The sequence below is a fragment of the Methylobacterium nonmethylotrophicum genome, from assembly GCF_004745635.1.
Taxonomy (GTDB): Bacteria; Pseudomonadota; Alphaproteobacteria; order Rhizobiales; family Beijerinckiaceae; genus Methylobacterium; species Methylobacterium nonmethylotrophicum.
The window spans coordinates 1-53,671 of record NZ_SRLB01000015.1 but is presented as its reverse complement, the minus strand read 5'-3'; the positions used below and the strand labels follow the sequence as shown (position 1 = coordinate 53,671).

Genomic DNA, 53,671 nt, shown 5'->3' with positions numbered 1-53,671 from the left:
GTGGGGATCTCGGCCAGCGTCACGGCGGTCACGGTGCCGATCGAGTGGTCCATCTCGCGCAGGACCGACACGGTCTGGTCGCACAGGTCGCCGGGCAGCAGGTAGGCGATGATCTGGCGGCGGCCGTCCTCGAGGGTCTTGTAGCGGCAGGCCCATCCGTCGAGGATCAGGTTCACGCCCTGGGGCATGTCGCCCTCGTGGACGATGTCGTCCCGCGACCGGATGCGGCGCGTGCGCTGCCGCGCCGCCTGATCGAGCGCCAACTTGTCCTCGGAGGACAAGCTCGTGAAATGCTCAAGCTTGCGAATGAGAAATTCGGCCAAAGCGCCCCGCCATGAAATCCCGCGACTTCATTAGCATAGTTTATTATTTTTTGTCATAACAAAAGTTAAGCTTGATGCGTGCGAGATTAAATTTCGGAATATTACTGTTAATTTTCTGTTTTGCCGGGTGCGGCGATGGCTGCGGATCGCCGCGGCGGGCGTCCGCCGCGAGGCAGGCACGCGGTGAAACGGGCGGCATGGACGAGCGGCCATCGGCCGATGCCCCGGTGTTGCGGTCTCACAACATCGGATTTGGAAGTGAAAGCTGGACTGCAGAGCAGGGATTGTGATCCGCGCCCGAATGGGCAGTTTTGGATCCGGGGCGGCTCCTGCGATGCGAGGCTGCGATGACGTCATACGCGATGCACGATCGGGCTGCCGGGAAGGCCCCCGCTGCCTTGCGGCGGCTCATCCTGCCCGCGACCGGTGACACGAACCGCCTCGCCGCCGTCCTGGCGCCCGGCCTGCACGCCGCCTTCGACGGCTGCCTGTCCGAGGCGCTGCCGGCGGCGCTGGCGGAACTCGCGGGGCGGCTCGACCGCCCCAGAGCCTCGTCCGATGAAGCAGCCGGCGGACCGTCGCGGTCGATGCGGCCCAGTTCCGTCCCGAGAGCGGCGCGCCGCCCTCGCGATCCCGATTCCTTCAAGCGTTCGTAGAGTCCCATGACCGAAACCGCCGCCGAAACCAACCGCGTGATCGCCTTTCCGCAGGCCGTGGCCGCGGCGCCCGTCGACGAGAACACCGCCTCGATGATCGAGGTCCTGCAGGAGCAATTGCGCCTCGCCCGCGAGGGCAAGCTGCGCTCCGTCGCGGTGGTCTCGGTCTCCTCCGACGGCGGGGCGATCGGCACGCAATGGTCGTGCACCCACGGCGACATCACGAGCCTCATCGGCAAGCTGACGGTGCTGACCCACGACATGATGGCCGCCCGCAAGTGACGGTGCCGGGCCGGTGCGTCGCGCTCCGTGTCCCATGCCCTTCGGCTGATCGCGGCTCGGGCCCCACGACGCCGCCGTTCCTCCCCGGCTGAGCCGGGCCCGCCGCGGCCGCTCGGCACGACCGTCCGGCGCATCCGACGACCGGAACGCCCGGGGATCAGCCGCGCCTGAGCCGCTGGGCGTTGGCGCGGACCTTCCGGCGGTAGTCCCGCACCACGCGCTCGGCCGTGCCGCCGGCGGCGAGGGTCATGGCGGCCTCCGCGGCGGCCTCCAGCTTCTCGGTCACCATGCGCTGCGCCTCGATCTGGGCCGCGGTGCCGCCGAGCGAGAGCTTGGCGAGCCGCAGGGCGACGACCGTCTGCGCCTCCATCCCCAGTCGCACCGTGTCGAGGCCGAGGCGCAGCCAGGAGTCGAACATCGCAAGGTATCTCCGGGGTCAGGACGTGAGAGGGGACGTGATCGCCCGCCGGGCGGGTCGCGGTCGGGAGCCGATCCGGACCGTCAGGGAATCGCACCCTGCGGCAGCACGAAGCCGCCTGGCGCCCGAGGCGCTGCGCCGGCCGGCTCCGCGGCCTTCTCCCGCCGGGGCCTGACGGCGCGCGGGGCGCTCGCCTTGCCGGGATCGGCGGCAGCCGCCGCGTCCGGCTTCGCGGCATCCCCCTTCGCGGCCTCCGCCTGGGCGTCTCCTGCCGGAGCACCCTTGGTCGACGTGCCTTTGGTCGAAGCGCCTTTGGGCGCCGCGCGGGACGCCGCGGCAGGCGCCTTCGCCTTCGGCTCCGCGACCTTCGGGGGATCGCCGCAGGACTCGAACGCGAGCTCGGCCAGGACCTCGCCGCCGTCGTCGGCCAGGATGCGCAAGGTCGGGGGCAGCGCCTCCGGTCGCCCGGACCACTGAATCGACGCGCCGTTCTGCGCTTCCAGGGCCGCCGGCGAGGGGCCGCGGCGCAGGCCCGACAAGTCGGGACCGTAGGCGGTCGCGAGCTTGTTGCGGATCACCACCTGAAGCACCTGCACGGATTCGGGCGAGAGCGGGCGCAACGGGTTGGTCACGGTCATGGTTCCCTGGCGGGTGACCCAGAGACGGAATCCCTTGGCTCCGGAGAACGCGGCCGCCTGCGGCGTCGGACAGGCCGGGGCTGCACCGCCGGGAGCCGCCTGGGGCTGGGCCGCTTGAGGCTGAACCACTTGAGGCTGCACCGTCGGGGCGCCAGCCCCTCGGGCCGCGACCGGTCGGGCCGGGGCTGCCTGCTGGGCCAGCGCACCTTGGGCCAATGCGGCCGAGAGCATGGCCGCCAGGGCGCGCGATCGGGTCGCCGCGACCCGCAGGACCGCGCGGTTCACCGGGATTCTCCGTCATGCGTGGGCGCGCGGGGCGCCGAGCCGGGATGGCCGGGCTCCGCCGGATCGTGGTCGATGGTCATCCGGCCCTGCGGCCGGTGACGGGGCGCCTCGAGGCGTTCCGGGACGGGATGGCGCATCTCCGGGTGACGGGCCGCCTGCTCGAGCGCACCGGCGAGGTCCTGGTCGAAATCGCGAAACAACTCGTCGCCCCGGTCCTCGAGTTCCTGCTCGTGCGGGAGGCGCAGGGGCGGGCGTCGGCCGCGGCCATGCGCGAACAGCAACGTCAGGCCGGCGAACACCAGAGCTGCCGCGGCAGCCAGAATCACGATCATCTCCATCGTGATGCCAGCCTTAGAGCATTTCCGGCGGTCTGTCCGGTCGCCCAGCGACCGCCCCTGCGGCGGGCGAGGCCCGTCGCGGGCCGGAATGCCCGCCGGAGCCGGCCGGAATGCCCGCCAGGCGCGAGGCCCGCCGGTCAGGCCGGCAGGTAGCCCGCCTCGCGCAGGCCCGCCTCGACGGCGGTGAAGAGGGCACCGTCCGCAGCGGACGTCTCGGGCGCATCCTCGGCCCCGTCCTCGGCCTCCGTCCTCTGCGCCTGCGCGCGTTCCGCCATCAGCCCGGCCGGCAGGGTGCCGCCCGCGAGGGTGGTCGCCGCCAGGGCGTGTCCGATCGACATCATGCGCGCTGCTCCGCGAGTCGGCGTCTTCGGGGCCGGCACTATCGCGCGTTGAGGAAATCTTAACCACCGGTCGGTGGCGCGCCGCGCGAATCCCGCCCGGGGTGTGTCGCCCGGGCCGCAGGCGGGCGCGGCGGCTCGCCACCCGGACGCGGCCGCGGTAAAGCGGAGCCATGACGCAAGGAGCCTTGCGGCAAGGCGGAGCGTTGCGCGGAACGCTCCTTGCGTCACGGCTCCCGGCGCGAGCCCACGCGCCGCGCGATCCGGACGGTGATCCGGCCACAGGACGAAGCGACCCGATGGACAGGCTGCAAGTCTCCGGCAATCAAGTCTCCGGCAATCAAGGCTCCGGCATCCCGGGCTCCGACCCGCACGCCGATCACCGCGCGGCCTCGCATCTCGAGGAGGAGCTGCTCGGGCTGGTCGAGGAGGCCCGCCACCAGGCGAGCCAGGACCCGTTCCGCAACCCCGTCCTGACGGTGGCGCTGGCGATCAGCCGCCGCTTCGACCGGGACGAGATCGGCGAGCAGGATCTCGAAGACCTGTTCGTGCGCCTGCGCGGCGAGGCCCTCGCGGCGCGGGCGGCGCGGCTGCGGGCCTATCTGGGCCTCGGAGCGGAGGCGGATTCGGCCGCCGCGACCGAGGCCGTGGCGGCGGCGGCCCTCGGCGACGCCGAGATGGGCTTCGAGACCGCCCGCACCCGGGTCGAGCGCACGCGGTTCGCCGCGGTCTTCACCGCCCACCCCACCTTCGGGATGCCGAAGGCGGTGGCGCGCCTCCTCGCCGACGCCGCCTCCGAACCCGACCCGGCGGCGCGCCGCGCCCCGATCGCGGCGGCCGCATCGCTCTCCTCCCGGGCCGACCCGGTGATCACCCTCAATGACGAGTTCGATCAGGCCCGGGACGCGGTCCAGCACGGCCGGGCCGCCCTCGACGGGCTGAACGAGGCCCTCCTGCGCGCCGCCCGCGAGCGCTGGCCGGACCGCTGGAGCGAGCTCGTCCCGAAGCCCGTCGTCATCGCCTCCTGGGTCGGCTGCGACACCGACGGGCGCACCGATATCGGCTGGTGGGACACCCTGCGCTACCGGCTCGAATCGAAGCGCACCCAGCTCGACCGGGTGCTGGCCCAGCTCCCCGACGATCCGGCGGCAGGGCCGGCGCGGCGCCTCGCCGAGGAGGCGCGGGCGGCGGTCCTGCGCCAGCTCGCGGTGGCCCCGAAGCTCGGCGAGCAGCCGGGGCTCGAGGCGGTGCATCGCTTCGCGCTCGCCCTCATCATCGAGCGCGAGCGCGCCCAGACCGAGGCCGGTCCCCTCCTCGCCCTTCTCGACCGGGCGATCGGAGCCGCGGCCGACGACGAGGCGCGGCTCAGGCTCTGCACCTTGCGGGCGGGGGTCGCCGCGCACGGGCTCCAGAACGGCCTGCCGCATTTCCGGCTCAATGCCAGCCAGGTCCACAACGCCGTGCGCCGGGCGCTCGAGCAGGAGGGCGATCCCACCGACCCGGCCCAGCGCCGTTCCCACCTCGCCTCGATCAACGCGCTCCTCGACGCGGTCGCGGCGGTGCCGGTGGATTTCGGGGCGCTCGCCGCCGAGCGGGCCTCGGCCGCCCGGCTGATGATGACGATCGCGCAGATCCTCAAGCACGTCGACGGCACCCATCCGGTCCGCTTCCTGATCGCCGAGACCGAGACCGGCTACACCCTGCTCGCCGCGCTGTGGCTCGCGCAGCATTTCGGCATCGGCGACAAGGTCGAGATCACCCCGCTCTTCGAGACGGCCTCCGCCCTCGAGCAGGGCGTGCACGTGATCGAGGACGCGCTGCGCTCAAGCCATTGGCGCGCCTATCTCAAGCGCACCGGGCGCTTGGTGGTGCAGTTCGGCTACTCGGACTCGGGCCGCTACGTCGGCCAGCTCGCCGCGACGTTCTGGATCGAGCGCCTGCGCTTCCGCCTCACCGAGCTGATGGCGGCGCACGACCTCACCGACATCGAGCTCGTGATCTTCGACACCCACGGCGAGTCGATCGGACGGGGCGCCCACCCGACGAGCCTGGCCGACCGCCTCGCCTACCTCGCCCCCGACCACGCGCGGCGGCGCAACCGGGAGGCGGGGATCCGCACCAGCCTCGAATCGAGCTTCCAGGGCAGCGACGGCTACCTGATGTTCGGCACCAAGGCGCTGGCCGAGGCCACCGTCGCGCGCATCGGCGAGCACGTCTACAGCCGCCTCCAGCCCGCGCCCGACCCGATCTACGCCGAGGCCGACTTCGCCACCGAGTTCTTCACCGGCGTGCGCCAGGACATGGAGACCCTGGTCAACGATCCGGGCTACGCGGCGCTGCTCGGCACCTTCGGGCCGAACCTCATCGACCGCACCGGCTCGCGCCCGGTGGCGCGGCAATCCGACGGCGGCGGGCCGGTGACGATCACCCATCCGCGCCAGATGCGGGCGATCCCCAACAACGCGATCCTGCAGCAGCTCGGCTTCCTGGCCAATTCCCTGCACGGCGTCGGCCGGGCGGCGGGCCGCGCCCCGGACCTGTTCGTCGAGATGCGCGAGCGCTCCGAGCGCTTCGCCCGCGCCTTCCGGCTGGTGCAGGAGGCCACCGCCGTCGGCGACCTCGACGTCTTGCGCGCCTATATCGACACCCTCGACCCCTCGGTCTGGCTGGAGCGGGCGCGCCGCGCCACCCGGGACGGGCGGCGCGAGGAGATCGTCGCCATCGCGGCGGCCCTCGACCGGCTCAACCTGGCGCCGCACCTGCGCCGCCTGTTCGGCCGCCTGACCCGCGACCACCTGATGCTGCACATGGTGGCGCCCGACCTGCCCGGCATGACGCCGCGGCTGGCGCTGCTCCACGCGCTGCGCCTGGCCTTGATCCACCGGATCTGGTTCCTGGCGGTGCACATCCCGGGCTTCCGGCCGCAGAACGGCATCACCCGCGAGGCGCTGCTCGAGCGCATCCTGCGCCTCGACGTCGAGAGCTGCCTGAAGCTCCTCGACGACATCTTCCCGGTTACCCCCGACCCGACGCTCGGCCTCAATTTCGGCGAGCCGGCGGGCCCGCGCGACGTCGGCACCTACGAGGCCGAGCACCGCACCCTGTTCGCGCCGATCCGTCGCCTGTTCGGCCTCGTGCGCGAGATCAGCGGCATGATCCAGCACGAGGTCGGGGCGTTCGGTTGAGCGAGCGCCCCGCCCTGGGCCGGCGGGGCGGATCTCTTGGGAAACTGAACAAATTCCTGTCGATCGGGCCGGGCCGCCCGCACAATCGGGAGCGCCTGACGTAATGTCTGGCAAGACGAACCCGAGAGCCGCGCGCTGCCATGGGCCCGACCGACGACCTGCTCCGGCGCCTCGACGACAGCCTCGGTGAGGCGGCCCTGGATCCGTCCCGCTGGGCCCCGGTGCTGGCGCAGGTCTCGGACCTGGTCGGGGGCGACGGCGCCATGCTGCTGCAGAGCCATCGCCGCACGCCCGGAATCCCGTGCACGCCCGAGGTCGACGAGCTGGTCGCGGCCTATTTCCGGCACGGCTGGCACCAGACCGACATCCGGACCCGGGCGGTGCCGCGGGTGATGCGGGGCGAGGTCGTCACCGATGCCGACATCCTGACCGCCCAGGAGATGGCCCGCTCCCCGTTCTACAACGAGCTGCTGCTGCCGCACGGCTACCACTGGTTCGCGGTGGCGGGCTTCCATGCCGGCGCCGAGCACTGGGCCGTATCGGTCCAGCGCAAGGCCCGCCACGGCCCGTTCGAGGCGGCGAAGGTGCGGCCCCTCGCCGGCCTCGCGCAGCGGCTCGGCCGGGCCGCTACCCTGTCGGAGGCCCTCGGCCGCGCCGCCCTCGACGGCGCCCTCAGCGGGCTCGACCAGGTCGCCGAGGCGGCGCTCGCCCTCGACGGCACCGGCCGGGTCCTCGGCGCCAACCGCCGGGCGGAGTCCCTGTTCGACGCCGCGTTCCGCATCGGCGACGGGGCCTTGCGGATCGCCGATCCGCGGGCGCGGGACGAGGTCGCGGCCCTGACGGAGGCGCTGCGCCTGCGCGCGCCGCCGGCCGGCCCGGTGCTGGTGCCGCGGCGCGACCGCCGTCCCCTGATCCTGCGCCTCCTGCCGCTGGCGGAGGCCGTCCGGTCGCCGTTCCTGGGCGCCAGCGGGCTCCTGCTCGTCACCGACCTCGAGGCCGAGCGGCGGCCGGACCCGGCCCTGCTGGCCCAGGTCTTCGGCCTCACCGCCGCGGAGGCGCGGCTCGCCGCCATCCTGGCCGGCGGCGCCTCCCTCGAGGAGGCCGCCGAGGCGCTCGGCAGCGCGGTCGAGACCGTGCGCAGCCAGATCAAGGCGGTGTTCGCCAAGACCGGCACCGGGCGGCAGGGCGCCCTGGTGGCGCTCCTCGGCGCGCCGGGGCTGCGGTGATCGGGATCGCCGGGTCAGGGCTTGGCCCAGATCCCGAGCTTGCCGACGCGGGCATGGCGCTCGGCCTCGATCAGGTCCGGCGTCGCCTCGGGGGTGGCGCGGCCGCCGCCGTTGTAGAGCACCACCTCGGAGAGGTCGTGCCCGTCGACGGTGCAGATCCAGGCGGTGCGGGCGGGGCTGGGCTGGCAGTTCACCGGGCGACCGCCGAGATAGCCCGTCAGGTCGCTCGCCTGCGCGCCCTTGGCGGCCTCGACGCCGTAGAGGCGCAGGGTGCGCCCGCCGAGCCGCAGGGTCGCGGTGTCGAGCACCTCGGCGACGCCGGCGACCGGCCCGGTCGCCTCCGGCACCAGGGCCCCGGTCTCGCCCGGCTCGCGCTTCGCGCCCGGCTTCGCCTCGGCAGCCTTGGTGTCCTGGCCCTTCGGCACGGGCTTCGCCTCGGCCGGCCGCGCCTCCGCGGGCCTCGTTTCGGCGGGCTTCGTGTCAGCGGTCCTGGCTTCGGCGACCTTGGGCCCGGCGTCGGACGCGGTTCCGGTCCCGGATGCCTGCACGGTGGCCGCCTCGTGGGTCCGCTCGCCGCGCAAGGCCGCATAGCCGGCGCCGAGCACGACCAGCGCCCCGAGGGCGGCGTAGAGCGGGCGACGGGGCACGCCCCGGCCGGGCAGAGGCTGCCGCCGGGCGATCCCCGGCTTCAGCCCTCCGCCGGCCGGCGGAGGCGACGGCACCGGTGCAGGCGCCTGCACCGGGAGGACGGGCGCGGCCGGGGCGGCGGGCGCCAGCGCCGGGCGGCGCAGGCGGGCGCCGAGGCCGCGCAGGGTGTCCCGCAAGCGCCCGGCCCGGTCGGGACGGGGCGGTGTCTCCGGCCGCGTGGCGGGCTTCACCACGATCCAGTCCCGTGGGGCCTCCGCCGGTGCGGGAGCCGGATCGGGCGCAGCGGGGCTCGGGGTTGCCGGACCTGAATGAGGCGGGCTCGACGCCGGGCTTGGCGCGGGAGGGCTGGGGGCGACGGCCGGCTGGAACAGGTTGGGGTGCTGGCGGCGCAGCTCGTCGGCGAGGTCGCTCAGGGTCAGGGGCACCGCCTCGCCGCCGACCGGGCGGGTGCGCGGGCGCCCGTCCCGGTCGACGATCTGGTAGCCCGGCGGCGCGTCGAGGCTGCGCGTCGCGGATTCCACCAGGAGTTCGAGGGTGCGACGGGCCACCGCGACGGGGCGCTGCCGGTCGATCACCGCCCGGATCAGCGCCTGCAACTGCTCACGCGAGGTCATGTCCGCATCGTATCCCATCGTCCCCGGCAGCGGGTCCCGGCCGTCCGTCCCTTCAGCCGTTTCCCGGTGATGACCCGAATCTATGCCGGCGCGGGCGCCCTGTCACACCGCAACAGGGCTAGTCGCGGCTCGCCATCGCGTCGCGACGCACGACCCGGCTGTTCTCGGAGACGATCACCGGGCGCCCGCCCGCGAAGCTGACCGCGAGCTCCACGTCGACGGTGCCCTGCGAGCGCACCCCGCGGTCGGGGCTGAAGGCCGAGAAATCGACCATGGCCTGGACCCGGCAGACGGCGAGCCCGGCATTGCAGGCGGTGCGCAGGGAATCCGGCCGCGGCCGGTAGCGCCGCTCGGGCCAGCGCTGCACGAAGCGGCGCTTCTCCGACATCAGGCTGGCCACGCTCATCGGCCGGCCGTGGAAGACGACCTGGCTGCCGTAGAATCCCGGTGCCTCTGCCAGCATCGCGCCGTTGGCGCCCGAGATCGACGCCATGTAGTCGCGGGCGAGGCGCTGCGAGGCGACCGCCCAGTCGCGCATCTGGTCGTCCGACACCGCGACCGGAGCGGGCGCCGGGATCTGGACCGGCAGCGGCCGCACGGCCCGGGCGAGCCGCGCGGCGCGGCGGGCTTCGGTGGCGGCGTGGATCCCGCTGCGGGCGGGCCGGCGCACCTCCTCGGCGACGCGGCGCGGCGCGTGGGCCTTCGGATGAACCGGCGCCTCGGCCCGCGGGGCCGGCGCCGGCTCGAATCTCGGCGCCTTCGGGGCGGGCGCCGCCGCGGGGGGCGCCGCGGGAGGCGCAGCCGCGCGCGTCGGCGGATCGACCCAGCCCTGGGCCAGGGCACCGGTGGACAGGAGGGCGGACAGGCCGAGGCCGAGCAGGGCGGCCGGCGAGGGGGAGAGGGAAGGCCGGGACAGGGCAGACATGGCGGCGGCACCGGGAAGGACCACGATCAGGCAAGGGAACGTTCGGTGCTGCGGTTACGGTTCCATTGCGGATGCGAGGACGGGCACCGCCCTCCCCGATACTCCCGCTGCGCACATGCCTTGACCTCGCCTCGACCTCGCCCGCCCGGCGCGCGGCGGTGCGAGATCGGTGCTTCGTACGCAGCGGAACCCTTGCCAAGGGCGGCCGCCACCCCACCTCAGGGACGTCCCCGGGTCCGGGCCCCTCTGGCGGTTCGAGGCGTCGACCGCGATGTCGGACCCCTTCTCTGCCTTTGTGCTGACGCGGCACGATCGCACTGGAGGGCCCGCAGCCTTGCGCGTCATTCCCGTTCCTCATTCGGCCAATCCGGCCGCCCTCGCCGCCGCACGCCCGGCCGGAGGCGCCGATGTCGGGCGCTGAGGCGAGCCGGCGGGCCCTGCTCGTCGTCAACACGAAGGCCCGCAACGGCGGCCTCGACCTCGAAGCCGTGAAGGGCGTCCTGCGCCGCGGCGGCATCGAGCCGGTGGAGCCGCCACCCGGCGAGAGCGACTGCAAGGCGCTGATCCACGCCCACGCCGCCACCTGCGACATGGTGATCCTGGGGGGCGGCGACGGCACCCTGAACGCCGCCGCGCAGGCGCTGGCGGAGGCGCACCTGCCGCTCGGCATCCTGCCGCTCGGCACCGCCAACGACCTCGCCCGCAGCCTCGGCCTGCCGGCCGATCCGATCGAGGCGGCGGAGGTGATCGCCACGGTGCCGGCCCGGCCGATCGATCTCGGCTGCGTCAACGGCCACTACTTCTTCAACGTCGCCAGCATCGGCTTCTCGGCCGATCTCGCGGGCGAGCTGACCGCCGACCTGAAGCGCCGCCTCGGCACGATCGGCTACGCCGTGGCGGCGTTCCGGCTCTTGCGGCGGGCGCGGCCGTTCACGGTCTACATCGAGCATGACGGCACGGTGGAGACGGTGCGCACGATCCAGGTCTCGGTCGGCAACGGCCGCCACTACGGCGGCGGCATGACGGTGGAGGAGAACGCCACCGTCGATGACGGCCTGCTCAACTTCTACAGCCTCGAGGTCGCCCATTGGTGGCGGCTCCTCGCCCTGCTGCCGGCCCTGCGCCGGGGCACGCAGGGCAAGGCCGCGGACGTGCGCGCCTTCCAGACCACCGAGGTGGTGCTGCGCACCCGCAAGCCGCGCCCGGTCAACACCGACGGCGAGTTGACCACCTACACCCCCGCCCATGTGCAGGTGCTGCCCAAGGCCGTCCAGGTCCACGCGCCGCCGGCGCCGGGCCGCCCGTCGATCTTTCCGTAAGAGGACCGTCCACCGTGGAATCCCTGATGCAGCTGGCCGCCGACCCGACGGCCTGGGCCGCCCTCGCGACGCTCGTCGTCATGGAGGTGGTCCTCGGGATCGACAACCTGATCTTCATCTCGATCATCACCAACAAGCTGCCGGACGAGCAGCAGGCACGGGCCCGGCGCATCGGCATCGGGCTCGCGCTCATCCTGCGCCTCGCCCTGCTCGGCACCGTCGCCTACATCGTCCACCTGACCCAGCCGGTCTTCGAGATCTTCGGCAAGGGATTGTCCTGGCGCGACATGATCCTGATCGCCGGCGGCCTGTTCCTGCTCTGGAAGGCCACCAAGGAGATCCACCACAGCCTCGATCCCGATCCGGAGGAGAAGGCCGGCGGCAAGGCATCGCTGGGCTTCACGGCGGCGATCGGCCAGATCCTGCTCCTCGACCTGGTGTTCTCGATCGACAGCATCATCACGGCGGTCGGCATGACCGAGCACGTGCCGATCATGGTGATCGCGGTGCTGGCCGCCGTGACCGTGATGCTCGTCGCCGCCGATCCCCTGTCGCGCTTCATCGCCGCCAACCCGACGGTGGTGATGCTGGCCCTCGGCTTCCTGATCATGATCGGCATGACGCTGATCGCCGAAGGCTTCGGGGCCCACGTGCCGAAGGGCTACGTCTACACCGCCATGGCGTTCTCGGCCGGCGTCGAGGTGCTCAACATCCTCGGCCGCCGCGCCCGGCAGGCCAAGCGCAAGGCGGCCTGACATCCGCCCGCGGGGCCGCCCTGGCGGCGGCCCCGTTTCCCCTCGTGCGAGACCACACCGCAATCCTGCCTTCGTCCTGCGAAGGTCACACCGTCCCCGGAACGGTGTGGGACTGGACGACGGCAGGACGCGGGCAAGTCCGGGAGGCCAACGACATGCCTCTCTGCTGCTCCGATCGTGACGTCGCCGACGACGATGATTTGGCCGACAGTCACGATCCTCGAATGGAGCAGTCCCATGAAGACCTTGTCCGCCCTCACCCTGGCCGGCCTGATGCTGGCGACCATGAACACCGGCGCCTCGGCCTGGTACTGCCGGGCCAACGGCTACGGCGGCAGCGGCTGGGCCCGCAGCGACAGCCGCGAGCGGGCGATCTACCTCTCGCTCTACCAGTGCTCGAAGCGGGGCTCGGGCTGCCGCATCAACGCCTGCATGCCCTGACGCCAAGAACCCTCGCGCCAAGAAACCTTGCGCCAAGAAACCTTGCGCCAAGAACTCTCGCCCGCGCCCGGCCGGGATCGCGGCGCAGGCGCGCGCCGGGCGCGGCACGGCCGCCTCGATCAGGGCGGGTGCGCCGCCTGGTCCTCGCGGGCGCAGAGGGCCGCCTCGGGGGCCGCCCCCTCGGATCCGGCGGCGAGCTCGGCCCGGGCGCGGTCGAGATCGGCCCGGAAGGCGGGGCTGCCGACGAGCGCGGCGAAGAGCGCCGCGCCGGTGCTGCGGCCGGCCTCGACGTCGCTCGCCCAGTGCACCCCGCAGACGATCCGGCTCTCGCCGTAGATCCGGCCGCGGCGCAGGATCGGGGCGGCGCGCTCCGGCATCAGGGCGGCGAGGACGAGCCCGAAGGTCCAGCCCTCGGTGGCGTGGCCGGACGGATAGGCGAAGCTGCGGTCGAGGGCCTCCGTGCGGTCGACGCAGATCGGCGCGTCGTTGCCGAGATGCGGCCGGAGCCGCGCGAAGCGCGCCTTGGCGTTCCGCACCACCGCCACGACGTCGCGGCGCAGGCGCGCCAGCAGCTCGGCCAGGGCCGGCACGCGGGCGGGGTCGAGCCGCCGGCCGATCGCGCAGGAGAAGTCGTCGAGGAGCCGGGGAACGCCCGAGGCGACGTCGGCGACGGCGAGGTGCCAGCGGGACGAGCCGGCGAGGTCCCGGGTCGCCGCGTAGATCGCCGCATCGGCGGCTTGCGCGGCGCTGCCCGGCCGGGGCGGCGCGGGCAGCGCGGCGGCCACGTCGAGGGCGCCCGCCGCGAGGTAGGGCTCGCGGGCCGGGTCGGCCGAGGCCCCGGCCGCGGCGAGCGCCAGAGTCAGGGCAGGGACGACGAGGCGCGCCCGCATCGGCTCACGCCTCCGCGGTGAGGATCGCGGCCGCGACCGCCTCGGGGCATTCCTCGTGAGCGGCGAGCGCCCCCGGGATCTCGACGCTGCGCACCCGGCCGGTCCCGGCGAGCGCCGTCATCTCGGCGCCGGAGCGGCGCGGCGCAGCCTTCGGGCGCAGCATCGTCACCGGCGGCAGGCCGGGGCCGAACAGGGCGAGGAAGTCCTCCCGCGTCCAGACCGGGTCGAGCCCGCCGGTCACGAAGGCGGCGGTGCCGAAGCGGGCGCGGGGCTGGTGCGTGACCCGCCGCTTCTCGGCCAGCACCGCCGGGGTGACCCGGGCCGGATCGGCATAGACGTGGGCCCGCATCATCCGGGCGACGACCGGCGTGCTGACGTTGAGGCGGTAGAGGAGGTTGCCCACGACCGGCGCCTCGACCAGCCGGCGCAGGCGGCCGAAGAGCGGCCGGCGCTCCTCGCCCATCGCGGTCGGCAGCGGCCCGCGCCAGGTCGGCGCCACCAGGACGAGCCGCCCGAAGGCGCCCGGATGGCGGGCGGCCGCGGCGACGAGGTAGCCGGCGGCGTGACCGGCCGCGACCCCGAGCGCGTAGGGGCCGGGCTCCTGCGCCAGGAGGGCATCCAGGAAGGCGTGCAGGGTGTCGGGCGCGAGCGGCACCCGGGCCCGGGGTTGCGCCCCGAAGCCGGGCCAGTCCGGCACCACGCAGCGGTGGCGGGCCGACAGCCGCGTCGCCAGGGGCCGCATCTCCTCGCGGGTGGCGATGGAGGAGAGGGCGGGCAGCAGCAGGGCCGGCGGGCCGGCGCCGATCCGGTCGACCGGCAGGCTGAAGGAGCGCCCGGCCAGGGTGAGGGAGAGGGTCCGCGTCTCGATGGCGGGCGCCATGGTCGTCTCCGTCAGAAGGGCTTGACCACCGCCAGGATCACGATGCCGATCATCAGCACCGTCGGCACCTCGTTGAGCACCCGGTAGAACGTTGGGCTGCGGGCGTTGCGGTCGGCGGCGAAGTCCTTGACCATCCGCGACAGCCAGCCGTGGATGCCGCTCATGGCCAGCACCAGGGCGACCTTGGCGTGGAACCAGCCCTGGCTGTAGGCGCCGCTCATCACCGCGAGCGAGATCCCGAACACCCAGGTGGCGATCATCGCCGGCAGCATGATCGCCTTGGCGAGCCGCCGCTCCATCACCTTGAAGGTCTCTCCTTGAGCCGAGCCTGCCGGCACCGCGGCGTGATAGACGAAGAGGCGCGGCAGGTAGAGCATCGCGGCCATCCAGGCGATGAGCGACACGACGTGGGCGGCCTTGATCCAGAGATACACGGTGGGATCGTCCCTTTCGGAGGATGTATCGATCGCTTGATTCAGTTCATCCCACCCGCGACCTCATCCTGAGGTGCTGCGCAGCAGCCTCGAAGGAGGGTTCCAGGGATCGCAGAGTTATCTGGAGCCCTCCTTCGAGGCTCAGCGATCTCCGATCGCCGGCACCTCAGGATGAGGTCGCGGGTGGGATTGTCGCGAACCCAGGGGTGTGGACGCGCCTCCGCGCCGAACCCGTGCCCCCTCACCCCCGCAGCCGCGCCAGCATCCGCTCGACATTCGCGATCGGCGTCTGCGGGGTGATGCCGTGGCCGAGGTTGAAGATGTGGGGCGTGCCGGCGGTGGCCGCCCGGATCGCGTCCACGGCCGCGTCCAGCGCCGCGCCGCCTTCGATCAGGGTCTCGGGGTGGAGGTTGCCTTGCGTGACCACCGAGGCCGGCAGGCGGGCGCGCAAGGAGCGCAGGTCCACCGCCCAGTCGACCCCGACCGCGTCGGCGCCGGTCTCCTCGGCGACCCGGGCGTGGCCCTCGAGCCCCGAGCCGCGGGCGAACACGATGATCTTGGCGCCGGGCACCCGGGCGCGGATGCCGGACACCATCCGGGCGATCGGGGCAAAGCTCCAGCGCGCGAGGGCATCGCCAGGCTCGCCGGCCGGCACGTCCGGCAGGGCGCCGGCATGGCTCTCGAAGATCTGCACCGCGTCGGCGCCGGCCTCGAACTGGCGCACCAGGTACTCGGTCGAGACCGCGACCAGCCGGTCGATCAGGGCGTCGAGGAGGGCGGGGTCGCGGGCGGCGAGTGCCCTCGCCGGCGCCAGGTCCGGCGTGCCGCGCCCGCCGATCATGTAGCTCGCCACCGTCCAGGGCGCGCCGCAGAAGCCGAGCAGCGTCGTCTCGGGCGGCAGCTCCGCCCGCAGGCGCCCGACGGTCTCGAAGACCGGCGCGAGATGGCGCATCACCCGCGGGTCGCCGGCCTCGATCAGCGCCTCGAATTCGGGCCGGCCTGCCAGGGGATCGAGGCGGGGCCCCTCCCCTTCCACGAAGCGCACGTCCTGGCCGAGCGCATGGGGGACCACCAGGATGTCGGAGAACAGGATCGCCGCCTCGAAGCCGAAGCGCCGGATCGGCTGCAGGGTGACCTCGGTGGCGAAGTCGGGGTTGTAGCACAGGTCGAGGAAGGAGCCGGCTTCCGCCCGCACTGCTCGGTATTCCGGCAGGTAGCGCCCGGCTTGGCGCATCATCCAGGCCGGCGGCGGCGACAGCGCCTCGCCGCTGAGCACCCGCAGGAGCGGCCGCTCCGCGCTTCCCCGTCCGGCTCCCGCGGTCCCGCCCATGCCCCAGCCCCCCGAAAACCGTCTCGCCTGCCGCCGCGTCGGCGGATCGCTTCCCTATGCCGAGAACCGCCGCGCCGCGCCAGCCCGGCGCGTCGTCGCGACCCGGGCGGGTCGCCGCGACCCTGGCGGTTTTCCGCCCCCACGCCAGGCCTCTGAAAAGAAAAGAGAGATTCTAGGACTCTGTTTTTTCTGTTGGGGGCAGGCGTCGCGGGGCTCCAGGCCCGTCCACAGCCCGTCCCCACGGCCGGTGCGTTAAGGGGGCTTTAACAGGTTTGCTCCATTGTCGAGGGATCACGAGAGTCGCGAGGGGCTTGGGCCCCGTCGGACCCGAATCGGCGGCCCCGCGTCCCGGATTCTCCCACGGACAGTCCGCCACGAGTGTTAACGGCCGGCCTGTTGAGGCGTGAAGCCGTTAACCCACACCCCTCGCGCCTGGACCTCGCTTCGTCGGCGCATTATCCACATCCATCGACTCCGCGCGACCGATCGGTGGACGACACGCCGGGCGCCGGATTCGACATGCGTCTGCCGCGCCCGCGGCGAGTCCGGGGAGCCCGCGTGGTCCGCAGCTACTTCCACCTCCACCTCGTGTCGGACTCCACCGGCGAGACCCTGATCAATGTCGGCCGCGCGGCAGCGGCCCAGTACGAGGGGGTCTCGGCGATCGAGCACGTCTACCCCCTGGTGCGCTCCGGCGCGCAGCTCGAGCGGGTGATCAACGAGATCGAGCAGGCCCCCGGCATCGTGCTCTATACCCTCGTCGGGCGCGAATTGACCGAGCGGCTGGAGGAGGCGTGCCGGGCGACCGGCTCGCCTCTGCTCTCGGTGCTGGAGCCGGTGCACCAGCTGCTGCAATCCTATCTCGGCACCCACTCCACCGCCCGGCCGGGCGCGCAGCACATGCTGAACGCGGAGTACTTCAAGCGCATCGACGCGATGAACTTCACGCTCGCCCACGACGACGGCAACCTGCCGGTCGACCTCAACGAGGCGGACGTGATCCTGCTCGGGGTGAGCCGCACCTCGAAGACGCCGACGGCGATCTATCTCGCCAATCGCGGCCTGAAGACTGCCAACATCCCGCTGGTGCCGGGCGTGCCGCCGCCGCCGGTGCTCGAGACCCTGCGCAAGCCCCTCGTCGTCGGGCTGATCGCCTCGCCGGAGCGGATCGTGCAGATCCGCCAGAACCGCCTGCTCAGCCTCAAGGCCGACGATTCCTCCTCCTACGTCGACCGCGACGCGGTGGCGGACGAGATCGCGACCTCGCGCCGGCTCTTCGCCCGCAACCGCTGGCCGGTGATCGACGTCACGCGGCGCTCGATCGAGGAGACGGCGGCGGCGATCGTCGACCTCCACCGCGAGCACCGGCTGAAGTTCATCGCCAGCTAGAGCCGATGTCGCAGTCTTCCCCCTCCCTCTGGCGCGGCGCGGCGCCGCTCCTCCTCGCCTCGACCAGCCCGACCCGGCGCGCGCTGCTCGCCGCCGCGGGCCTCGACCCCGAGACCCGGGCGCCGGGGGTGGACGAGCGCGCCGTCGAGGCGCAGGCCGAGGGCCTCCCGCCCCGGCGCCTCGCCGAGCGCCTGGCCGAGGCCAAGGCGGCGGCGGTGGCGGCGGGCGCGCCCGACCGCGTGGTGATCGGGGCCGACCAGGTGCTCGACCTTGACGGCACGGTCTTCCACAAGCCCGCCGACCGGGACGGGGCCGCCGCCCACCTCGCCCGCCTGCAGGGGCGCACCCACGCCCTGCATTCCGCCGTGGCGCTCACGATCGGCGGGGCGGTGGCCGAGGTCTTCGTCGCGACGGCGCGGCTGACGATGCGGCCCCTCGATGCGGCCGGCATCGCCGCCTATCTCGACGCCGCCGGCCCCGCCGTCACCGGCAGCGTCGGCGCCTACCAGCTCGAGGGCCTCGGCATCCATCTGTTCGACCGCGTCGAGGGCGACCACGCGACCATCCTGGGCCTGCCGCTGCTGCCGCTGCTCGCGTCGTTGCGCGCGCACGGGTTGCTGGCATTCTGAGACGACTTTTTCGATGACGACCCCGTACCCCCGCGCCTTCGTGGTCGGCCACCCGATCGCCCATTCCCGCTCGCCGCTGATCCACGGCCACTGGCTCGCCGAGCACGGCCTGCCGGGTTCGTACACGCGCCTCGACGTCCATCCCGACGCCTTCCCGGACTTCGTCCGCAGCCTCGCGGCCGAGGGCTTCGTCGGCGGCAATGTCACGATCCCCCACAAGGAGGCGGCATTCCGCCTCGCGCACGGTCTCACCCCCCGGGCGGAGCGGATCGGCGCCGTCAACACCCTGTGGTTCGAGGACGGGCTCCTCCACGGCGACAACACCGACGCGCCGGGCTTCCTCGCCCATCTCGACGCGAGCCTCGGCGCGGGCTGGCCCGAGGCGACGGGCGTCGCGAAGGGCCGCGCCGCCCTGGTCCTCGGCGCCGGCGGGGCGGCCCGCGCCATCGTGGTCGGGCTCCTCGAGCGCGGTTTGCCCCGCCTGATCGTCGCGAACCGCAGCGCCGAGCGGGCCGAGGGTCTCACCGCCCTCGATCCGGCCCGCATCACCGCTGTGCCGTGGGGCGCGATGCCGGCGCAGCTCCCGGAGACCGGGCTCGTCATCAACACCACCGCCCTCGGCATGGCGGGCCAGGACCCGCTCGCCCTCGACCTCGCGCCGCTGCCCGCCGAGGCGGCGGTGGCCGATATCGTCTACGTGCCGCTCGAGACCCCGCTGCTCGCGGCCGCGCGGGCTCGCGGGCTTGCCGCCGTGGACGGCCTCGGCATGCTGCTGCACCAGGCGGTGCCGGGCTTTGCCCGCTGGTTCGGCCTCACGCCCTCCGTGACGCCGGCCCTGCGCGCCCGCATCGTCGCCGATCTCGAGGGTCACGGGTGAGCCCGCCGGTCGTCCTCGGCCTCACCGGCTCGATCGGCATGGGCAAGAGCGCCACCGCGGCGATGTTCCGCGCCCGCGGGGTGCCGGTCCACGACGCCGATGCCTGCGTGCACGCCCTCTACGGCCCGGACGGAGCGGCGGCCGCGGCGATCGGCGCGGCGTTTCCCGGCACGCTCGCCCCCGACGGCGCGGTCGACCGCGCGGCGCTACGCAAGGCGGTGCTCGGTGACCCCGAGCGCCTGCGCCGGCTGGAGGCGCTGGTCCATCCCCTGGTGCGCGACGCCCGGGACGATTTTCTGCGCCGGCATGCCGCCGCGCCGCTCGTCGTGCTCGACGTGCCGCTCCTGTTCGAGACCGGCGGCGAGGCGGGGTGCGACGCGGTCGCGGTCGTCACCGCGCCGCCCGAGGTGCAGCGCGCCCGGGTGCTCGCCCGGCCGGGCATGACCGAGGAGGCTTTCGCGCAGATCCTCACGAAGCAGATGCCCGACGCCGAGAAGCGCTGCCGCGCCGACTACCTGATCGAGACCGACCGGGGCTTCCCCCACGCCGAGGCGCAGGTCGACGCGGTGATCGCCGCCGTGACGAGGCGGGCCGGTTAACGCCTCGTCGCTACAGAGATCGCAACCGTTCTCTTGAGGGAGCCGCACGATGCTGCGCGAGATCGTCCTCGACACCGAGACCACCGGCACCGAGGCCAAGACCGACCGGCTGATCGAGATCGGCGGGATCGAGCTCCTCAACCACATCCCGTCGGGGCGCGAGTTCCACCGCTACATCAACCCGCAGCGGCCGGTCTCGGAGGGCGCGTTCCGGGTCCACGGCCTCTCGGACGCGTTCCTGGCCGACAAGCCGCTCTTCGCGCAGATCCTGCCCGAGTTCCTGGACTTCTGCGGCGACGCCACCCTGGTGATCCACAACGCCGCCTTCGACGTCGGCTTCCTCAACGCCGAATACGCCCGCCTCGGCGACAAGGCGCCGCCGGCGATCGAGCTGGCGTCCGTCGTCGATACGCTCGCGCTCGCCCGCCGCAAGCATCCGGGCGCGGCCAACAACCTCGACGCCCTGTGCTCGCGCTACGGCATCGACAATTCCCGCCGCACCAAGCACGGCGCGCTCCTCGACGCGCAGATCCTGGCCGAGGTCTATATCGAGCTGCTCGGCGGCAAGCAGACGACGCTCGGGCTCACCGTCGAGGGCAATACCGGCCCGGCCGGCCCGTCGTTGCGCGCCGCCCCGGTCGCGCACGGCCCCCGCCCGACCCGCAGCCGCCTCACCGACGCCGAGCGCGCGGCGCACGCGGCCTTCGCGGCGGGGCTGGGGGAGAAGGCGATCTGGCGGGATTACGTGGGGGATGGGACGGCGGGGTGAGAGGATATCCGGAGATCGTTCTCCGGATCGGGAATCAGGCGGCCGGGATGTCGGTCAGGGGAAAGTCATTGCCTTTGAACAGGAGCGGCATTCGGTAGATCCGGGCGCATGCATAGGCGAAGCAATCTCCGAAGTTGAGCCCGGCGGGATGTCGGCCCTTCCCGAAGCGGTCGAAGGCCTCGATTGCGCCGTCGGCCGCCTCGGGAGGCACGGTGACCACCTGGATCGACGCGAGCGCGAGATAGTCGCGAACCGCCTGCTGCGCGTCAGGAAGCGGCAGGTCGAGGATGCGGGCGAGCGCGATCGTGGTCTCCCAGACCGCCAACGGTGAGGTGAGTCGCTGACGGGCCTGCTGCAGGCGCGCGACGAGGGCAGAGGCGTCCGGCTCGCCGGCGAGAATCGCCGTCAGCGCAGAGGCGTCGACGAGCATCACGGGTCCCCGTACAATCCGTCGAGGAAGGCCTTGTCGGCTGGCCGGGGATTCGGGCCGGCCCGCTCCCGGAGCCCGCGGGCGAAGGCGATCGACTGAGCGACGAGGTCGCGCTCGCCCCTCTCGCGGTCGAGTGCGCCGCGCAGCGCTTGCCGCACGGCCTCTGTCTTGGTGACGCGCTTGAGGGACGCCAACTCCTGAGCGAGAGCGTCGACCTCCGGATCCTTGACGAAGAGCGCCATATCTATCCCGAGCGGATATAGAAGATATCCCAATGAGGATATCCAAAGCGGGATGCAGCGCCAACCCTGCATGGCGTGAACAGAGGCGAGCTTTACGTCGAGGTTCAAGTCTCCGACGCGGCTTGAGCCGGTGGCGCCCGGCCCCTTTGAGGGTCGGGCGCCACGGACGTCGTCCTACTCCGCCGCCTTCATGTAGCTCTCGACCGGCGGGCACGCGCAGACGAGGTTGCGGTCGCCATAGGCGTTGTCGACCCGGTTGACCGGGGGCCAGTACTTGTCGACCCGGAAGGCGCCGGCCGGGAAGCAGGCGGCCTCGCGGGAATAGGGCCGCTCCCAGGGGCCGATCAGGTCCTCGACCGTGTGGGGGGCGTTCTTGAGCGGGTTGTCGGCCCGGTCCATCCGGCCCTCCTCGATCGCCCGGATCTCCTCCCGGATCGCCAGCATGGCGTCGCAGAAGCGGTCGATCTCGCCCTTGGTCTCCGACTCGGTCGGCTCGATCATCAGGGTGCCGGCGACCGGCCAGCTCATCGTCGGCGGGTGGAAGCCGCAATCGATCAGCCGCTTGGCGATGTCCTCGACGCTGACGCCCGCGCTCTTCATCAGCGGGCGGGCGTCGATGATGCATTCGTGCGCCACCCTCCCGTGGGTGCCGGTGTAGAGCACGTCGTAGGCGCCGGCGAGGCGCGTGGCGATGTAGTTGGCGTTGAGGATCGCGATGCGGGTCGCCTGCGTCAGCCCGCGCCCGCCCATCAGCAGGCAGTAGCTCCAGGAGATCGGCAGGATCGCGGCCGAACCGTAGGGCGCGGCCGAGACCGTGAACTCGCGCCCATCGGTCTCCGGATGGCCGGGCAGGAACGGGATCAGGTGCGCCTTGACGCCGATCGGCCCCATGCCGGGCCCGCCGCCGCCATGCGGGATGCAGAAGGTCTTGTGCAGGTTGATGTGGCTGACATCGGCCCCGATGTCGCCGGGCCGGGCGAGGCCGACGAGGGCGTTCAGGTTGGCGCCGTCGAGATAGACCTGGCCGCCATGGGCGTGGGTGATGTCGCAGATCTCCCGCACCGCCTCCTCGAACACCCCGTGGGTGGACGGGTAGGTGATCATGCAGGCGGCGAGGTTGGGTCCGTGCTTCTCGGCCTTGGCGCGGAAATCGGCCACGTCGACGTTGCCGTGGCGGTCGGCGCCGACCACCACCACGTTCATGCCGCACATCTGCGCCGAAGCCGGGTTGGTGCCGTGGGCCGAGGACGGGATCAGGCAGACGTTGCGGTGCCCCTCCCCGCGCGACAGGTGGTAGGCGCGGATTGCCAAGAGACCCGCATACTCGCCCTGGGCGCCTGAATTCGGCTGCATCGAGATCGCCGCGTAGCCGGTGATGTCGGCGAGCTTCTGCGAGAGATCGGCGATCATCTCGGCGTAGCCCTCGGCCTGGTCCTTCGGCACGAAGGGATGCAGCTCCGAGAATTCCGGCCACGAGACCGGCAGCATCTCGGCCGTGGCATTCAGCTTCATCGTGCACGAGCCGAGCGGGATCATCGCCCGGTCGAGGGCGAGGTCCCGGTCGGCGAGGCGGCGCATGTAGCGCGTCATCTCGCTCTCCGCCCGGTTCATGTGGAAGATCGGGTGGGTCAGGTACTCCGACGTCCGGATGAGGTCCGCCGGCAAGCGCGGCTCGGGCCAGGATTCGTCGTAGGTCAGGCGGTCGCCCCCGAAGGCGCGCCACACTGCCTCGATGATGTCGGGCCGGGTGCGCTCGTCGACCGTGATGCCGATGCGGTCGGTGCCCACCTTGCGCAGGTTGATGCCGTTCGCGACGGCATTCTTCAGGATCACGCCCTGGAACGGGCCGACCGTCACGGTGATGGTGTCGAAGAAGGCGTCCGGATGGGTCTCGAAGCCGAGCTGGTTCAAGCCCGCGGCGAGGCGCGTCGCGTCGCGGTGGATGCGCATCGCGATCGCCTTGAGCCCGCGCGGCCCGTGGAACACCGCGTACATCGAGGCGATGACAGCGAGCAGCACCTGGCTGGTGCAGATGTTCGAGGTCGCCTTCTCGCGCCGGATGTGCTGCTCGCGGGTCTGGAGCGAGAGCCGGTAGGCGCGGTTGCCGCGGGCATCGACCGAGACGCCGACGATGCGCCCAGGCAGCGAGCGCTTGTGGGCGTCCCGCGTCGCCATGTAGGCGGCGTGCGGACCGCCATAGCCCATCGGCACCCCGAAGCGCTGCATCGAGCCGACCGCGATGTCGGCCCCCATCTCGCCCGGGGGCTTGAGCACCGTCAGCGACAGCGGATCGGCCGCCACCACCGCGATGGCACCCGCCTCATGCAGCTTGGCGATCACGTCGGTGAAGTCGTGGGCCGCACCCTCGACGCCCGGATACTGGAAGATCGCGCCGAACACCGCCGCCGGATCGAGGTCGGTGAAGGGGTCGCCGACGACGATGCGCCAGCCGAACGGCTCGGCCCGGGTCTTCAGGACCGCGATGGTCTGCGGCAGGCACTGCGCGTCGACGAAGAACGCGTCGGGCTTGGCCGTCGCGATGCGGCGCGCCATGCCCATCGCCTCGGCGGCCGCGGTCGCCTCGTCGAGGAGCGAGGCGTTGGCGATGTCGAGCCCGGTCAGGTCGCTGACGCAGGTCTGGAAGTTCAGGAGCGCCTCGAGCCGGCCCTGGCTGATCTCGGGCTGGTAGGGCGAATAGGCGGTGTACCAGGCCGGGTTCTCGAAGATGTTGCGCTGGATCGCCGGCGGCATCGTGGTGCCGTGGTAGCCCTGGCCGATCAGCGAGGTCAGGAGCTTGTTCTTGTTGGCGGTGGCGCGCAGGCGCTCGATCGCCCGGCGCTCCGACAGCGCGGCGCCGAACTCGGTCGCGTCCTTCTGGCGGATGCCCGCCGGCAGGGTCTCGTCGATCAGGGCGTCGAGGCTCTCGGCGCCGACCACCTCCAGCATGCGGGCGATCTCGTCCACCGACGGGCCGATATGGCGGCGGTTGGCGAAGTCGTAGGGGTCGTACTTGTCCATCGGCATGAAGGGGGTGCCCTGGTCGGAGCCTTGTCGAGCGGCAGAAATGGGAGACGGCGGGACCGGCTGGGCCCCGCCGTCGCTGTGTTCGGGACGGTCAGCCCAAGAAGGCGCGGTAGGCCGCCTCGTCCATCAGGCCGTCGAGCTGCGACGGGTCCGAGAGGCGCACACGGTAGAGCCAGCCGCTGCCCTGCGGGTCGGTGCCGACGCTCTCGGGGTTTGCCACCGCATCCTCGTTGACCTCGGTCACCTCGCCGTCGACCGGCGCGTAGACGTCGGAGGCCGCCTTGACCGACTCCACCACGGCGGCGGCGGCGCCCTTGGTCAGCGTGGCGCCGACTTTCGGCAGCTCGACGAAGACGAGATCGCCGAGCTGCTCGGCGGCGTGGTCGGTGATCCCCACCGTCGCCACGTCGCCCTCCAGGCGCAGCCACTCGTGCTCGTCGGTATATTTCAGCATGAACGAACTCCTGGTTCAGGAACGCTTGAAGCCGGCGGGGCGGAACGGCAGCGGCACCACCGCGCAGGGCAGGCGCTGGCCGCGCACCTCGGCGAAGACGGGCGTGCCGGGTACGGCGAGCGCGCTCGGCAGCACCCCCATGGCGATCGGACCGTCGAGGCTCGGCCCGAAGCCGCCGGAGCTCACCCGGCCGACCGCCTCGGTCGCCTCGGCGGTCGCGTAGAGCGCGGCGCCCGCCCGCACCGGGGTGCGCCCCTCCGGCCGCAGGCCGACCCGCAGCCGCGCCGGCCCCTCCGCCAGTTCGGCCAGGATGCGCTCGGCGCCGGGAAAGCCGCCGGCCCGGGCGCCGCCGAGGCGGCGCACCTTCGGGATCGCCCAGGACAGGCCCGCCTCGACCGGCGAGGTCTCGTGGTCGATGTCCGAGCCGTGCAGGCACAGGCCGGCTTCGAGGCGCAGCGAATCGCGGGCGCCGAGGCCGATCGGCTTCACCTCCGGGTCGGCGAGCAGCGCGCGGGCGAGCGTGACGGCAGCCTCGGCCGGCAGCGCGATCTCGAACCCGTCCTCGCCGGTATAGCCGGATCGCACGACGACGCCGTCCTCGCCCGCGAAGGCGACGGTCCGGGCATCCATGAACCGCATCTCGGCCACAACGGCCAAGTGGCGGGCGAGCGCGGCTTCCGCCCCGGGGCCCTGAAGCGCGATCAGCGCCCGCTCGATCGGCTCGACCGTGCATTCCGTGCCGATCGCGTCGAGCAGGTGCGCGAGGTCGGCGGCCTTGTTGGCGGCGTTGACGACCAGGAGGTAATGGTCGTCCAGGTTGGCCAGCATCAGGTCGTCGAGGATGCCGCCGCCCTGCGTGGTGAAGAAGCCGTAGCGCTGGCGCCAGGGCTTGAGCCCGACGACGTCGACCGGCAGCACCGTCTCGAGGGCCCGGGCGGCGTCGGCGAGGTCGCCGGAGCGGGCCCGCACGGCGATCTGGCCCATATGGGACACGTCGAACAGCCCGGCCGCCTTGCGGGTGTGCAGGTGCTCCTTGAGCAGCCCGAGCGGGTATTGCAGCGGCATCCTGTAGCCGGCGAACGGCACCATCCGGGCGCCGACCTCCTGATGCAGCGCGTGCAGGGGGGTCTGGAGCAGGTTGAGGCCGGCGGCCGTGTCGGCATTCATCGTGAGGCGGCGTCCCGAGGCAGGCGCGGGCGCACGATGGGCGGCGACCCGGCCTCCCGTGCCGAAGCGGCTTCGACGAGGGGACAGCGACGGGAAGGCCGGCCCCGCACGGCCCGACTTCGCGCGGGACCTTAGGACAAAGGTGCCATTGACGCTACCCGGTGGGCGTGAGCGGCCGCGCATTGCATGGCGGGTCGAACCGAACGGCACAGCGGCCCAGCGCGGCAAGAACGACCGCGCACGCCCTCTCCCGCGAAAATGTTTTGCGCCAGCGGCCGAACCGGCGGCAAACGAAGCAGCATCTTCCGCGACCGGGGGACTATCCTGGCGCGATCCAAGGGAGGACGAGGCCATGAGCGCGAGCGCCAAGCCGATCCCGGCCGTGCCGGTCAACGAGAACGAGCGCCCGAACGGGCAGGCGATCCTGGGCCCGCGCGGCGTGGCCGATCCGGATCCGGCCGAGACCGCGGACTGGCTCGCCTCGCTCGAATCGGTGCTCCGCCACGGCGGCGCGGCCCGGGCGCGCTTCCTCCTCGACCGGCTGGAGCAGAAGGCCCGCGAGATCGGCGTCGTCGAGGAGGCGCCGCCCTACTCGCCCTACCGCAACACGATTCCGCTGGAGAAGCAGCCGCCCTATCCGGGCGACCTCGGGGTCGAGGAGCGCCTGACCTCGATCATGCGCTGGAACGCCCTCGCCATGGTGGTGCGGGCCAACATGGCCTATGGCGAACTCGGCGGCCATGTCGCCTCCTACGCCTCGGCGGCCGAGATCTTCGAGCTCGGCTTCAACCACTTCTTCCAGGCCGGCGACGCGAGCGGAGCGGGCGCCGACCTCGTGTTCTTCCAGCCGCACTCGGCCCCCGGCGTCTATGCCCGCGCCTTCCTGGAAGGGCGGCTCTCCGAGACCAACCTGAAGCACTACCGCCAGGAGATCGCCGGCGAGGGGCTGTGCTCGTACCCGCATCCCTGGCTGATGCCCGAGTTCTGGCAGGTGCCGACCGGCTCGATGGGCATCGGACCGATGAACGCGATCTACCAGGCGCGCTTCATGCGCTACCTGAGCGACCGGGGGCTGGCGGAGACCGCCGGCCAGCACGTCTGGGGCGTGTTCGGCGACGGCGAGATGGACGAGCCGGAATCGATCGGCGCGCTGACGCTCGCCGCGCGCGAGAAGCTCGACAACGTCACCTTCATCATCAACTGCAACCTGCAGCGCCTCGACGGGCCGGTGCGCGGCAACGGCCAGATCATCCAGGAGCTGGAGAGCGTCTTCCGCGGCGCCGGCTGGAACGTCGTCAAGGTGCTGTGGGGCTCGGAGTGGGACGCGATCTTCGCCCGCGACACCAACCACGCCCTGCTGCGCCGCTTCGCCGCTACCGTCGACGGCAAGTACCAGACGCTCGGGGCCAAGGACGGCGCCTACAACCTCGCCCACTTCTTCGGCGAGGACGAGGAGGTGAAGGCGCTGGTCTCCCACATGTCGGATGCCGACGTCGACAAGCTCAAGCGCGGCGGGCACGACTTCCGCAAGCTCTACGCGGCCTTCGCGGCGGCCAAGGCCACCAAGGGCCGCCCGACCGTGATCCTGGCCAAGACCAAGAAGGGCTACGGGATGGGCGGCGCCGGCGAGTCGCGCATGACCGCCCACCAGGCCAAGAAGCTCGACACCGACGCCCTCAAGGCGTTCCGCGATCGCTTCGCCCTGCCGCTCACCGACGCGCAGGTCGAGGGGCTGGAATTCTACAAGCCGGACGAGAACAGCCGCGAGCTGCGCTACCTGCGTGAGCGGCGCGAGAAGCTCGGCGGCTTCCTGCCCAGGCGCCGGCGCACCGCCGCCCACGTCACGGTGCCGGACCTCTCGACTTACGCGGGCTTCGCGCTCGAGGCCGACGGCAAGGAGATGTCGACCACCACCGCGGCGGTGCGGCTGTTCAGCAGCCTGATCAAGCACAAGGAGCTGGGTCCGCGGGTCGTGCCGATCGTCGCCGACGAGGCGCGCACCTTCGGCATGGCCAACCTCTTCCGTCAGGTCGGCATCTACTCGCCGCTCGGCCAGCTCTACGAGCCGGAGGATGCCGGCTCGATGCTCTACTACCGGGAGTCCCGCGACGGGCAGCTCCTGGAGGAGGGCATCACGGAAGCCGGCGCGATCTCGTCCTGGGCCGCGGCCGCGACGTCCTACAGCGTCCACGGCCTCGCGATGCTGCCGTTCTACATCTACTACTCGATGTTCGGCTTCCAGCGCGTCGGCGACCTGATCTGGGCGGCGGCCGACCAGCGCGCCCGCGGCTTCCTGATCGGCGCCACCGCCGGCCGCACCACGCTCGGCGGCGAGGGCCTGCAGCACCAGGACGGGTCGAGCCACCTCGTCGCCGCGACGATCCCGAACTGCCGCGCCTACGACCCGGCCTTCGCCTACGAGATGGCGGTGATCCTTGACCACGGAGCCCGCGACATGATGGAGCGCGACGTCGATGCGTTCTACTACGTCACGGCGATGAACGAGAACTACGCCCAGCCCTCGATGCCGGAGGGCGTGCGGGACGGAATCATCCGCGGGATGTATCGTTTTGCCGGCTACGGAGATGGTGAGCCGGCTATTCGTCTCCTCGGTTCCGGGGCGATCCTGCCGGAGGTCATCGCCGCCGCGAAGCTTCTCGCCGACGAGTTCGGCGTCTCCAGCGAGGTCCACAGCGTCACGAGCTTCAGCGAACTCGCCCGCGAGGCCCGCGAGGTCGAGCGGTCGAACCGCCTGAATCCGGGCCTGCCGCAGAAGCGCAGCCTCGTCGAGGAGGCGCTCGCCGGCCCCGCGCCGGTGGTCGCCGCCACCGACTACGTCCGCGCCTTCCCGCAGCTGATCGCGACCGCGATCCAGGCCCGCTACGTGACCCTCGGCACCGACGGCTTCGGCCGCAGCGACACCCGCAGCGCGCTGCGCGCCTTCTTCGAGGTCGACCGGCACCACGTCGCGGTGGCGGCGCTCTCGGCGCTCGCCGACGAGGGCAAGCTCGACCGGGCGAAGGTGGCCGAGGCGGTGGCCCGCTACGGGATCAGCCCGAACCGGCCGGCGCCCTGGACGGTGTGACGGGGGTAGCGGCGCGTCCGGCAGGACGCACCGCTCGGTCTCAATCCGTATGGGCGATCCGGGCCGCCAGGGCCGGGGCCAGCCCGTGGCTCGGCTTCGGGTCGGGGCGGCGGAAGCTGCCGGCGGTTGCCTTGCGGGGCGCTTGCGCCACCAGCGCCTCGGCGAGCTTCACCGCGGCCACCACCTGGTCGACCACCGGCACCGGCAGCCGCTCGCGCACCCGGGCGGCAAGGCCCGACAGGGGGGCACCGGCGAAGATCAGCACGTCGGCGCCGTCCTCCGCCACCGCCGCGTTGGCGAGGTCGACAAGCTGCGCCTCCTTCTCGTCCTGCACGTCGGAGAGTGAGGCGAAGCGGCCCTCCAGCGAGCGCACGCCGGCGCAGCGCTGTGCGAGGCCGTGGGCCTCGATGCAGTCCTCGTACCAGGGCACCAGGGCCCGCGCGAAGGTGACGAGGCCGAAGCGCCGGCCGAGCATGCAGGCGGAGAGCATCGCCGCCTCGGCGAGTCCGACGACCGGATAGTCGAACAGCTCGCGGGCGCCGAGCAGGCCCGGATCGCCGAAGGCCGCGATGATGGCGGCATCGACCGGCGGCGCCTCGGCCAGCATCTCGAGGACGATCGCGCCACCGATCTGGGCCTCGGCCCGCGTGGCGATGTAGGGCACGCCCCGCGGCGCCGTCGCCGTCAGGATCTCGGTGCCGGGGGCGGCCGCGGCGGCGCCGGTCGCGCGCATCAATTCGGTGACGTCGCGGCTGGTGTTGGGGTTGAGGAGCAGCAGGCGCATCGGCGGTCTCTTCACGGTCAGGCGGCGTCGGGCGCGACGTCGGGTTCGGCGAGGCCAGCGAGCAGCGCCGTGCCGGTATGGCCGACATGGTCGGCCAGCAGGCGGCCGGCGCGCGGGGCGTCGCGGGCCTCGAGCGCGGCGAGGATCGCCCGGTGCTCGGCGACCGATTCGTCCCAGCGCGCCCGGCTGTCGAGGGCGCGGCGTCGGGCGATCTCGGCCCGGGCGTGCAGCGCCTCGTGCGCCTCCCGCAACGGGGTGTTGCGGCCGGACGCGACGATCAGCGCGTGGATCTGCTGGTTGAGGGCGAAATAGGCGCCGAGGTCCCCGGCCGCGTGGTGCGCCTCCATCTCGGTCTGGAGGTGCCGCAGCCGTGCCAGCTCCGCCGGGGTGATGCGCTGGGCCGCCAGCTCGGCTGCCGCCCGCTCGATGGCGGCGATCGCCTCGAACAGCTCGGTCACGGCATCCGGCCGCAGCTCCGCCACCCGGGGCGAGCGGTTGGGGCGAAGCTCCACCAGGCCTTCGACGGCCAGCAGCTTCAGCGCCTCGCGCAACGGCGTGCGCGAGATGCCGAGCGCCACGGACAGCTCGGTCTCGACGAGCGCCGCGCCCGCCGGCAGCGTGCCGTCGACGATCAGCGCGCGCAGGCGCTGCGCGGCCTGATCGTGCAGGCCGAGCCGCGGCCGCAAGGCCGCGGCCTCCAGCAGCACGGGCTTGCGCGGGCGCCCGCGCGGGCGCCGGACCGGATCCATGCGGGGCCTCTCCCTCGTTGCCGCGTCGGATCCGGACCATAGCCGCTCCGGACGGCAGCGGGCGCATCAATTCCAGGCAATTTCTGCCGTATGCCTCGGCATTTGGCATTAATTGCATGCAGAGCGCGAAAAATTCATTGCGCCGGGTCAGGAGCCGTCCCACGCTGGCCTCGCGGCGGTTCGAGACCGAGCCGCCAGAGCATTCGCGGCGTCCGTCCAGGCTTCATCGGCTCATCCCGATCGTGCTCCCGGACGGCCCGCCCCCGACAGCGAGGTCACCGATCATGCGCCGCCATCTCGGCCCCCTGCTGGCCGCCGCCCTCTGGTCCTTCTCGGCTGGGTCCCTCTCGCCCGCCTCCGCCCAAGAAGCGCCAGCCGAGAAGGCGCCGGTGAAGGTCGGCTACGCCAAGTGCGCCCATTGCCTGCCGGTCGCCCTGCTGCCGGGGCTGGCCAAGGGCGCCACGATCGACGCCACCGGCTTCAATTCCGGCAACGACGTCCTGACGGCTTTGATCGCCAAGAGCCTCGACGTGGCGCAGGTGACGTACCTCCACTACGTCACCGCCCTCGACAAGGGCTTCGACATCGTGGCGGTGGCCGGGGAGGTGAATGGCGGCTCGGAATGCCTGTCGGCCAAGGCGCTGAACCTGAAGGCGGATGACTGGGCCGGGTTCAAGGCCGCGGTCGAGAAGGCGAAGGCGGCGGGCACGCCCCTCAAGGTCGCGGCCTCCCGCGGCAACGCGCAGGACATCCACATGCGCGGCGCCTTCCTCAAGCAGGGCATCAACCCGAACAAGGACGTGCAGTTCGTCAACATCCCGAACCCGTCCGACCACCTCGCGGCGATGCAGCGGGGCGAGATCGACATGGTCTGCTCGGTCGAGCCCTTCGCGTCGCAGATCCGCATGGCGGGGGCCGCCGCCCGCTTCGTGCTGCCCTACGACCAGGCGGCCGGCAACCTGACCAACCTGATCGTGACCCGCTCGGACGTCATTGCCTCCCGCCGCGCCGCCGTGCAGGCGGTGGTGGATGCCGACGTGGCGCTGGTCGGCAAGCTCGAGGCCGACAAGGGCATCTGGGTCGACGTCATCAACCAGAAGACCGGCCTGTCGAAGGAGGTCGCCGCCGAGGCGATCAAGAACGCCGAGCCGGATTACCGCATGCACCGGGCCAAGACCCTGGCGATCGCCGCGATGATGCGCGACCTCAAGTACATCAGCCGCGACGTCTCGGCCGACGTGGAGAAGCACATGGACTTCTCGTTCCTCGAGGCCGCCACGAAGAAGACCCGCGATGGCCTCGGCTACTGATACGGCGCCGCTCAGCGCCGCGACGACGGCCCCGTCCCGCCGGCTGCCGCGCCGGCTGATCGCCGCCGCCGAGCGGTCGGCCCTGCCGCTCCTCCTCGTCGCCGGCTGGGAGGCGTTTGCCCGCTCCGGCGCCCTGCCGGCGGCCCTGCTGCCGGCGCCCAGCGCGGTGCTGCACGCCCTCGGGGACTGGCTGCTGGGCCTCGACGAGAGCACCCAGACCTATTCCGGCCGCTGGGTGCCCGACGCGCTGGCGAGCCTGACCCGGGTCGCCGCCGGCTACGCCATCGCGGCCGTCTCGGCCATCCTGCTCGGCGTCGCCATCGGCTGGTGGCGGCTCGTCGAGCGCACGGTCGAGCCGACCTTGCAGATGCTGCGGCCGATCCCGCCGGTGTCGTGGATCCCGCTCGCCATCATCTGGTTCGGCATCGCCGACAAGCCGGCGATCTTCCTGGTCTTCCTCGGCGCGTTCTTCCCCGTGCTGATGAACACCATCCACGGCGTGCGCGGGGTCGACCGCAACCTGATCCGGGCCGGCGCGATGATGGGCGCCTCCGAGCGCCAGCTCCTCACCGACATCGTGCTGCCGGCCGCCCTGCCGTCGATCTTTTCCGGGCTGCGCATCGCGATCGGCTCGGCCTGGATGCTGACGGTGACCGCCGAGATGGTCGCGGTGAAGAGCGGCCTCGGCTATGTCCTGTGGGATTCCTACTACTTCCTGCGCTACGACATCGTGCTCGCCGCGATGATCTCGATCGGCCTGCTCGGCTACCTGTCCGACCTCGGCCTCAAGGCGGTGATGGCCTCGGTGCTGCACTGGCAGAAGGGCACGACGGTGCAGGGGCGGTGACGTTTCAGAATCGAGCGCGGGATCCCCTCTCCCGAGTGGGAGAGGGGTAGGGGTGAGGGTGCTACGGTTCCGACTGAAGCACTGAGCGTCGAGCTGCCAGCGCGACGGACAGAGCCCGACTCAGGACCGTAGCACCCTCACCCCCGGCCCCTCTCCCACACGGGAGAGGGGCGAACGCGCCCCATCCTTTTCCCCCGGAGAGTGTTCATGAGCGCGATTGACCTCGCCGACGTCCAGAAAGTCTTTCGCGACCGCGACGGGCGCGACCTCGTGGCGGTGGAGCGCACCCGGGCGACCATCGAGGCGGGCGAGTTCGTCTGTCTGCTCGGCCCCTCGGGTTGCGGCAAGTCCACCCTGCTCAACATGATCGCCGGCTTCGAGCGGCCGAGCGCCGGCGAGGTCCGGGTGGCGGGCCGGGCCGTCGAGCGGCCGGGGGCCGATCGCGGCGTGGTCTTCCAGCAGCCGACGCTGATGCCCTGGCTCACGGTCATCGACAACGTCGCCTTCCACCTCAAGCTGAAGGGCATGGGCAAGGCCGAGCGGCACGCGAAGGCCAAGACCTATATCGACCTCGTGGGCCTCACCGGCTTCGAGCGGCACTACCCGGCGGAGCTTTCCGGCGGCATGAGCCAGCGGGTCGGCATCGCCCGGGCGCTCCTGATGAACCCGGCGGTGATCCTGATGGACGAGCCCTACGCGGCCCTCGACGCCCAGACCAAGATCGAGATGCAGGAGGAGCTGGTCGCGATCTGGCAGCGGGTCGGCGCCACCGTGGTGTTCGTCACCCACTCCGTCGACGAGGCCCTGGTGCTGGCCAGCCGCATCGCCGTGATGAGCCGGCGCCCGGGCCGCATCCGGGAGTTCATCCCCTTCGACCTGGCCAGGCCGCGGGACGTGACGAGCCCGGACTTCAACGACATGAAGCGCCACGTCCTCGGGCTGATCCGCGAGGAATCGAGCCGGAAGGCGGCGGCATGATCCGGCTCGGCATGCTGACCCCCTCGTCGAACACGCGGCTCGAGCCGGCGACCGCCGCGCTCCTGCGGGATGCGGACGGGATCACCGCCCACTTCTCGCGCTTTCGCGTCACCGAGATCACCCTCTCGGCGGCGGGGCTCGGGCAGTTCGACGAGGCGCCGATCCTGGCCGCCAGCCGGCTCCTCGCCGACGCCAAGGTCGACGCGATCGCCTGGAACGGCACCTCGGCGGCCTGGCTGGGGTTCCCTCGCGACGAGGCCCTGTGCGCGCGCATCACCGACGCCACCGGCATCCCGGCGGCCACCGCGGTCCTGGGCTTTCGCGAGGCGTTCACCCGCGTCGCCATCCGCCGGGTCGGCCTCGTCACCCCCTATACCGGCGACGTGCAGGAGAAGATCCGGGCGAACTGGGGCGCGGCGGGGTTCGACTGCACCGCCGAGCGCCATTGCGGCCTGTCCGACAACTTCTCCTTCGCGGAGGTGCCGGAGGACGAGGTCGCCGCCATGGCCCGGGCGGTCGCGGCGGAGGGTGCCGAGGCGGTGGCGATCGTCTGCACCAACATGGCGGGGACGGCGCTCGTCGAGACCCTCGAGGCCGAGCTCGGCATCCCGGTCTTCGATTCGATCGCCGTCACCCTGTGGGCGGCCCTGCGGGCCGCGGGCACCGATCCCGGCCGGATCGCCGGCCAGGGCAGGCTGTTCCGGCTTTGAGCCTCGAAGCCGGCAAGAATGTCGAGACCTCCCACTCCCCAAGCTCATCCTGAGGTGCTGCCGCTTGCGGCAGCCTCGAAGGAGGGCTCTAGTAATCACACAGACCTCTGGAGTCCTCCTTCGAGGCCGTCGATCAAAGATCGAGTCGATCGTCGATCGCCGGGTACCTCAGGATGAGGTGAAGACTTGGAGAGAGGGATGAAAATGCGATCTCAGCGGTCCGCCTTGGCGCCGCCGAGAGTGAGCTCGAGGTAGCGCCGGGTGGTCGGCCGCACCAGGTCGGCCATGGCCTGGGCCATCGCCAGCTCCTCCTTCAGCGACGTCTCGAAGGCCGGCAGCCACCGGCTCTGGCCGGCGGCCTCCGCCAGGGTGATCAGCGCGTCGTAGGCCGCCGCCTCGTAGTTCTCGAAGGCGCGGTTGGCGAAGGCGTTCTTCAGGATCTCGTCCTGGGCCGGGGCGTGGGCAAGCGCCGCCATGTTGCCCATGAAGCCGAGCACGCCCTCCTTCAGGGTCGAGGGGCTCTCGGACAGGGCCGCCAGCGCCTCGTCGAGCCGGTCGCGCTGGCCGTGCGTCTCGGTGATGTGCCGGCGCAGGGCCGCCTCCATGTCGGGGTAGCGCTCCAGGCGTTCGACCTGCCGCTCCATGATCTGCAGGGCCTGCAGCTCGAGCGCGTGGGTGTTCTTCAGCGCGGTCACGTACAGCGAACGGATGTCCTCGGCCATCGTGGGTCCCTTCCGGTCTGCGGGGATGTGGGGGCAGGTGTCTGCTGCCCGAGCCAACGTTCCCCGCGACGGCCGGTTCGCCCCTGATACTCGTACTGTGACAAAGTATCCGGGCGGACCGGATTGGTCCGGAACGCCCGGAGAGGGCCGGCGTTGTCCGGCCTCCACGGGGAGGGCTCCGCCTCGCCCCGCCACCAGACAGGAGACCGCCATGACCGCGTCACCGCCTCCCGTGCCGCCGGCGAACCGCTCCGATAAGGGCCCCGGCAGCGCCGAGCGCGCGCCGACCGAGACCGGGCCGAAGGGCTCGAACCAGACCAAGGATCCGGACAAGATCGGCCAGGCCGGCAACTCGAAGGTGAACACCACCAACCAGGGCTACCAGCAGGATCGGTGACCGCGACGGTCGCCGAACCCACGGATTGCTGATCCAAGGATCATGACCGCATGAGCACGTCCGACAAGACCGACGCCGCCAACCGCCATCACGGCGGCCCCGGCAGCAGCCACCAGCGGCCCGACCGGCCCGACCCCACCGCCCATTCCGGCCCGAATCCCGGCTCGGCCACCAACGACAGCCGCTCCCACGTGTCGGGCGGCGGCGGCGAGCGCGACCGCCACCACACCCATGATCCCGACCGCAAGGGGCATTCGCCGCGGTCGCATTGAGGCGAGGTGCGCCGGCCCTGCCGCGACGAAGCGTCATTCCGTTAACGGTGTTTCCCGTGAAACGGCGGAGGCCGGCGCCGCCCCTCGCCCCGATCCTGTCACGGCCTCAGCGCGATATCGCCAAGGTCGGGCCTCAAGAGAGCATCCCTGACGATCCGCGCCAGGGAGCCCGCCATGTCCCACCCCGCTCTCCTTCACCCGGCCGCCGGCCTCACCCGTCGCGCCGCCCTGATCGGCACGGCGCTCGCGGCCTGTGCGGCCCGCGGCGCGGCGGCGGCGGAGGATGCGGCGGCCCGCCTCGCCCAGCTCGAGCGGCGCGACGGCGGCATGCTGGGGGTCGAGGTACGAGACACCGCTACCGGCCGCCGCTTCGGCCACCGGGCCGACGAGCGGTTCCCGCTCTGCAGCACCTTCAAGGCCGTTGCCGCCGCGGCGGTGCTGGCCCGGGCCGACACGGGCCAGGACGACCTGAACCGCCGGATCACCTATACCCGCGACGACATCCTCAGCTACGCCCCGGTCACGGCGAAGCACGTCGAGACCGGCATGACCCTCGCCGAGCTCTGCGCCGCCGCCGTGGTCTGGAGCGACAACACCGCCGCCAACCTGATGCTGGCGACGCTGGGCGGGCCCGAGGGCATCACCGCCTTCGCCCGGGCGCATGGCGACACCGTCACCCGCCTCGACCGGACCGAGCCGACCCTCAACACCGCGATTCGCGGCGACCTGCGCGACACGACGACCCCCGCCGCGATGGTCGGCCTCCTCGACACCCTCCTGCTCGGCCAGGCGCTCTCGGCCGCATCGCGCGCCCGGCTCACCGGCTGGATGCAGGAGAGCCCGACCGGGCTGAAGCGCGTGCGCGCCGGGCTGCCGGAGGGGTGGCGCACGGCCGACAAGACCGGCACCGGCGACAACGGCACCGCCAACGTCGTGGCGCTGATCCACCGCCCGGACGGTGCGCCGATCCTCGCGGCGGTGTATCTCACCGGATCACCGGCCGAGCCCGCCGCGCGCGACGCCCTGCACGCCGAGGTCGGCCGGCTGATCGCCCGGAGCTTTCCGGGCGCCTGACCCATCCGGAACTCCCGATCCACGGCCGATGTCGAAGACCACCCGCGCCACCCAGGCCCTCGCCCGCGCCGGCATCCCCCACACGATCCACGCCTACGACTACGACCCGGAGGCGACCCGCATCGGCCTCCAGGCCGCGGAGGCGATGGGCGTGGCCCCGGGCGAGGTGTTCAAGACCCTGATGGCCGCCGTCGACGGCAAGCCGGTCTGCGTGCTGGTGCCCTCCGACCGGGAGGTCTCGCTCAAGAAGCTCGCGGCCGCCTTCAAGGCCAAGTCCGCCGCGATGATGCGCCCGGCCGAGGCCGAGCGGCTGACCGGCTACCATGTCGGCGGCATCAGCCCGCTCGGCCAGAAGCGCGCGGTGCCGACCCTGGTCGATGCCGCCGCCCTCGCGCTCCACGACATCTTCGTCAATGGCGGCCAGCGCGGGCTGCAGCTGCGCGTGAAGCCCCACGACCTCGTGCGCGTGCTCCAGGCCCGCACCGAGGCCGTGACCTGACGCAAACGCCCCGTTAACCATGATCCGGCAAGGCTCGGCCGTGGTCTGATGACGGGGCGGTCGCATGGGGTACGGCGTGAGGCTCGTGGTGGGCGCGGTCGCCCTCGGCCTCGCGGGGCCGGCGATGGCCGCCGACATGGCGGAGCCGGGCTACTGGCCCGAGCCGCGCCCGGCACCGGGCTATGCTCCGGGTCCCCGCTACTTTCCGCGCGGCGACAGCGATGCCTCGCCCGCGACCCGCGCCGGCCCCGCCTGCCCGCCGGGCCAGGGCTTCGTCCCGACGAATGCGCCGGGCGACCCCACCTATGTCGGCTCGCCCTTCGGCCTCGGCAAGCCGAGCTATTACGGCTTTCCCCCGCCGCGCGGCGTCGACGACCCGTATGGGCGCCGACGGGGCGGGCGATGCCTGTAACCACATCGCACGGAGGGATGCCGGGCGGCGGGGACGAGCGGCAGGGCGGTCCGGACCTTGTCGGCGCGGCGCCGTTCGGTTAGCGCGTGCCGCCTGCCTCGGAGCGCCGTCATGATCCGCATCGCCTGCCTGCACACGGTCGACAGCAACGCCGCCGTCTTCGACGCGGCGCTGAGGACGGCCGGACTGGCCGAGGTCAGCCTGCGCCACACGGTGCGTCCCGACCTCCTCGCCGCCGCCGAGCGGGAAGGACGGCTCACCCCCGAGATCGCCGCCCAGACCGTCGCGATCCTGCAGAGCCTGTCCGCGGAGGCCGATGCGGTTCTGCTGACCTGCTCGACCCTGGGTCCGGCGGCGGAGGCCGCCTCCCGGGACGCTCCGGTCGCGATCCTGCGGGTCGATGCGGCCCTTGCCGCCGAGGCCGTGAGGGAGGGCGGCAGGGTCGTCGTCCTGTGCGCCGTCGAGACGACGGTCGAACCGACCCGGCGCCTGTTCGAGGCGGCGGCGCGGGCGACGGGGGCGGAGGTGAGCGTGCAGGTCGTGCCTCACGCCTGGGACGCTTTCAGGGCGGGCGACCGCGATCGCTACTGGGCGCTGACCGCCGATGCCGCCCGCGCCGCGAAGGCGCAGGGCGCCGCGCGGGTCGCCCTGGCGCAGGCGTCCATGGCCGGTGCCGCCGCACTGCTTCCCGAAGCGGTACGCCCCCTCGGCAGCCCGGCGGTCGGCCTTGCCGCCGCAGTGGCCGCCTCCCGGGCCCGGCAAGATGCCGCGCTCCGGCTGCAGGCAGGCCGAGCCTGAGCCGAGCCCTATTCGGCAGGCCGGGTCGCGCGCGCCCGGGTCTCCGCGTCGAGCACCGCCCGAACCGCCGCCGTCAGCGGATGGCGGGCGGTGTGCTTGGCGCCGTAGACGAGGTTGAAGGCGTAGTCGAAGCCCGGCGGGTTGAGGCCCTGGTTGTGCTGGAGGATCGTCTCCAGCTTGTCGAATCCCTTGGCCAGGACCGCTTCCGGCGAGGTGCCGGCCTCGTATTCCTCCCATAATCCCAGGATCTCGTCCCGGCGCGCCGGCGGCAGCGGCGCGGTCAGGCCTTCGAGGTCGCGCCGCTCCTGCGCGGTCTTGTCCGCCGCGCGGGGATCGGTCGCCGGGATGTCGCCGCCCAGAGCCTCGCCGAGGTCGTGGACGAGGCACATCTTGAGGAGCCTGAGCGCGTCGATCCCCGGGAGGCCGTCGGCCAGCACCATCACCATCAGGCAGAGCCGTCAGGTGTGCTCGGCCGTGCTCTCCTGCCGGCCGGACGCGGTGGTGCCGCTGCGCAGCGTGCTCTTGAGCGCCTCGGCCCGCCGCAGGAAGTCGAGGGTGCCGGCGAGGTCGTCGGGGGTCACGGGTGGACTGCCTCCTCGCTCAGCACCGCCCGGACCGCCGCGAGGACCAACGCGATGTCGTGGTCCGAGGGGTCGACCGCGAGGTCGCCGTGCACGATCCGGTTCCGGAGCGGGACCAGGGCACGCAGGTCCCGCTCGGTTTCCGGATCGACCAGGCCGTTCATCGCCAGGGCCTGCACGACGGTGCCGGGTGAATGCGCGCGGTCGGCCCCGTCGCGGGTGGCTCGCAGCGCTGCTTCCAGCAGCGCCCAGGCCAGGACGAAGGCGGGCCGACGGTGGCCCGCGGCGTGGAGCGCCCGGACCTCCGCCTCCTGCACGCGGATCTCGGCCGGATCGGCCCGCGGGATCGGGAACGCCTTGAGCGGGTCGCTCGCCATGAACGCGACGTGGAGGCGCCAGTCGGGATGACCCTCGAACAGCCGGCGGACGGCCGGCAGCGGCGGTTCCGACGGGCCCGGCCCGCGCCTCACGTCGATGGCGACGTTCTCTCCGGGCTTCCGGGCGATCGCATCGGGCCGGTAGCCCTCCAGGAAATCGGGCAGCTGATCGGCGTCGGGCTCGGCCTGGAACGAGAAGCCGGCCTGCTCGTAGCGCGCGCGCAGGGTCTCGACGAAACGCCGCTCGGCCTCGCCGTCGCGGGATCGCAGCGATGGGGTCATCAGGCCGTCCTCCAGCTCAGGTCGTCGATACGGATATAGACGACCGGCGGCGCGATGAGCAGAGCACCGGTCAGTTGAGCGCTCGGCTGCGCGAAACTCCAGTCGACGCCCGGCTCCAGCTTCTGCACGAGGACGCGCTCGATCGAGCGATCGTCGTTATAGGCCAGGTGAATCAGTGCATCCATGATCGGTTTCACGATATTGTCGACGTCGCCCACCATCGGCGCGCTCGGGAAGTAGTAGATCGTGAGGCTGAACGGCCCTTCCTGGACGAAACCGAGTTCGTCCGTCGCGTCGATGCGTGCCCGGGCCGCGTGTCTGACGGTCTCCGACCAGCGCGCCCTTGAGGCTGCCTTTGCCTTGAGCGAGAGAGGAGTGGCATTGATGAAGAACGCGAGCGGGTAGAGAGTTTCCTGCGCGTGCACGTTCCGGCTCGACCTCAGCGATTCATCTCATGTTACCCAAGGTATCATTCTCGAGAGAGAGTGCTGGGCCGAAGGGCCGAGTTTCCCAGCCGTGACGACGACCGGCAAATCCGAAGCGGATCATGCCCGCATCCTCACCCCGCGCCACCCTGGCGCCCTGCCCCCGCCCCGATTACGGTCGCGCCGATTCGACCGACCGGAGCGCCCGCGATGACCCCGTCCCCCTCCCCTCCCGGCCCCGTCCTGCGGCTCGGCGACGTCGCCGCGCTGCGGGCCCAGGTGCGGGCCTGGCGAGCGGCCGGCGAGGGCGTGGCGCTGGTGCCGACCATGGGGGCGCTGCACGAGGGGCACCTGTCCCTGGTGCGGCGGGCGCAGGCGCGCTGCCGGCGGGTCGTGGTCAGCATCTTCGTCAACCCGACGCAGTTCGGCCCGAACGAGGACTTCTCCCGCTATCCCCGCGTCCTGGAAGCCGACCTCGCCCTCCTGGCGGAGGTCGGGGCGGATGCCGCCTTCCTGCCGGAGGTGGCGACGATGTACCCGCCGGGATTCGCCACCACCGTGACGGTGGCGGGGCTCACGGAGGTGCTGTGCGGCCCCCTGCGTCCGGGGCACTTCGCCGGCGTCGCCACCGTGGTGACGAAGCTGCTGCTGCAAGGCCTGCCGGACCGGGCGCTGTTCGGCGAGAAGGATTTTCAGCAGCTCCAGGTGATCCGGCGCGCTGCCCGCGACCTCGACATCCCGGTCGCGATCGAGGGCGCGCCGACCTTCCGCGAGGCCGACGGCCTCGCGATGTCGTCCCGCAACCGCTACCTCTCGGCCGAGGAGCGGCGGGTGGCGCCCGTGATGCACGCGGTGCTGCAGCAGGTGGCCGAGGCCGTGCGCGGCGGCGGCGAGACCGCTCCCGCCCTGGCCCAGGGCCGGGCGGCGCTCGAGGCGGCGGGGTTCTCGCCGGTGCAGTACCTGTCGGTGAACGATGCCGAGAGCCTGGCGCCGCTCGATCGCGTCGAGGGACCGGCGCGGGTGCTGGCGGCGGCCTATCTCGGCCGCACGCGCCTCATCGACAACGTGGCGGTCTGACGGACCGCGACGCAGGACGCCTCAGTCCCGCACGGGGCGTCAGTCCCGCAGGAGCTCGTTGATGCCGGTCTTGGCCCGGGTGCCGGCATCGACGCGCTTGACGATGACGGCGCAGTAGAGCGACGGGCCGGGAGTGCCGTCCGGCAGCGCCTTGCCGGGCTGCGTGCCCGACACCACCACCGAGTAGGGCGGCACGCGGCCGTAGGAGACCTCGCCGGTGGCCCGGTCGATGATCTTGGTCGAGGCGCCGATATAGACGCCCATCGACAGCACGCTGCCCTCGCCGACGATCACGCCCTCGGCCACCTCGGCGCGGGCGCCGATGAAGCAGTTGTCCTCGATGATGACCGGGTTGGCCTGGAGCGGCTCGAGCACGCCGGCGATGCCGGCGCCGCCCGAGATGTGGCAGTTCTTGCCCACCTGCGCGCAGGAGCCGATCGTCGCCCAGGTGTCGACCATCGTGCCCTCGCCCACATACGCACCGAGATTGACGAAGGAGGGCATCAGCACCGCGCCGGCGGCGATATGGGCGCCCCGGCGCACCACCGCGCCCGGCACCGCCCGGAAGCCCGCGGCGCGGAAGCGCGCGGCATCCCAGCCCTCGAACTTCGACGGGACCTTGTCCCACCAGGCCGCGCCGCCGGGTCCGCCCGGGATCACCGCCATGTCGTTGAGGCGGAAGGAAAGCAGCACCGCCTTCTTGAGCCACTGGTTGACGTGCCAGTCCTCGCCCCCGGCCTTCTCGGCGACGCGCGCCTCGCCGGAATCGAGCAGCGCCAGGGCGGCCTCGACCGCCTCGCGCACGGGCCCGCGCGTGTCCGCGCCGATCGTCGCGCGGTCCTCCCAGGCGGCTTCGATGGTCCGGGCGAGATCGGCGTGCGACATGGGGCGAGGTCCAGGGCGGGAGAGAGGGATCGGCGTCCCCTCTAGCAAAGCCCGCCGGGCGCTGTCACGTCGGGTCCGCGGCGCGGCTGCCGGCGAAGGCCCGGGTCAGGGCCGCGAGCTCGTCGGCGAGCGCGTCGTGAATCACCGCGGCGGCGTCGGGAAACACCTCGAGCACCCGGCGCATCACCGCCTGGGTGACCGCCATGACCTCGACCGGCCCGGGGCCGGCCCGCGCGGTGGTCGGCCGCTCGAGGGGGATGAACAGGGCGGCCTGGCCGATCAGGGAAGCGGGGCCGGCCTCGACCGGGGTGCCGCCGGGGGAGCGGGGCTCCAGCACCACCGTGCCGCGGGTCACCACGAAGCCGCCCTCGGCCGTCTCGCCGCGGGAGAACAGCACGGCGCCGGGCTCCAGCCGCCGGCGTTCGGCCGCGAACGAGATCAGCCGCAGGGCGTCCCGGTTCATCAGTCCGAAGAGCGGGGCCGCCGCCAGGATCGCGATGTCGTCGTCGAGCGCCAACGGCCTCGCTCTCCCCCTCTCGGCGCCTGCGCGCTCCTCGAAGCGCCCGAGCGGCCCGGCCAAGCTCTAGCCGATCCGGCCATCCTGCACCATGCGCCAGCCGGCAGACCGGGCGGGATCAGGCAACCTGGGCCGCCGCGGGTCCGCCGGGCCGCGCCACCACGCGGTTGCGCCCCTGGCGCTTGGCCTCGTAGAGCGCGGCGTCGGCGGCCGAGAAGCACTGCCCGCCGGTCTCGCCCGGGACGGCCTCGGCGACGCCGAGGCTCAAGGTGACGATGCCGCCCTCGTTGCCGACATGCGGGATCTGCAGCCGCGCCAGCGCCCGGCGGATGCGCTCGGCCCGGGCGACGGCCTCGGGGCCGGCGCTCCCCGGCAGCAGCACGGCGAATTCCTCGCCGCCGATCCGGCAGGCGACCTCCTCCGGGCCCCGGACCTGACGCTGCAGCACCCGGGCGACGGCGCGCAAGACCTCGTCCCCGGCGAGATGCCCGTAGGTGTCGTTGTAGCGCTTGAAGCGGTCGGCATCGAGGAGGACGAGGGAGAGCGGCCCGCCGGCCCCCCGCGCCTGCTCTCTCGCGCGCGAGAAGGCCTCGTCGAAGTGGCGCCGGTTCGGCAGCGCGGTGAGCCCGTCGGTATGGGCGAGCCGGGCGAGGTCGTGGTTGGCGGCGAGCGCCTGCTCCTCGGCCCGGCTGCGCCGCTCGAGCTCGCGCTGGAGCACCAGCGTCAGCCCGACCATGCCGCCGCACAGGATCGTCACCAGGGCGATGATCGCGACCGCCTTCGGCCGCCACAGGGACCCGATCGCCGCGGTCGGCACCACCACCGTGGCGATGAGGGCGCGGTCGCCGATCCGGCTGTAGCTGAACAGCCCTTCGATCGCCTCGGTGTAGCCGGTCGCGACGAACTGGCCCGCGCGGCTCTCGAAGAAGCGGGGGAAATGCGCCGCCTCCCGCAGGTTGCGGCCGATCGTGCCCTCCATCGGCGGGCTGCGGACGAGAAGCTCGCCGCTGTCGCGGAAGAACGCGATGCGGCTGCGCTCGCCGAGGCTGAGGCGGCGGAACAACGCGTTGAAGTAGCCGATGTCGATCGTGCCGACCACGACGCCCGCGAAGGCCCCGTCCGCGTAGGTGAGGCGCCGGCTGAGCGGGATCACCCAGCGCCCGTCCGGCTCCATCCGCAGCGGCTTGCCGATGTAGAGGTCCGCATCCTCCCGCTGCTTGTGGACGAGGAAGAAATCCGCATCGGGAAAGCGCAGCGGGCGCGGCACGATGGCGCTCGAATCGACGAAGGCCTGTCCCTGCGGGTCGAGGGCCAGGATCGCGCCGAGGCCGTTCGCCGTGGCGGCGCGGTCGAACAGGATCATCTGGCGCAATTCCGGCGCGATCCCGTCGACCTCCGGGTTGCGCAGGCCGTCGACCACGGCCTGGAGCGACAGGTCGTAGAGCTCGATGTTGCGGTCGACCATGTGCTCGACCGCCTCCAGCAGGTTCTGCGACACCCGGCCGACCTGATCCCAGGCGCTGCGGCGCATCTGCATCACCATCAGGGCGGAGGCCGCCCCGATCACCAGGGTGACGGCGATGATCGACCCGGCCAGCGTGCGGGACACGGCGGAGCGTCGACTGGGGGGTCGATGATGCATCGGCGCTCCGTTGCGCGGTGCTGGGCCTCCCGCACGGTGTAGGACCCTATGTCTAAGATTAGGTTGCGCGCCAGCGACGGGGTGAGGTCGCGCCGGCCGGTGGGCGGCGCGCCCGGACCCGGCTACGATCGGGGCCGCCTGCCGCAGGAGGGACGACGATGCGCCGCCACATGATCCTCGACACAGCCCGCCGGGATCCGGGCCACACGGGGTCGCCGACGTGATCGCGCCGGCGTTGCGCGAGGAGATCGCCCGCCGCTACGGCACGCCGGCGGTCGTGATCGACCTCGACCGGGTGGCCCGCAACATCGCGCGGCTCCAGGCCGCCTGCGAGGCCGGCGGCGTCGCCAACCGTCCTCACGTCAAGACGCACAAGAGCCCGGTCCTCGCCCGGATGCAGATCGAGGCCGGCGCGCGCGGCGTCACCTGCCAGAAGCTCGGCGAGGCCGAGGTGATGGCGGCGGCGGGCATCGACGACATCCTGATCAGCTACAACCTTCTCGGGCCGCAGGCGGTCGGGCGCCTCGGCCGGCTCCTGCGCGAGAGTGCCGCCCGGATCACGGTCGCGGCCGACAACCCGGTGACGGTGGCGGGCCTGCCCGAGGCGGCGCGAGCCGGCGGGCGCACCCTCGACGTGGTGGTGGAATGCGACACCGGTCGCCGGCGCGCCGGCGTCGAGACCCCGGGCGAGGCGGTGGCGCTCGCCCGCGACATCGCGGGCCGGCCCGGCCTCGCCTTCGCGGGCCTGCTGCTCTACCCGCCGACCGGCGGCGTTGCTTCTGCGCAGCGCTTCCTGGATGAGGCGCAGGCGGGGCTTGCGGCGCACGGCCTCTCCGCCCGCATCGTCTCGACCGGCGGCACGCCGAACCTGCCGGAGATCGGGCAGGTCCGCGGCGCCACCGAGCACCGGGCCGGCACCGTGATCTTCAACGACCGCATGATGATGGCGGCGGGCGTCGCGACGCTTCAGGATTGCGCCCTGGCGGTCCTGGCGCGGGTGGTCAGCCGGGCGGCGCCCGAGCGCGGGATCCTGGATGCCGGCTCCAAGACCCTGACCAGCGACACCGGCGGCGGGCTCGACGGGTTCGGGCTCCTGCCCGACCATCCGGGCGCCCGCATCGCGGCCTTCGCCGAGGAGCACGGCTTCCTGGATCTCTCGGCCTGCCCCGAGCGACCGGCGGTCGGCACCCTGGTCGAGGTGGTGCCCAACCACGTCTGCGTCGTCGTCAACATGGTCGACGCGCTGGTGGCGGTGCGGGACGGCGCGATCGTCGGGACGATTCCGGTAGAGGCGCGGGGGATGATCGCGTAGGCGCGGGACCAGTCCGGTCCGCCACATCGTTCCGCTTGATCAGGCCCGAACCGGATTGGGCGCGGGATCCCCTCTCCCGTGTGGGAGAGGGGTAGGGGATCGAAGATCCCGCGTGAGGGTGACACGCTTCAGTGTGAGTCGCTGAGCATGGTGCTGGCAGCTCGGCGCTCAACGCCGGACTCAGAACCGTAGCACCCTCACCCCTACCCCTCTCCCACACGGGAGAGGGGAGACGCGCTCTATCCTTATTCGAACGGTTCAGACGGAACCGGTACCATCGCCCCCATCGCCCCTCTCACGGCAGCAGCTTGTACCCCCCGCCCTCGGTCACCAGGATCGAGGCCGTCGCCGGGTTGGGCTCGATCTTCTGGCGCAGGCGGTAGATGTGGGTCTCGAGGGTGTGGGTGGTGACCTGGGCGTTGTAGCCCCAGACCTCGGCCAGCAGCGTGTCGCGCCCGACCACCTGCCGCCCGGCCCGGTACAGGAAGCGCAGGATCGCGGTCTCCTTCTCGGTGAGCTTCAGCTTCGAGCCGCGCTCGCCGACCAGGAGCTTGGCGCCCGGACGGAAGGTGTAGGGGCCGATCTGGAACACCGCGTCCTCGCTCGCCTCGTACTGGCGCAGCTGGGCGCGGATGCGGGCGAGCAGCACCGCGAGCTTGAACGGCTTCGTCACGTAGTCGTTGGCGCCGGCATCCAGCCCCTGCACGGTGTCCGAGTCCGAGGCCTGGCCGGTCAGCATGATCACCGGGCCGCGAAAGCCGCCCTGGCGCATCTGACGCACCGCCTCGCGCCCGTCGAGGTCGGGCAGGCCGACATCCATCACCACGAGGTCGACCCGCTCCGCCGCGACCCGGTCCATCGCGGCCCGGGCGGTCTCGGCGGTGACGACCTCGAAGGCGTCCGAGAGGGCGAGCTGCTCGGTCAGCGTGTCGCGCAGGGTCGGATCGTCGTCGACGACGAGCAGGCGATGGGCGTTCGACATCGAACCGGCACTCTCGAGGAGGGGACGGCCGCCGGGAGGCCGCGCCCCCAACGCGGCCTCCCGGCGGCCGCTGCCCGGCCCGGACGATCCGGCAGCCTGGCAGCATGCGGGGGCAGAGTAGCGGAGCGTCCCGCCGCGGCAAGGGCCGGGCCCGGCCCTGTCCACGGCCCCCGCGTCACGCCCGGGGCGGCAGCGGTCCCTCGGGACGCGGCGGCGCAGGCCGCAGGTTGGCGGGGGCCTGGAGCGGCGGGCGCTTCACCGCCACCGGGCAGGCCTGGAGCCAGAGATAGGCCCGGAGCGCCAGCCAGGCATCCTCGAGCGCGCCGTGGCGGGCGCCGGCCCGCGCGATGCCGATGCGCCGGCAGACCGCGTCGAGGGCTGCCCGTCCCTTCTCGCCCCGGCGGCGATAGGACTCCATGGTGCAGTAGACCTTGGGCAGGACCGGAGCCAGGCCGGCGGCGGCGAACTCGCGGTTGAGGAAGCCGAGGTCGAAGGCGGCGTTGTGGGCGACGACGAGGTCGGCCCCGGCGAGGAGATCCGCCACCGCGCCGGCATGCCGCCCGGCCGGGTCCTGGTGGCGCAGGAGCCAGTCGTCGTAGCCGTGCACGGCCTCGGCCCTCGGATGGCTCGGGCGGCCGGGATCGAAGATCAGATGGTGGCAGGCGATCTCGGGCCGGCCTGTGGCAAGGGAGGCGGTGGCGAGCGCCACGGCGCCGAAGCTCACCACCCGGTCCGTCTCGGCCAGGCCGGTGGTCTCGACGTCGACGGCGACGAGGCGCGCCGGCAGCCAGCCGAGCCAGTCGGGCGGCGCAGCGGGGATCGGGGTCGGCGCGGGCGTCCTCTGGTGCATGGAGCGTGTCGTCCGGGGGGCGCCGCAGTGTCCCTCGGACCGGCCGTCCTGTCACGCTCGGCAACGCCCCTGAAGCCCGAGCCTCTGGAGCGGACCGCGACCGCGCCGTAAGACGGGGCCATGAAGCGCATCACCCTCCCGCGGCTGCGGGTCCGCCCGAACCCCCTCGACCGCCGCCGCGGCACCCTGATCGCCGGCCCGGTCCTGATCCCCTGCGCCCTCGGCAAGGGCGGCCAGACCCGCACCAAGCGCGAGGGCGACGGCGCCTCGCCCCATGGCGCCTTCCGGCTGCGCGGCGGCTTCTACCGGCCGGACCGGCTCGGGGTACGGCCCGCGACCCGCCTCCCCCTGCGCCGCATCCGCCCGAACGACGGCTGGTGCGACGACCCGAAGGACCGGCGCTACAACCGGCCGCTGCCCCTCCCCGCCCCCGGCATCAGCGCCGAGCGGCTGTGGCGCGACGACGGGCTCTACGACCTCGTGATCGACCTCGACTACAACCGCGGCCCGATCCGCCGCGGGCGGGGCAGCGCCATCTTCCTGCACGTCGCCCGTCCGGGCTTCGGGCCGACCGAGGGCTGCGTCGCCCTGCGCCGGACCGACCTGATCAGGCTCCTGCGCCGCCTCGGGCCCGGCACGCGCCTCGCGATCTGAGAAAGCTGTTCTCCGATCTCCCGGGATTTTCGCGACATTTGTCTCTCTTCGCCATGCTGCGAAGCACAACGACATCTATCATTTTGGTAACGCTGCCACACTCGCGCTTCGCGAAAACATCCTGTAGGGTCTGGCTGCCACACAAAAGCCGCATCGGACGCAGGGGAGAGACGCATGCTCGACGCCTATACCGCGACCGAGATCGTTCGGGCCCGCCAGATCCATGCGGCCGAGGGACCGCGCGGCACCCTCTGGGACGGGTCCGTGCGCTACCGGGACGGGATGCCGAACTCCCCTGTGCTGCTGACGGACGAGGACCGGGTCCGCTTCCTGGAGCAGGCGCGGGAGGAGATCCGCTGCCTGCACGCCAACTGACGGTCGCGCGTCAGGCCTCGACGGGTCAGCCTTTCGGCTGGCGCGCCCCGAAGATGGCGCTGCCGACCCGCACATGGGTCGCCCCCATCTGGATCGCCGCCGGGTAATCGGCGCTCATCCCCATCGACAGGATCGGCAGGGCGTGGCGGCGGGCGATCGCCGCCAGCAGGCCGAAATGCGCCGAGGGCGGGTCCTCCGCCGGCGGAATGCACATCAGCCCCGAGACGGTGAGGCCATGGGTGTCCCGGCACTCGGCCAGGAAGGCGTCGACCGCGCCCGGCGCGACGCCGCCCTTCTGCGGCTCCTCGCCGGTATTGACCTGGACCAGCAGGGTCGGGTGCCGACCGGCGCGGGCGATCTCCTTGGCGAGCGCCGCGGCGAGCGACCTCCGGTCGAGCGTGTGGATCACGTCGAACAGCTCCACCGCCTCCCGTGCCTTGTTCGACTGCAGCGGGCCGATCAGGTGCAGCTCGGTATCCGGAAACGCCTCGCGCAGGGCCGGCCACTTGGCCTTCGCCTCCTGCACGTAGTTCTCGCCGAAGAGACGCTGGCCCGCCTCCAGTGCCGGCCGGATGCCCTCGGGCGCGATCGTCTTCGACACGGCGATCAGGGCAATGCCGGCGGGGTCGCGCTCGCTGTCGTGGGCTGCCCGGGCGATCGCCGCGCGCACCTCATCCAGGTTCGACGTCACGGCTTGCGGGTCGATCATGACCGGCTCCCCTCTCCGGCGGCGCGTCGCCGTGCTTGATTGTTGACCCTCGGGACCAAACCGTGTCCTAGTCCGCCGGCGCCGCGCCGAGCAAGCTCAACCGTTTGCGGCCGTGACGTTTTCCCTCTCCTCCCCCTGCCGCCGGTGCTCACGGCGCCGGCGCCGACCGGTCGCAAAGACGCCACCCATGGCCGAACGTTACAACGCGAAGGATTCCGAGCCCCACTGGCAGCAGGTGTGGGCCGAGCGGGAGATTTTTCGCACCCGCAACGACGATCCGCGTCCGAAATACTACGTGCTCGAGATGTTCCCCTACCCGTCGGGGCGCATCCACATGGGCCACGTGCGCAATTACGCCATGGGCGACGTGGTGGCGCGATACAAGCGCGCCAAGGGCTTCAACGTGCTGCACCCGATGGGCTGGGACGCCTTCGGGCTGCCGGCCGAGAACGCCGCGATGCAGAACAAGGTCAACCCGCGGGACTGGACCTACGCCAACATCGCGACGATGCGGGCGCAGCTGCAGTCGATGGGCCTGTCGCTGGACTGGAGCCGCGAGATCGCGACCTGCGATCCCGACTACTACAAGCACCAGCAGCGGATGTTCCTGGACTTCCTGAAGGCCGGGCTGGTCGCGCGCCGCACCGCCAAGGTCAACTGGGATCCGGTCGACCATACCGTGCTCGCCAACGAGCAGGTGATCGACGGGCGCGGCTGGCGCTCGGGGGCGCTGGTCGAGCAGCGCGAGCTGACCCAGTGGTTCTTCAAGATCACCGATTTCGCGCAGGACCTCGACGACCGGCTCGACACCCTGGAGCGCTGGCCCGAGAAGGTCCGGCTGATGCAGCGCAACTGGATCGGCCGCTCGGAAGGCCTGGAGCTGCGCTTCGCCCTGGAGGCGGCGCCGGAAGGCGCCGCGCGCGACGTCACGGTCTACACCACCCGCCCCGATACGCTGTTCGGCGCGAAGTTCCTGGCGGTCGCCGCCGACCACCCGCTCGCCGCCGCGGTGGCGGCGGGCAACCGGGCCCTGCAGGATTTCATCGCCGAGTGCCGCCGCATGGGCACGGCGCAGGCCGCGATCGACACGGCGGAGAAGCTCGGCTTCGACACCGGCCTCAAGGTGCGCCACCCGCTCGATCCGTCCTGGACCCTGCCGGTCTACGTGGCGAACTTCGTGCTGATGGAATACGGCACCGGCGCGGTGTTCGGCTGCCCGGCCCACGACCAGCGCGACCTCGACTTCGCCAACAAGTACGGCCTCGGCAACACGCCGGTCGTCTGCCCGCCCGACCAGGATCCGGCCACCTTCGTGATCACCGACACCGCCTATGTCGGCGAGGGCCGGATGATCCACTCGCGCTTCCTCGACGGGATGAGCACCGACGAGGCGTTCGCGGCCGTCGCCGGGCGCCTGGAGGCCGAGACCCTGGACGGCGCGCCCGTCGGGCGCCGCCGGGTGCAGTTCCGCCTGCGCGACTGGGGCGTGTCGCGCCAGCGCTACTGGGGCTGCCCGATCCCGGTGATCCACTGCGAGTCGTGCGGCGTCGTGCCGGTGCCGGTCGAGGACCTGCCGGTGCGGCTGCCCGAGGAGGTCTCGTTCGACGTGCCCGGCAACCCGCTCGAGCGCGACGCCGCCTGGCGCACCGTGCCGTGCCCGTCCTGCGGGGCCGAGGCCCGGCGCGAGACCGACACGATGGACACCTTCGTCGATTCGTCCTGGTACTTCGCGCGCTTCACCGCGCCGTGGCTCAAGGGCGCGCCGACCGACAAGGCGGTGGCCGACCGCTGGCTGCCCGTCGACCAGTATATCGGCGGCATCGAGCACGCGATCCTGCACCTGCTCTATTCCCGCTTCTTCATGCGGGCGATGCGCCAGACCGGCTGGGCCGGGCTCGACGAGCCCTTCGCCGGCCTGTTCACGCAGGGCATGGTCGTCCACGAGACCTATCGCGACGCGGCCGGCGCCTGGGTGCAGCCGGTCGACGTCAAGGTGGTGACCGAGGACGGCACCCGTAAGGCGTTTCACGTGAAAACCGACGCGCCGATCGCCATCGGGGCGATCGAGAAGATGTCGAAGTCGAAGAAGAACGTCGTCGACCCCGACGACATCATCGCGTCGTACGGCGCCGACACGGCCCGCTGGTTCATGCTCTCCGACTCGCCGCCGGAGCGCGACGTGATCTGGACCGAGGATGGCGTGCAGGGCGCCTCGCGCTTCGTCCAGCGCGTGTGGCGCCTGGTGAGCGAGGTGGCCGAGGGCGGCACCGAGCCGGCGGCGGCCGGCAGCGAGGCGGTGCTGAAGGCGGCCCACAAGGCGCTGGCGGCGGTCGGCGACGACATCGAGCGCCTGCGCTTCAACCGCTGCGTCGCCCACGTCTACGAGCTGGCCAACAGCCTGCAGGAGGCGGTCAACGCCGAGCGCGGCCGCGCCCCCTCCCCTGCCCTCAAGGAGGCGACGCTGATCCTGGTGCAGCTCATCGCCCCGATGATGCCGCACCTCGCCGAGACCTGCTGGCGGACGCTCGGACAGGATGGGCTCGTGGCCGAGGCGGCTTGGCCGGAGGTGCGTCGCGACCTCCTGGTCGAGGACAGCGTGACCCTGCCGGTGCAGATCAACGGCCGCAAGCGCGCCGACGTGACCGTGCCTCGCGATGCCGACCAGGCGGCGGTCGAGACCGCGGCGCTGGCGCTCGAGCCGGTGCAGCGGGCGCTGGAGGGCAAGCCGCCCCGCAAGGTGATCGTGGTGCCTTTGCGCATCGTCAACATCGTGGTCTGATCGACCCCCTCGCGTCCGGGGGCTCCGAGGCCCGACGATCGAAGGATCGCCGGGCCTCGCTTCCGTCGGCGCCATCCGCGATATCCACCGGCTGTCCGGGCCTTCCGCCCTTCTGCTGCCGCAGAGCTTCTTTATCTCTCCGCCTCTATCCTGCGGCCCCGCGGGTACTGCCGGGACAAATTCCGGCACCCCTTGGCAGGGCCTCAGCGGAGCGGTAACGGCGTCAGCGTAGCGGTCACGAGGCGAGCGGTGGCAGGACGGATCTTCATGGCGGGCAGCACGGCGAAGACGGCGCGGACCCTCACTCTCGTCGCCACCCTGGCGCTCGGCCTCTCGGCCTGCTTCCGGCCCCTCTACGGGCCGACCGCTTCCGGTGCCCCCTTGAGCGCCGTCCTCGCCTCGATCCAGGTCGAGCCGGCCAAGACCGCGCAGGGCCAGGAGCGCCTCGGCCATTACCTGCGCAGCGAGCTGGTCTTCGACCTCGACGGGTCGGGCCAGCCGTCGGAGAAGAAGTACCGCCTGACGCTCACGGCGAGCGAGTCGGTGCAGACGCCGATCGTCAGCTCCGTGACCGGCCGGGCCGAGGCGGCGACGCTCGTCGGCGTCGCCTCCTACAAGGTCCAGACCCTCGTGGGCGACCGCGTCGTCACCGAGGGCGTCGCCCAGGGCACCGCCACCTACGACCGCTCGGCGCAGCGCTTCGCCAGCCTGCGCGCCGCCCGCGACGCCGAGATCCGGCTGGCCAAGCTCCTGTCCGACCAGATCAAGACGCGCGTCGCCGCGATCCTGGCGACCCAGCCCTGACATGACCGCCGTCAAGGCCGGCGAGGTCGAGGGGCTGCTCCGCCGCGGCCCGGATCCCCGCATCGCCGTGATCCTGGTCTACGGACCCGATACCGGCCTCGTCGCCGAGCGCGCCCGCCGGCTCGCCGAGCAGGCGGTCGACGATCCCGCCGACCCCTTCGCCCTGGTCAAGCTCGACGGCGACGTCCTGGCGAGCGATCCCGGCCGCCTCGTCGACGAGGCCGGCACGGTCGGGCTGTTCGGGGGCAAGCGCGCCGTCTGGGTGCGGCCCGGCAGCCGCAACTACGCCCCTGCGGTCGAGGCCGCCCTGACGCAGGAAGGCACCGACACCCGGATCGTCGTCGAGGCCGGCGATCTCGCCAAGTCCGCCCCCTTGCGCGTCGTCTGCGAGCGGTCGCCCCGGGCCCTGGCGATCCCGTGCTATCCCGACGATGCCGGCACGCTGGCCGAGCTGATCGAGCGCACCTTGCGGGCCGACGGCTTGCGCATCACCCGCGAGGCCCGCGACCTCCTCGCCGGCAGCCTCGGCGGCGACCGGCGGGCGAGCCTCGGCGAGATCGAGAAGCTCGCCCTCTACGCCCGCGGGCAGGGCGAGGTCGGGATCGAGGACGTCGAGGCGATCGGCAGCGACGTCTCGGACAAGATGCTCAACGCCCTCATCGACGCCGCCTTCGCCGGGCGCGTCGCGGAGACCGAGCGCAGCTACCGCCGCTTCCAGATCGAGGGCATGGACGCCTCGGTGATGCTCGGCGCCGCCCTGCGGCACGCGCTCACGCTGCTCGCCACCCGCCTCGACGGCGAGGGCAAAAGCCCGGGCGCGATGGTGGCCGGCTGGCGCGGCCTGCATTTCCGACGCCAGAGGATCGTCGAGACCCAGCTCGCCCGCTGGAGCCCGGCCTCGTTGCGCCGGGCGGTGGCGCTGCTGCAGGAGGCGGTGCTGAATGCCCGCCGGGCCGGGGGCGACTTCGCGCATGCGGTCGCCGCCGACCTCTTCCTGCGCCTCGCCAGCGAGGCGGCGCGGCGGGGCTGACCGGCCTCCCCTGCCCTGCTCTCGCCGAGGGGACGGACGGCAAGCCGAGAGAAACCGAGAGTCGGGTTAGCGTATTCAGAGACGCTCATCCCAGCCCTCGACCTCATCCTGAGGTGCTGGCGATCTTCGATCGTCGTCCGTGAAGAAATCGCTCAGGCGGCTTGGCGGCTTGGCGGCTTGGCTGCTTGGCGGGTCGGATCTGACCATGCGGAGTGCGGCGGCGAGCAGGAGAGACAGCAAAAGCCTGA

General features: G+C 72.4%; 57 protein-coding genes and 1 pseudogene (1 of these 58 cut by a window edge). 30 read left to right on the top strand and 28 right to left on the bottom strand.

Annotated elements, in window-relative coordinates:
• Positions 1–323: the 5' portion of a Crp/Fnr family transcriptional regulator gene (locus tag EU555_RS20475; protein ID WP_135417085.1), read on the bottom strand. 421 nt of this gene lie to the left of the window's left edge; only the first 323 of its 744 coding nucleotides appear in the window; it begins with the start codon at positions 321–323; its stop codon lies off the left edge, out of view.
• Between the two features lie 398 nt (positions 324–721).
• On the opposite strand from EU555_RS20475, the gene EU555_RS20470 reads away from it, so the two are divergent.
• Together EU555_RS20470 and EU555_RS20465 are read left to right on the top strand one after the other, a co-directional pair.
• Positions 722–979 carry a hypothetical protein gene (locus tag EU555_RS20470; protein ID WP_135417084.1) on the top strand — a complete coding sequence of 86 codons (258 nt, stop codon included), beginning with the start codon at positions 722–724 and terminating at the stop codon, positions 977–979.
• 6 nt (positions 980–985) lie between these two features.
• A complete protein-coding gene (locus EU555_RS20465; RefSeq protein ID WP_135417083.1) occupies positions 986–1,261 on the top strand; it encodes a hypothetical protein in 276 nt (91 codons plus the stop codon).
• Positions 1,262–1,418: 157 nt separating this feature from the next.
• On the opposite strand, the gene EU555_RS20460 is transcribed toward EU555_RS20465, so the two are convergent.
• The 4 genes from EU555_RS20460 to EU555_RS20445 form a co-directional block, all read right to left on the bottom strand.
• Complete coding sequence (locus EU555_RS20460; RefSeq protein ID WP_135417082.1) at positions 1,419–1,679, bottom strand: hypothetical protein; 261 nt, start codon at positions 1,677–1,679, stop codon at positions 1,419–1,421.
• 83 nt (positions 1,680–1,762) lie between these two features.
• Positions 1,763–2,602 (bottom strand): hypothetical protein, encoded by an 840-nt coding sequence (locus EU555_RS20455; RefSeq protein WP_135417081.1) that lies wholly within the window; start codon positions 2,600–2,602, stop codon positions 1,763–1,765.
• A complete protein-coding gene (locus EU555_RS20450; RefSeq protein ID WP_135417080.1) occupies positions 2,599–2,928 on the bottom strand; it encodes a hypothetical protein in 330 nt (109 codons plus the stop codon). Before EU555_RS20450 ends, EU555_RS20455 begins: the two co-directional genes overlap by 4 nt.
• Before the next feature lie 149 nt (positions 2,929–3,077).
• Positions 3,078–3,281, bottom strand: a complete 204-nt coding sequence (locus EU555_RS20445; protein WP_135417079.1) for a hypothetical protein — start codon at positions 3,279–3,281, stop codon at positions 3,078–3,080.
• A 296-nt stretch (positions 3,282–3,577) separates the two neighbouring features.
• Here EU555_RS20445 and EU555_RS20440 point away from each other — a divergent pair, with 296 nt between their 5' ends.
• Together EU555_RS20440 and EU555_RS20435 are read left to right on the top strand one after the other, a co-directional pair.
• Complete coding sequence (locus EU555_RS20440) at positions 3,578–6,463, top strand: phosphoenolpyruvate carboxylase (RefSeq protein WP_135417078.1); 2,886 nt, start codon at positions 3,578–3,580, stop codon at positions 6,461–6,463.
• A gap of 140 nt (positions 6,464–6,603) precedes the next feature.
• The gene (locus EU555_RS20435; protein WP_135417077.1) at positions 6,604–7,689 is read left to right on the top strand and encodes a helix-turn-helix transcriptional regulator; all 1,086 of its coding nucleotides are present in this window, start codon (positions 6,604–6,606) and stop codon (positions 7,687–7,689) included.
• 14 nt (positions 7,690–7,703) lie between these two features.
• Here EU555_RS20435 and EU555_RS20430 read toward each other — a convergent pair whose 3' ends face one another.
• Positions 7,704–8,951 carry a thermonuclease family protein gene (locus tag EU555_RS20430; protein ID WP_135417076.1) on the bottom strand — a complete coding sequence of 416 codons (1,248 nt, stop codon included), beginning with the start codon at positions 8,949–8,951 and terminating at the stop codon, positions 7,704–7,706.
• Positions 8,952–9,069: 118 nt separating this feature from the next.
• Positions 9,070–9,876 carry a hypothetical protein gene (locus EU555_RS20425; protein WP_135417075.1) on the bottom strand — a complete coding sequence of 269 codons (807 nt, stop codon included), beginning with the start codon at positions 9,874–9,876 and terminating at the stop codon, positions 9,070–9,072.
• A gap of 407 nt (positions 9,877–10,283) precedes the next feature.
• On the opposite strand from EU555_RS20425, the gene EU555_RS20420 reads away from it, so the two are divergent.
• The 3 genes from EU555_RS20420 to EU555_RS20410 all read left to right on the top strand — a co-directional run bounded on the left by EU555_RS20420 (position 10,284) and on the right by EU555_RS20410 (position 12,391).
• Positions 10,284–11,195 carry a lipid kinase gene (locus tag EU555_RS20420; RefSeq protein WP_135417074.1) on the top strand — a complete coding sequence of 304 codons (912 nt, stop codon included), beginning with the start codon at positions 10,284–10,286 and terminating at the stop codon, positions 11,193–11,195.
• A gap of 14 nt (positions 11,196–11,209) precedes the next feature.
• Positions 11,210–11,950, top strand: a complete 741-nt coding sequence (locus EU555_RS20415) for a TerC family protein (RefSeq protein WP_135417073.1) — start codon at positions 11,210–11,212, stop codon at positions 11,948–11,950.
• Between the two features lie 237 nt (positions 11,951–12,187).
• Positions 12,188–12,391 carry a hypothetical protein gene (locus EU555_RS20410; RefSeq protein ID WP_135417072.1) on the top strand — a complete coding sequence of 68 codons (204 nt, stop codon included), beginning with the start codon at positions 12,188–12,190 and terminating at the stop codon, positions 12,389–12,391.
• Between the two features lie 119 nt (positions 12,392–12,510).
• On the opposite strand, the gene EU555_RS20405 is transcribed toward EU555_RS20410, so the two are convergent.
• From EU555_RS20405 to hemE, 4 genes are all read right to left on the bottom strand, one after another.
• Positions 12,511–13,281 carry an acid phosphatase gene (locus tag EU555_RS20405; protein WP_135417071.1) on the bottom strand — a complete coding sequence of 257 codons (771 nt, stop codon included), beginning with the start codon at positions 13,279–13,281 and terminating at the stop codon, positions 12,511–12,513.
• Positions 13,282–13,285: 4 nt separating this feature from the next.
• Positions 13,286–14,161 (bottom strand): alpha/beta fold hydrolase, encoded by an 876-nt coding sequence (locus EU555_RS20400; RefSeq protein ID WP_205820964.1) that lies wholly within the window; start codon positions 14,159–14,161, stop codon positions 13,286–13,288.
• 11 nt (positions 14,162–14,172) lie between these two features.
• Positions 14,173–14,595, bottom strand: a complete 423-nt coding sequence (gene hemJ, locus EU555_RS20395) for a protoporphyrinogen oxidase HemJ (protein WP_135417070.1) — start codon at positions 14,593–14,595, stop codon at positions 14,173–14,175.
• Positions 14,596–14,836: 241 nt separating this feature from the next.
• A complete protein-coding gene (hemE, locus tag EU555_RS20390) occupies positions 14,837–15,925 on the bottom strand; it encodes a uroporphyrinogen decarboxylase (protein ID WP_135417069.1) in 1,089 nt (362 codons plus the stop codon).
• A 558-nt stretch (positions 15,926–16,483) separates the two neighbouring features.
• Here hemE and EU555_RS20385 point away from each other — a divergent pair.
• The 5 genes from EU555_RS20385 to dnaQ are packed head-to-tail and all read left to right on the top strand — an operon-like array spanning position 16,484 to position 20,188.
• The gene (locus EU555_RS20385) at positions 16,484–17,314 is read left to right on the top strand and encodes a pyruvate, water dikinase regulatory protein (protein WP_135417068.1); all 831 of its coding nucleotides are present in this window, start codon (positions 16,484–16,486) and stop codon (positions 17,312–17,314) included.
• 5 nt (positions 17,315–17,319) lie between these two features.
• Entirely contained in the window at positions 17,320–17,943 is a 624-nt protein-coding gene (locus tag EU555_RS20380; protein ID WP_135417067.1) for a Maf family protein, read from the top strand.
• A 13-nt stretch (positions 17,944–17,956) separates the two neighbouring features.
• The gene (locus EU555_RS20375) at positions 17,957–18,820 is read left to right on the top strand and encodes a shikimate dehydrogenase (protein WP_135417066.1); all 864 of its coding nucleotides are present in this window, start codon (positions 17,957–17,959) and stop codon (positions 18,818–18,820) included.
• Positions 18,817–19,419 (top strand): dephospho-CoA kinase, encoded by a 603-nt coding sequence (gene coaE / locus EU555_RS20370; RefSeq protein ID WP_135417065.1) that lies wholly within the window; start codon positions 18,817–18,819, stop codon positions 19,417–19,419. The genes EU555_RS20375 and coaE overlap by 4 nt, the downstream gene beginning before the upstream one ends.
• 49 nt (positions 19,420–19,468) lie before the next feature.
• On the top strand, positions 19,469–20,188 hold the full coding sequence (gene dnaQ / locus EU555_RS20365; RefSeq protein ID WP_135417064.1) for a DNA polymerase III subunit epsilon: 720 nt from the start codon (positions 19,469–19,471) through the stop codon (positions 20,186–20,188).
• Between the two features lie 34 nt (positions 20,189–20,222).
• Here the strand turns inward: dnaQ and EU555_RS20360 are convergent, their stop codons facing one another.
• The 5 genes from EU555_RS20360 to gcvT all read right to left on the bottom strand — a co-directional run bounded on the left by EU555_RS20360 (position 20,223) and on the right by gcvT (position 25,505).
• Positions 20,223–20,618 carry a type II toxin-antitoxin system VapC family toxin gene (locus EU555_RS20360; protein ID WP_135417063.1) on the bottom strand — a complete coding sequence of 132 codons (396 nt, stop codon included), beginning with the start codon at positions 20,616–20,618 and terminating at the stop codon, positions 20,223–20,225.
• Positions 20,618–20,860, bottom strand: a complete 243-nt coding sequence (locus EU555_RS20355; RefSeq protein WP_135417062.1) for a type II toxin-antitoxin system VapB family antitoxin — start codon at positions 20,858–20,860, stop codon at positions 20,618–20,620. The genes EU555_RS20360 and EU555_RS20355 overlap by 1 nt, the downstream gene beginning before the upstream one ends.
• 174 nt (positions 20,861–21,034) lie before the next feature.
• Positions 21,035–23,884 (bottom strand): aminomethyl-transferring glycine dehydrogenase, encoded by a 2,850-nt coding sequence (gene gcvP / locus EU555_RS20350; protein WP_135417061.1) that lies wholly within the window; start codon positions 23,882–23,884, stop codon positions 21,035–21,037.
• A gap of 91 nt (positions 23,885–23,975) precedes the next feature.
• Positions 23,976–24,338, bottom strand: coding sequence for a glycine cleavage system protein GcvH (gcvH, locus tag EU555_RS20345; protein ID WP_135417060.1), 363 nt, complete (start codon positions 24,336–24,338; stop codon positions 23,976–23,978).
• Between the two features lie 15 nt (positions 24,339–24,353).
• Positions 24,354–25,505: a glycine cleavage system aminomethyltransferase GcvT gene (gcvT, locus tag EU555_RS20340; protein WP_135417059.1), complete on the bottom strand. Its 1,152-nt coding sequence runs from the start codon at positions 25,503–25,505 to the stop codon at positions 24,354–24,356.
• Positions 25,506–25,857: 352 nt separating this feature from the next.
• On the opposite strand from gcvT, the gene mdeB reads away from it, so the two are divergent.
• Entirely contained in the window at positions 25,858–28,590 is a 2,733-nt protein-coding gene (mdeB, locus tag EU555_RS20335) for an alpha-ketoglutarate dehydrogenase (RefSeq protein WP_135417058.1), read from the top strand.
• A 40-nt stretch (positions 28,591–28,630) separates the two neighbouring features.
• Here the strand turns inward: mdeB and EU555_RS20330 are convergent, their stop codons facing one another.
• Entirely contained in the window at positions 28,631–29,374 is a 744-nt protein-coding gene (locus EU555_RS20330; protein WP_135417057.1) for an aspartate/glutamate racemase family protein, read from the bottom strand.
• Between the two features lie 17 nt (positions 29,375–29,391).
• On the bottom strand, positions 29,392–30,123 hold the full coding sequence (locus EU555_RS20325) for a GntR family transcriptional regulator (RefSeq protein WP_135417056.1): 732 nt from the start codon (positions 30,121–30,123) through the stop codon (positions 29,392–29,394).
• A gap of 284 nt (positions 30,124–30,407) precedes the next feature.
• Between EU555_RS20325 and EU555_RS20320 the strand changes: the two genes are divergently transcribed.
• From EU555_RS20320 to EU555_RS20305, 4 genes are all read left to right on the top strand, one after another.
• Complete coding sequence (locus EU555_RS20320; RefSeq protein WP_135417055.1) at positions 30,408–31,433, top strand: ABC transporter substrate-binding protein; 1,026 nt, start codon at positions 30,408–30,410, stop codon at positions 31,431–31,433.
• Positions 31,417–32,280 carry an ABC transporter permease gene (locus EU555_RS20315; protein ID WP_135417054.1) on the top strand — a complete coding sequence of 288 codons (864 nt, stop codon included), beginning with the start codon at positions 31,417–31,419 and terminating at the stop codon, positions 32,278–32,280. The genes EU555_RS20320 and EU555_RS20315 overlap by 17 nt, the downstream gene beginning before the upstream one ends.
• Positions 32,281–32,487: 207 nt before the next feature.
• On the top strand, positions 32,488–33,258 hold the full coding sequence (locus tag EU555_RS20310) for an ABC transporter ATP-binding protein (protein ID WP_135417053.1): 771 nt from the start codon (positions 32,488–32,490) through the stop codon (positions 33,256–33,258).
• Entirely contained in the window at positions 33,255–33,968 is a 714-nt protein-coding gene (locus tag EU555_RS20305; protein ID WP_205820963.1) for a maleate cis-trans isomerase family protein, read from the top strand. Before EU555_RS20310 ends, EU555_RS20305 begins: the two co-directional genes overlap by 4 nt.
• Positions 33,969–34,180: 212 nt before the next feature.
• Here the strand turns inward: EU555_RS20305 and EU555_RS20300 are convergent, their stop codons facing one another.
• Positions 34,181–34,690 (bottom strand): ferritin-like domain-containing protein, encoded by a 510-nt coding sequence (locus tag EU555_RS20300; RefSeq protein WP_135417052.1) that lies wholly within the window; start codon positions 34,688–34,690, stop codon positions 34,181–34,183.
• Positions 34,691–34,901: 211 nt separating this feature from the next.
• Here EU555_RS20300 and EU555_RS20295 point away from each other — a divergent pair, with 211 nt between their 5' ends.
• The 6 genes from EU555_RS20295 to EU555_RS20270 all read left to right on the top strand — a co-directional run bounded on the left by EU555_RS20295 (position 34,902) and on the right by EU555_RS20270 (position 38,142).
• Entirely contained in the window at positions 34,902–35,087 is a 186-nt protein-coding gene (locus EU555_RS20295; protein ID WP_135417051.1) for a hypothetical protein, read from the top strand.
• Between the two features lie 50 nt (positions 35,088–35,137).
• A complete protein-coding gene (locus EU555_RS20290) occupies positions 35,138–35,359 on the top strand; it encodes a hypothetical protein (RefSeq protein WP_135417050.1) in 222 nt (73 codons plus the stop codon).
• Positions 35,360–35,533: 174 nt separating this feature from the next.
• A complete protein-coding gene (bla, locus tag EU555_RS20285; protein WP_135417049.1) occupies positions 35,534–36,433 on the top strand; it encodes a class A beta-lactamase in 900 nt (299 codons plus the stop codon).
• A 28-nt stretch (positions 36,434–36,461) separates the two neighbouring features.
• Positions 36,462–36,932: a Cys-tRNA(Pro) deacylase gene (gene ybaK, locus EU555_RS20280; protein ID WP_135417048.1), complete on the top strand. Its 471-nt coding sequence runs from the start codon at positions 36,462–36,464 to the stop codon at positions 36,930–36,932.
• A gap of 64 nt (positions 36,933–36,996) precedes the next feature.
• A complete protein-coding gene (locus tag EU555_RS20275; RefSeq protein ID WP_135417047.1) occupies positions 36,997–37,344 on the top strand; it encodes a hypothetical protein in 348 nt (115 codons plus the stop codon).
• Between the two features lie 111 nt (positions 37,345–37,455).
• The gene (locus EU555_RS20270) at positions 37,456–38,142 is read left to right on the top strand and encodes an aspartate/glutamate racemase family protein (RefSeq protein WP_245524399.1); all 687 of its coding nucleotides are present in this window, start codon (positions 37,456–37,458) and stop codon (positions 38,140–38,142) included.
• A gap of 8 nt (positions 38,143–38,150) precedes the next feature.
• Here EU555_RS20270 and EU555_RS20265 read toward each other — a convergent pair.
• The 3 genes and pseudogenes from EU555_RS20265 to EU555_RS20255 form a co-directional block, all read right to left on the bottom strand.
• A pseudogene (locus tag EU555_RS20265) lies at positions 38,151–38,723 on the bottom strand (HD domain-containing protein).
• Positions 38,720–39,382: a HepT-like ribonuclease domain-containing protein gene (locus EU555_RS20260; protein ID WP_135417046.1), complete on the bottom strand. Its 663-nt coding sequence runs from the start codon at positions 39,380–39,382 to the stop codon at positions 38,720–38,722. The pseudogene EU555_RS20265 and the gene EU555_RS20260 overlap by 4 nt, the downstream one beginning before the upstream one ends.
• Complete coding sequence (locus EU555_RS20255) at positions 39,382–39,807, bottom strand: RusA family crossover junction endodeoxyribonuclease (RefSeq protein WP_135417045.1); 426 nt, start codon at positions 39,805–39,807, stop codon at positions 39,382–39,384. Before EU555_RS20255 ends, EU555_RS20260 begins: the two co-directional genes overlap by 1 nt.
• A gap of 210 nt (positions 39,808–40,017) precedes the next feature.
• Here EU555_RS20255 and panC point away from each other — a divergent pair, with 210 nt between their 5' ends.
• A complete protein-coding gene (panC, locus tag EU555_RS20250) occupies positions 40,018–40,884 on the top strand; it encodes a pantoate--beta-alanine ligase (RefSeq protein ID WP_135417044.1) in 867 nt (288 codons plus the stop codon).
• Between the two features lie 39 nt (positions 40,885–40,923).
• On the opposite strand, the gene dapD is transcribed toward panC, so the two are convergent.
• From dapD to EU555_RS20235, 3 genes are all read right to left on the bottom strand, one after another.
• The gene (gene dapD, locus EU555_RS20245; protein ID WP_135417043.1) at positions 40,924–41,769 is read right to left on the bottom strand and encodes a 2,3,4,5-tetrahydropyridine-2,6-dicarboxylate N-succinyltransferase; all 846 of its coding nucleotides are present in this window, start codon (positions 41,767–41,769) and stop codon (positions 40,924–40,926) included.
• Between the two features lie 64 nt (positions 41,770–41,833).
• Positions 41,834–42,286 (bottom strand): Crp/Fnr family transcriptional regulator, encoded by a 453-nt coding sequence (locus EU555_RS20240; protein ID WP_135417042.1) that lies wholly within the window; start codon positions 42,284–42,286, stop codon positions 41,834–41,836.
• A 118-nt stretch (positions 42,287–42,404) separates the two neighbouring features.
• Entirely contained in the window at positions 42,405–43,895 is a 1,491-nt protein-coding gene (locus tag EU555_RS20235; RefSeq protein ID WP_167858621.1) for a sensor domain-containing diguanylate cyclase, read from the bottom strand.
• Positions 43,896–44,151: 256 nt separating this feature from the next.
• Here EU555_RS20235 and EU555_RS20230 point away from each other — a divergent pair, with 256 nt between their 5' ends.
• Entirely contained in the window at positions 44,152–45,240 is a 1,089-nt protein-coding gene (locus tag EU555_RS20230; protein WP_135417194.1) for an alanine racemase, read from the top strand.
• A 295-nt stretch (positions 45,241–45,535) separates the two neighbouring features.
• Here EU555_RS20230 and EU555_RS20225 read toward each other — a convergent pair whose 3' ends face one another.
• Together EU555_RS20225 and EU555_RS20220 are read right to left on the bottom strand one after the other, a co-directional pair.
• On the bottom strand, positions 45,536–46,222 hold the full coding sequence (locus EU555_RS20225; RefSeq protein WP_135417040.1) for a response regulator transcription factor: 687 nt from the start codon (positions 46,220–46,222) through the stop codon (positions 45,536–45,538).
• Positions 46,223–46,397: 175 nt separating this feature from the next.
• The gene (locus EU555_RS20220; protein ID WP_135417039.1) at positions 46,398–47,072 is read right to left on the bottom strand and encodes a 3'-5' exonuclease; all 675 of its coding nucleotides are present in this window, start codon (positions 47,070–47,072) and stop codon (positions 46,398–46,400) included.
• Positions 47,073–47,192: 120 nt separating this feature from the next.
• Here EU555_RS20220 and EU555_RS20215 point away from each other — a divergent pair, with 120 nt between their 5' ends.
• Entirely contained in the window at positions 47,193–47,726 is a 534-nt protein-coding gene (locus EU555_RS20215) for a L,D-transpeptidase family protein (protein ID WP_135417038.1), read from the top strand.
• Positions 47,727–47,900: 174 nt separating this feature from the next.
• The gene (locus tag EU555_RS20210) at positions 47,901–48,101 is read left to right on the top strand and encodes a hypothetical protein (RefSeq protein ID WP_135417037.1); all 201 of its coding nucleotides are present in this window, start codon (positions 47,901–47,903) and stop codon (positions 48,099–48,101) included.
• 25 nt (positions 48,102–48,126) lie between these two features.
• On the opposite strand, the gene EU555_RS20205 is transcribed toward EU555_RS20210, so the two are convergent.
• Positions 48,127–48,810, bottom strand: coding sequence for a YggS family pyridoxal phosphate-dependent enzyme (locus EU555_RS20205; protein WP_135417036.1), 684 nt, complete (start codon positions 48,808–48,810; stop codon positions 48,127–48,129).
• Between the two features lie 187 nt (positions 48,811–48,997).
• Here EU555_RS20205 and leuS point away from each other — a divergent pair, with 187 nt between their 5' ends.
• From leuS to holA, 3 genes are all read left to right on the top strand, one after another.
• The gene (gene leuS, locus EU555_RS20200; protein WP_135417035.1) at positions 48,998–51,589 is read left to right on the top strand and encodes a leucine--tRNA ligase; all 2,592 of its coding nucleotides are present in this window, start codon (positions 48,998–49,000) and stop codon (positions 51,587–51,589) included.
• Positions 51,590–51,856: 267 nt separating this feature from the next.
• Positions 51,857–52,393: an LPS assembly lipoprotein LptE gene (locus EU555_RS20195; protein WP_135417034.1), complete on the top strand. Its 537-nt coding sequence runs from the start codon at positions 51,857–51,859 to the stop codon at positions 52,391–52,393.
• A gap of 1 nt (position 52,394) precedes the next feature.
• Positions 52,395–53,423, top strand: coding sequence for a DNA polymerase III subunit delta (gene holA / locus EU555_RS20190; protein WP_135417033.1), 1,029 nt, complete (start codon positions 52,395–52,397; stop codon positions 53,421–53,423).
• The last annotated feature ends 248 nt before the right edge of the window (positions 53,424–53,671 follow it).

What these genes read in the sequence shown, in the direction of transcription:
- EU555_RS20465 (WP_135417083.1), top strand. Translation starts at nt 986, where the DNA reads ATGACCGAAACCGCCGCCGAAACCAACCGCGTGATCGCCTTTCCGCAG.
- EU555_RS20460 (WP_135417082.1), bottom strand. Translation starts at nt 1,679, where the DNA reads ATGTTCGACTCCTGGCTGCGCCTCGGCCTCGACACGGTGCGACTGGGG.
- EU555_RS20445 (WP_135417079.1), bottom strand. Translation starts at nt 3,281, where the DNA reads ATGATGTCGATCGGACACGCCCTGGCGGCGACCACCCTCGCGGGCGGC.
- EU555_RS20440 (WP_135417078.1), top strand. Translation starts at nt 3,578, where the DNA reads ATGGACAGGCTGCAAGTCTCCGGCAATCAAGTCTCCGGCAATCAAGGC.
- EU555_RS20435 (WP_135417077.1), top strand. Translation starts at nt 6,604, where the DNA reads ATGGGCCCGACCGACGACCTGCTCCGGCGCCTCGACGACAGCCTCGGT.
- EU555_RS20430 (WP_135417076.1), bottom strand. Translation starts at nt 8,951, where the DNA reads ATGACCTCGCGTGAGCAGTTGCAGGCGCTGATCCGGGCGGTGATCGAC.
- EU555_RS20425 (WP_135417075.1), bottom strand. Translation starts at nt 9,876, where the DNA reads ATGTCTGCCCTGTCCCGGCCTTCCCTCTCCCCCTCGCCGGCCGCCCTG.
- EU555_RS20420 (WP_135417074.1), top strand. Translation starts at nt 10,284, where the DNA reads ATGTCGGGCGCTGAGGCGAGCCGGCGGGCCCTGCTCGTCGTCAACACG.
- EU555_RS20410 (WP_135417072.1), top strand. Translation starts at nt 12,188, where the DNA reads ATGAAGACCTTGTCCGCCCTCACCCTGGCCGGCCTGATGCTGGCGACC.
- EU555_RS20405 (WP_135417071.1), bottom strand. Translation starts at nt 13,281, where the DNA reads ATGCGGGCGCGCCTCGTCGTCCCTGCCCTGACTCTGGCGCTCGCCGCG.
- EU555_RS20400 (WP_205820964.1), bottom strand. Translation starts at nt 14,161, where the DNA reads ATGGCGCCCGCCATCGAGACGCGGACCCTCTCCCTCACCCTGGCCGGG.
- hemE (WP_135417069.1), bottom strand. Translation starts at nt 15,925, where the DNA reads ATGGGCGGGACCGCGGGAGCCGGACGGGGAAGCGCGGAGCGGCCGCTC.
- EU555_RS20380 (WP_135417067.1), top strand. Translation starts at nt 17,320, where the DNA reads ATGTCGCAGTCTTCCCCCTCCCTCTGGCGCGGCGCGGCGCCGCTCCTC.
- EU555_RS20375 (WP_135417066.1), top strand. Translation starts at nt 17,957, where the DNA reads ATGACGACCCCGTACCCCCGCGCCTTCGTGGTCGGCCACCCGATCGCC.
- dnaQ (WP_135417064.1), top strand. Translation starts at nt 19,469, where the DNA reads ATGCTGCGCGAGATCGTCCTCGACACCGAGACCACCGGCACCGAGGCC.
- EU555_RS20360 (WP_135417063.1), bottom strand. Translation starts at nt 20,618, where the DNA reads ATGCTCGTCGACGCCTCTGCGCTGACGGCGATTCTCGCCGGCGAGCCG.
- EU555_RS20355 (WP_135417062.1), bottom strand. Translation starts at nt 20,860, where the DNA reads ATGGCGCTCTTCGTCAAGGATCCGGAGGTCGACGCTCTCGCTCAGGAG.
- gcvP (WP_135417061.1), bottom strand. Translation starts at nt 23,884, where the DNA reads ATGCCGATGGACAAGTACGACCCCTACGACTTCGCCAACCGCCGCCAT.
- gcvH (WP_135417060.1), bottom strand. Translation starts at nt 24,338, where the DNA reads ATGCTGAAATATACCGACGAGCACGAGTGGCTGCGCCTGGAGGGCGAC.
- gcvT (WP_135417059.1), bottom strand. Translation starts at nt 25,505, where the DNA reads ATGAATGCCGACACGGCCGCCGGCCTCAACCTGCTCCAGACCCCCCTG.
- mdeB (WP_135417058.1), top strand. Translation starts at nt 25,858, where the DNA reads ATGAGCGCGAGCGCCAAGCCGATCCCGGCCGTGCCGGTCAACGAGAAC.
- EU555_RS20330 (WP_135417057.1), bottom strand. Translation starts at nt 29,374, where the DNA reads ATGCGCCTGCTGCTCCTCAACCCCAACACCAGCCGCGACGTCACCGAA.
- EU555_RS20325 (WP_135417056.1), bottom strand. Translation starts at nt 30,123, where the DNA reads ATGGATCCGGTCCGGCGCCCGCGCGGGCGCCCGCGCAAGCCCGTGCTG.
- EU555_RS20320 (WP_135417055.1), top strand. Translation starts at nt 30,408, where the DNA reads ATGCGCCGCCATCTCGGCCCCCTGCTGGCCGCCGCCCTCTGGTCCTTC.
- EU555_RS20315 (WP_135417054.1), top strand. Translation starts at nt 31,417, where the DNA reads ATGGCCTCGGCTACTGATACGGCGCCGCTCAGCGCCGCGACGACGGCC.
- EU555_RS20310 (WP_135417053.1), top strand. Translation starts at nt 32,488, where the DNA reads ATGAGCGCGATTGACCTCGCCGACGTCCAGAAAGTCTTTCGCGACCGC.
- EU555_RS20305 (WP_205820963.1), top strand. Translation starts at nt 33,255, where the DNA reads ATGATCCGGCTCGGCATGCTGACCCCCTCGTCGAACACGCGGCTCGAG.
- EU555_RS20300 (WP_135417052.1), bottom strand. Translation starts at nt 34,690, where the DNA reads ATGGCCGAGGACATCCGTTCGCTGTACGTGACCGCGCTGAAGAACACC.
- EU555_RS20295 (WP_135417051.1), top strand. Translation starts at nt 34,902, where the DNA reads ATGACCGCGTCACCGCCTCCCGTGCCGCCGGCGAACCGCTCCGATAAG.
- EU555_RS20290 (WP_135417050.1), top strand. Translation starts at nt 35,138, where the DNA reads ATGAGCACGTCCGACAAGACCGACGCCGCCAACCGCCATCACGGCGGC.
- bla (WP_135417049.1), top strand. Translation starts at nt 35,534, where the DNA reads ATGTCCCACCCCGCTCTCCTTCACCCGGCCGCCGGCCTCACCCGTCGC.
- ybaK (WP_135417048.1), top strand. Translation starts at nt 36,462, where the DNA reads ATGTCGAAGACCACCCGCGCCACCCAGGCCCTCGCCCGCGCCGGCATC.
- EU555_RS20275 (WP_135417047.1), top strand. Translation starts at nt 36,997, where the DNA reads ATGGGGTACGGCGTGAGGCTCGTGGTGGGCGCGGTCGCCCTCGGCCTC.
- EU555_RS20270 (WP_245524399.1), top strand. Translation starts at nt 37,456, where the DNA reads ATGATCCGCATCGCCTGCCTGCACACGGTCGACAGCAACGCCGCCGTC.
- EU555_RS20260 (WP_135417046.1), bottom strand. Translation starts at nt 39,382, where the DNA reads ATGACCCCATCGCTGCGATCCCGCGACGGCGAGGCCGAGCGGCGTTTC.
- panC (WP_135417044.1), top strand. Translation starts at nt 40,018, where the DNA reads ATGACCCCGTCCCCCTCCCCTCCCGGCCCCGTCCTGCGGCTCGGCGAC.
- dapD (WP_135417043.1), bottom strand. Translation starts at nt 41,769, where the DNA reads ATGTCGCACGCCGATCTCGCCCGGACCATCGAAGCCGCCTGGGAGGAC.
- EU555_RS20225 (WP_135417040.1), bottom strand. Translation starts at nt 46,222, where the DNA reads ATGTCGAACGCCCATCGCCTGCTCGTCGTCGACGACGATCCGACCCTG.
- EU555_RS20220 (WP_135417039.1), bottom strand. Translation starts at nt 47,072, where the DNA reads ATGCACCAGAGGACGCCCGCGCCGACCCCGATCCCCGCTGCGCCGCCC.
- EU555_RS20215 (WP_135417038.1), top strand. Translation starts at nt 47,193, where the DNA reads ATGAAGCGCATCACCCTCCCGCGGCTGCGGGTCCGCCCGAACCCCCTC.
- EU555_RS20210 (WP_135417037.1), top strand. Translation starts at nt 47,901, where the DNA reads ATGCTCGACGCCTATACCGCGACCGAGATCGTTCGGGCCCGCCAGATC.
- EU555_RS20205 (WP_135417036.1), bottom strand. Translation starts at nt 48,810, where the DNA reads ATGATCGACCCGCAAGCCGTGACGTCGAACCTGGATGAGGTGCGCGCG.
- leuS (WP_135417035.1), top strand. Translation starts at nt 48,998, where the DNA reads ATGGCCGAACGTTACAACGCGAAGGATTCCGAGCCCCACTGGCAGCAG.
- EU555_RS20195 (WP_135417034.1), top strand. Translation starts at nt 51,857, where the DNA reads ATGGCGGGCAGCACGGCGAAGACGGCGCGGACCCTCACTCTCGTCGCC.
- holA (WP_135417033.1), top strand. Translation starts at nt 52,395, where the DNA reads ATGACCGCCGTCAAGGCCGGCGAGGTCGAGGGGCTGCTCCGCCGCGGC.